47 protein-coding genes, 1 other RNA gene and 1 pseudogene (1 of these 49 only partly in view) are annotated in these 55,523 nt (G+C 42.0%); 23 read left to right on the plus strand and 26 right to left on the minus strand.

Annotated elements, in window-relative coordinates; translation table 11 throughout:
• The 7 genes from V7K56_RS08755 to V7K56_RS08785 all read right to left on the minus strand — a co-directional run.
• Positions 1–63, minus strand: partial view of a hypothetical protein gene (locus V7K56_RS08755; RefSeq protein WP_334909543.1) — the start only. It extends 189 nt beyond the left edge of the window; only the first 63 of its 252 coding nucleotides appear in the window; its start codon is at positions 61–63; its stop codon lies beyond the left edge, outside the window.
• 468 nt (positions 64–531) lie between these two features.
• Positions 532–1,614 carry a cyclic nucleotide-binding domain-containing protein gene (locus tag V7K56_RS08760; protein ID WP_334909545.1) on the minus strand — a complete coding sequence of 361 codons (1,083 nt, stop codon included), beginning with the start codon at positions 1,612–1,614 and terminating at the stop codon, positions 532–534.
• 38 nt (positions 1,615–1,652) lie between these two features.
• Positions 1,653–2,855, minus strand: a complete 1,203-nt coding sequence (locus V7K56_RS08765; RefSeq protein WP_442939959.1) for a DUF7005 family protein — start codon at positions 2,853–2,855, stop codon at positions 1,653–1,655.
• Positions 2,852–3,664: a MinD/ParA family ATP-binding protein gene (locus V7K56_RS08770; protein ID WP_334909547.1), complete on the minus strand. Its 813-nt coding sequence runs from the start codon at positions 3,662–3,664 to the stop codon at positions 2,852–2,854. The genes V7K56_RS08765 and V7K56_RS08770 overlap by 4 nt, the downstream gene beginning before the upstream one ends.
• Positions 3,665–3,866: 202 nt before the next feature.
• Positions 3,867–5,570 carry a Nif11-like leader peptide family RiPP precursor gene (locus V7K56_RS08775; protein WP_334909549.1) on the minus strand — a complete coding sequence of 568 codons (1,704 nt, stop codon included), beginning with the start codon at positions 5,568–5,570 and terminating at the stop codon, positions 3,867–3,869.
• A 30-nt stretch (positions 5,571–5,600) separates the two neighbouring features.
• Complete coding sequence (locus V7K56_RS08780; RefSeq protein ID WP_334909551.1) at positions 5,601–5,813, minus strand: hypothetical protein; 213 nt, start codon at positions 5,811–5,813, stop codon at positions 5,601–5,603.
• Positions 5,810–5,962 (minus strand): Nif11-like leader peptide family natural product precursor, encoded by a 153-nt coding sequence (locus V7K56_RS08785; RefSeq protein WP_334909553.1) that lies wholly within the window; start codon positions 5,960–5,962, stop codon positions 5,810–5,812. The genes V7K56_RS08780 and V7K56_RS08785 overlap by 4 nt, the downstream gene beginning before the upstream one ends.
• A 405-nt stretch (positions 5,963–6,367) precedes the next feature.
• On the opposite strand from V7K56_RS08785, the gene V7K56_RS08790 reads away from it, so the two are divergent.
• Complete coding sequence (locus tag V7K56_RS08790) at positions 6,368–9,091, plus strand: CHAT domain-containing protein (protein WP_334909555.1); 2,724 nt, start codon at positions 6,368–6,370, stop codon at positions 9,089–9,091.
• A gap of 264 nt (positions 9,092–9,355) precedes the next feature.
• On the opposite strand, the gene V7K56_RS08795 is transcribed toward V7K56_RS08790, so the two are convergent.
• The 6 genes from V7K56_RS08795 to V7K56_RS08820 form a co-directional block, all read right to left on the minus strand.
• On the minus strand, positions 9,356–10,729 hold the full coding sequence (locus V7K56_RS08795) for a filamentous hemagglutinin N-terminal domain-containing protein (protein WP_334909557.1): 1,374 nt from the start codon (positions 10,727–10,729) through the stop codon (positions 9,356–9,358).
• A 68-nt stretch (positions 10,730–10,797) separates the two neighbouring features.
• A complete protein-coding gene (locus V7K56_RS08800) occupies positions 10,798–10,965 on the minus strand; it encodes a hypothetical protein (RefSeq protein ID WP_334909559.1) in 168 nt (55 codons plus the stop codon).
• A 47-nt stretch (positions 10,966–11,012) separates the two neighbouring features.
• Entirely contained in the window at positions 11,013–11,891 is an 879-nt protein-coding gene (locus tag V7K56_RS08805) for a DUF928 domain-containing protein (RefSeq protein ID WP_334909561.1), read from the minus strand.
• Between the two features lie 44 nt (positions 11,892–11,935).
• Positions 11,936–14,245, minus strand: a complete 2,310-nt coding sequence (locus tag V7K56_RS08810) for a CHASE2 domain-containing protein (RefSeq protein ID WP_334909562.1) — start codon at positions 14,243–14,245, stop codon at positions 11,936–11,938.
• A gap of 63 nt (positions 14,246–14,308) precedes the next feature.
• Positions 14,309–15,262 carry a DUF1822 family protein gene (locus tag V7K56_RS08815; protein WP_334909564.1) on the minus strand — a complete coding sequence of 318 codons (954 nt, stop codon included), beginning with the start codon at positions 15,260–15,262 and terminating at the stop codon, positions 14,309–14,311.
• An 18-nt stretch (positions 15,263–15,280) separates the two neighbouring features.
• On the minus strand, positions 15,281–15,931 hold the full coding sequence (locus V7K56_RS08820; protein WP_334909566.1) for a sigma-70 family RNA polymerase sigma factor: 651 nt from the start codon (positions 15,929–15,931) through the stop codon (positions 15,281–15,283).
• A gap of 654 nt (positions 15,932–16,585) precedes the next feature.
• Between V7K56_RS08820 and V7K56_RS08825 the strand changes: the two genes are divergently transcribed.
• The 6 genes and pseudogenes from V7K56_RS08825 to V7K56_RS08850 all read left to right on the plus strand — a co-directional run bounded on the left by V7K56_RS08825 (position 16,586) and on the right by V7K56_RS08850 (position 23,482).
• Positions 16,586–17,866 (plus strand): sensor histidine kinase, encoded by a 1,281-nt coding sequence (locus V7K56_RS08825; RefSeq protein WP_334909568.1) that lies wholly within the window; start codon positions 16,586–16,588, stop codon positions 17,864–17,866.
• A gap of 181 nt (positions 17,867–18,047) precedes the next feature.
• Positions 18,048–18,863 carry a response regulator transcription factor gene (locus V7K56_RS08830; protein WP_334909570.1) on the plus strand — a complete coding sequence of 272 codons (816 nt, stop codon included), beginning with the start codon at positions 18,048–18,050 and terminating at the stop codon, positions 18,861–18,863.
• A gap of 327 nt (positions 18,864–19,190) precedes the next feature.
• Positions 19,191–19,595: pseudogene (locus V7K56_RS08835) on the plus strand (hypothetical protein); the annotation flags it as partial.
• Positions 19,596–19,668: 73 nt separating this feature from the next.
• A complete protein-coding gene (gene purD / locus V7K56_RS08840; protein ID WP_334909572.1) occupies positions 19,669–20,946 on the plus strand; it encodes a phosphoribosylamine--glycine ligase in 1,278 nt (425 codons plus the stop codon).
• A 174-nt stretch (positions 20,947–21,120) separates the two neighbouring features.
• Positions 21,121–23,067, plus strand: a complete 1,947-nt coding sequence (nblS, locus tag V7K56_RS08845; RefSeq protein WP_334909574.1) for a two-component system sensor histidine kinase NblS — start codon at positions 21,121–21,123, stop codon at positions 23,065–23,067.
• Positions 23,068–23,221: 154 nt separating this feature from the next.
• Positions 23,222–23,482, plus strand: coding sequence for a hypothetical protein (locus V7K56_RS08850; protein ID WP_334909576.1), 261 nt, complete (start codon positions 23,222–23,224; stop codon positions 23,480–23,482).
• A gap of 307 nt (positions 23,483–23,789) precedes the next feature.
• Here V7K56_RS08850 and V7K56_RS08855 read toward each other — a convergent pair whose 3' ends face one another.
• The 5 genes from V7K56_RS08855 to V7K56_RS08875 form a co-directional block, all read right to left on the minus strand.
• On the minus strand, positions 23,790–24,158 hold the full coding sequence (locus tag V7K56_RS08855) for a zinc ribbon domain-containing protein (protein ID WP_334909578.1): 369 nt from the start codon (positions 24,156–24,158) through the stop codon (positions 23,790–23,792).
• Positions 24,159–24,349: 191 nt separating this feature from the next.
• Entirely contained in the window at positions 24,350–24,628 is a 279-nt protein-coding gene (locus tag V7K56_RS08860) for a hypothetical protein (RefSeq protein ID WP_334909580.1), read from the minus strand.
• Positions 24,629–25,407: 779 nt separating this feature from the next.
• The gene (locus V7K56_RS08865; RefSeq protein WP_334909582.1) at positions 25,408–28,827 is read right to left on the minus strand and encodes an efflux RND transporter permease subunit; all 3,420 of its coding nucleotides are present in this window, start codon (positions 28,825–28,827) and stop codon (positions 25,408–25,410) included.
• A gap of 17 nt (positions 28,828–28,844) precedes the next feature.
• Positions 28,845–30,035 (minus strand): efflux RND transporter periplasmic adaptor subunit, encoded by a 1,191-nt coding sequence (locus V7K56_RS08870; protein WP_334909584.1) that lies wholly within the window; start codon positions 30,033–30,035, stop codon positions 28,845–28,847.
• 728 nt (positions 30,036–30,763) lie between these two features.
• Entirely contained in the window at positions 30,764–30,967 is a 204-nt protein-coding gene (locus V7K56_RS08875) for a hypothetical protein (RefSeq protein WP_334909586.1), read from the minus strand.
• 244 nt (positions 30,968–31,211) lie between these two features.
• Here V7K56_RS08875 and V7K56_RS08880 point away from each other — a divergent pair, with 244 nt between their 5' ends.
• The gene (locus tag V7K56_RS08880; protein ID WP_334909588.1) at positions 31,212–32,591 is read left to right on the plus strand and encodes an AAA family ATPase; all 1,380 of its coding nucleotides are present in this window, start codon (positions 31,212–31,214) and stop codon (positions 32,589–32,591) included.
• Entirely contained in the window at positions 32,591–33,328 is a 738-nt protein-coding gene (locus tag V7K56_RS08885; protein ID WP_334909590.1) for a ParB N-terminal domain-containing protein, read from the plus strand. The genes V7K56_RS08880 and V7K56_RS08885 overlap by 1 nt, the downstream gene beginning before the upstream one ends.
• A 211-nt stretch (positions 33,329–33,539) precedes the next feature.
• Here the strand turns inward: V7K56_RS08885 and V7K56_RS08890 are convergent, their stop codons facing one another.
• Both V7K56_RS08890 and V7K56_RS08895 read right to left on the minus strand, forming a co-directional pair.
• Positions 33,540–34,487, minus strand: coding sequence for a glycosyltransferase family 2 protein (locus V7K56_RS08890; protein ID WP_334909592.1), 948 nt, complete (start codon positions 34,485–34,487; stop codon positions 33,540–33,542).
• 65 nt (positions 34,488–34,552) lie between these two features.
• Entirely contained in the window at positions 34,553–35,581 is a 1,029-nt protein-coding gene (locus V7K56_RS08895; protein ID WP_334909594.1) for an Npun_R2821/Npun_R2822 family protein, read from the minus strand.
• 545 nt (positions 35,582–36,126) lie between these two features.
• Here V7K56_RS08895 and V7K56_RS08900 point away from each other — a divergent pair.
• Positions 36,127–37,548, plus strand: a complete 1,422-nt coding sequence (locus V7K56_RS08900) for a DHA2 family efflux MFS transporter permease subunit (protein ID WP_334909596.1) — start codon at positions 36,127–36,129, stop codon at positions 37,546–37,548.
• A gap of 152 nt (positions 37,549–37,700) precedes the next feature.
• On the plus strand, positions 37,701–38,450 hold the full coding sequence (locus V7K56_RS08905) for an SDR family NAD(P)-dependent oxidoreductase (protein ID WP_334909598.1): 750 nt from the start codon (positions 37,701–37,703) through the stop codon (positions 38,448–38,450).
• A gap of 35 nt (positions 38,451–38,485) precedes the next feature.
• Here V7K56_RS08905 and V7K56_RS08910 read toward each other — a convergent pair whose 3' ends face one another.
• Together V7K56_RS08910 and V7K56_RS08915 are read right to left on the minus strand one after the other, a co-directional pair.
• Positions 38,486–39,493 (minus strand): sugar-binding transcriptional regulator, encoded by a 1,008-nt coding sequence (locus V7K56_RS08910; RefSeq protein ID WP_334909600.1) that lies wholly within the window; start codon positions 39,491–39,493, stop codon positions 38,486–38,488.
• A 94-nt stretch (positions 39,494–39,587) separates the two neighbouring features.
• Positions 39,588–40,391, minus strand: coding sequence for an SDR family NAD(P)-dependent oxidoreductase (locus tag V7K56_RS08915; protein WP_334909602.1), 804 nt, complete (start codon positions 40,389–40,391; stop codon positions 39,588–39,590).
• 148 nt (positions 40,392–40,539) lie between these two features.
• On the opposite strand from V7K56_RS08915, the gene V7K56_RS08920 reads away from it, so the two are divergent.
• From V7K56_RS08920 to xylB, 7 genes are all read left to right on the plus strand, one after another.
• Complete coding sequence (locus V7K56_RS08920; RefSeq protein WP_334909604.1) at positions 40,540–41,886, plus strand: ABC transporter substrate-binding protein; 1,347 nt, start codon at positions 40,540–40,542, stop codon at positions 41,884–41,886.
• A 97-nt stretch (positions 41,887–41,983) separates the two neighbouring features.
• Complete coding sequence (locus V7K56_RS08925) at positions 41,984–42,907, plus strand: carbohydrate ABC transporter permease (protein ID WP_334909606.1); 924 nt, start codon at positions 41,984–41,986, stop codon at positions 42,905–42,907.
• 51 nt (positions 42,908–42,958) lie between these two features.
• The gene (locus V7K56_RS08930; protein ID WP_334909608.1) at positions 42,959–43,780 is read left to right on the plus strand and encodes a carbohydrate ABC transporter permease; all 822 of its coding nucleotides are present in this window, start codon (positions 42,959–42,961) and stop codon (positions 43,778–43,780) included.
• Between the two features lie 128 nt (positions 43,781–43,908).
• Positions 43,909–45,066 (plus strand): ABC transporter ATP-binding protein, encoded by a 1,158-nt coding sequence (locus tag V7K56_RS08935; RefSeq protein ID WP_334909610.1) that lies wholly within the window; start codon positions 43,909–43,911, stop codon positions 45,064–45,066.
• Positions 45,023–46,519: a mannitol dehydrogenase family protein gene (locus V7K56_RS08940; protein ID WP_334909612.1), complete on the plus strand. Its 1,497-nt coding sequence runs from the start codon at positions 45,023–45,025 to the stop codon at positions 46,517–46,519. Before V7K56_RS08935 ends, V7K56_RS08940 begins: the two co-directional genes overlap by 44 nt.
• A 47-nt stretch (positions 46,520–46,566) precedes the next feature.
• The gene (locus V7K56_RS37020) at positions 46,567–46,935 is read left to right on the plus strand and encodes an SDR family NAD(P)-dependent oxidoreductase (protein ID WP_442939963.1); all 369 of its coding nucleotides are present in this window, start codon (positions 46,567–46,569) and stop codon (positions 46,933–46,935) included.
• Positions 46,936–46,946: 11 nt separating this feature from the next.
• Positions 46,947–48,434: a xylulokinase gene (xylB, locus tag V7K56_RS08950; protein WP_334909614.1), complete on the plus strand. Its 1,488-nt coding sequence runs from the start codon at positions 46,947–46,949 to the stop codon at positions 48,432–48,434.
• Positions 48,435–48,618: 184 nt separating this feature from the next.
• On the opposite strand, the gene V7K56_RS08955 is transcribed toward xylB, so the two are convergent.
• From V7K56_RS08955 to V7K56_RS08965, 3 genes are all read right to left on the minus strand, one after another.
• Positions 48,619–49,008 carry a DUF120 domain-containing protein gene (locus V7K56_RS08955; RefSeq protein WP_334909616.1) on the minus strand — a complete coding sequence of 130 codons (390 nt, stop codon included), beginning with the start codon at positions 49,006–49,008 and terminating at the stop codon, positions 48,619–48,621.
• A 215-nt stretch (positions 49,009–49,223) separates the two neighbouring features.
• Positions 49,224–49,832 (minus strand): TetR/AcrR family transcriptional regulator, encoded by a 609-nt coding sequence (locus V7K56_RS08960; protein WP_334909618.1) that lies wholly within the window; start codon positions 49,830–49,832, stop codon positions 49,224–49,226.
• A 113-nt stretch (positions 49,833–49,945) separates the two neighbouring features.
• On the minus strand, positions 49,946–50,449 hold the full coding sequence (locus V7K56_RS08965) for a GNAT family N-acetyltransferase (RefSeq protein WP_334909620.1): 504 nt from the start codon (positions 50,447–50,449) through the stop codon (positions 49,946–49,948).
• Positions 50,450–50,845: 396 nt separating this feature from the next.
• Between V7K56_RS08965 and V7K56_RS08970 the strand changes: the two genes are divergently transcribed.
• Positions 50,846–51,331: a beta-lactamase hydrolase domain-containing protein gene (locus V7K56_RS08970; RefSeq protein WP_334909622.1), complete on the plus strand. Its 486-nt coding sequence runs from the start codon at positions 50,846–50,848 to the stop codon at positions 51,329–51,331.
• A gap of 119 nt (positions 51,332–51,450) precedes the next feature.
• Positions 51,451–51,594, plus strand: coding sequence for a hypothetical protein (locus V7K56_RS08975; protein ID WP_334909624.1), 144 nt, complete (start codon positions 51,451–51,453; stop codon positions 51,592–51,594).
• Between the two features lie 229 nt (positions 51,595–51,823).
• Here the strand turns inward: V7K56_RS08975 and V7K56_RS08980 are convergent, their stop codons facing one another.
• On the minus strand, positions 51,824–52,147 hold the full coding sequence (locus V7K56_RS08980) for a hypothetical protein (RefSeq protein WP_334909626.1): 324 nt from the start codon (positions 52,145–52,147) through the stop codon (positions 51,824–51,826).
• 804 nt (positions 52,148–52,951) lie between these two features.
• On the opposite strand from V7K56_RS08980, the gene V7K56_RS08985 reads away from it, so the two are divergent.
• The 3 genes from V7K56_RS08985 to ssrS all read left to right on the plus strand — a co-directional run bounded on the left by V7K56_RS08985 (position 52,952) and on the right by ssrS (position 54,799).
• Positions 52,952–53,404, plus strand: coding sequence for a pentapeptide repeat-containing protein (locus V7K56_RS08985; protein WP_442939964.1), 453 nt, complete (start codon positions 52,952–52,954; stop codon positions 53,402–53,404).
• Positions 53,401–54,555, plus strand: a complete 1,155-nt coding sequence (locus V7K56_RS08990; RefSeq protein WP_334909628.1) for a 5-(carboxyamino)imidazole ribonucleotide synthase — start codon at positions 53,401–53,403, stop codon at positions 54,553–54,555. The genes V7K56_RS08985 and V7K56_RS08990 overlap by 4 nt, the downstream gene beginning before the upstream one ends.
• A gap of 60 nt (positions 54,556–54,615) precedes the next feature.
• A non-coding RNA gene (gene ssrS, locus V7K56_RS08995) (6S RNA) lies at positions 54,616–54,799 on the plus strand.
• Positions 54,800–55,523: the final 724 nt, after the last annotated feature.

Here is a 55,523-nt window from a genome sequence, read left to right on the forward strand (position 1 = left end):
AGTATTTAGCTCATCTGAAGCTTGCTGTTCGGCTGGTGAGTTCTTTTCTTCCATGTTTTCCATTTTTACTTTTCCTTGTATTCAACAAAGTACAGGTCTAATGAATTTTTTAGAATATTTATTTTCTATTTTTCATTAATTCCTGAACTATTTATAAAGTTTAAAATAGCAAAACTTACAAAATCAATCTATTTTTTTTTGATATCACTAACAATTTTTTAGATATAAATTTTCTGTGCCAAATTCTAATTAATTTAAACGCAAACGTACGCGAAGGTTAGCGTAAAGGTACGCAGAGATTTCCTAATATATAATTCGCTGTGTTTCAAAATAATTAGCGCATCTTCATAGAGAATTAGTATTACCTTTAAAACTCTTAAGGATTATAGCTTGCTTACACAATGCATAATTTTTAGAAAAAACTAACGATTTTTTACTAAATAATATCGATAGCTCTGATTGCAGTCTTTGCAAATATAAAAATAGATGTTAAGTAAAAACCTAACACCTTAAACTCTATTGCCAATAAAATTAAATTTCTCTCAAACGACTCAACATCCAATCAAATCTTGTTCCAGCCAGTGCCATATTATCTAAAATATTAGAATCCAGTTCATCCTCATATTCAACATTTTCATCGAGTGGCTGACCTTTGCTATAAACGCGTCTGCCATAACCAAGCCGACTGAACATTTCCTGTAGGCGATTAGCAAGCAGGGTAGCAATCAGCCGATAAAATCGAGACGCAAAACCTATATCCTGCTGTAGTTTTGCTGCTAATTGTTGTCGAGGAATTGACAACACAAGTGAGTCTTTAGTAGTTTTGACAGTTGCAAAAGGCAAACGGGTATCAATGAAAGCTGTTTCTCCCAAAATTTCACCTTTTGATAATCTCGCTATTTCTCTGCTTCTGGTTTCTTCACCCTCTAAAGCTGCAAAAGCACGAGTTAAGGGATTGCGTTCATCCTCATAAACAGAAACTGTCATTGTTCCATCTAGGAGAATATACAGCGCATCCACAGGCCCTCCTTCACGGATGAGTACTGTGTTAGGGGCAATTTTTTGGCTAATACCTGTAGCCATCAGCCAATCGATGTCACTATCATGCAATTGTTCTAAAACAAACAGCATATCTCTGAGCGTATTGCTCTTAACAAGTTTGCTATGGCCAAGTTGAGAGATTCTATTTGCAAGTAGAATAGCGATCGCTCGATAAAAACGGCAAGCAAAACCAACATCCTGCTGCAATTTTGCCCTCAATTGCTGTTGAGAAATAGATATTACCACCGACTTTTGGGCAGCTTCAACAGTAGTGACAGCTGGGCGAACATTAAGAAATGGGATTTCTCCTACTATCTCACCGCTTGATAACCTACCAATCTCTCGTCCTAATGTTTCGCTATCCTCCATAGCTGCAAAAGCTTGATCTAGAGGATTGTTTGTAGCTTGTGACACAGAGACTGTGAATGTTCCATCTAGTATGATGTGTAGGGTATCAAGGGCTTTTCCTTGCTGCACGAGGATAGTGCCAGCAGGTATCTCCTTTTGACGACCCGTAGCAATCATCCAGCTGATGTCACTATTACTCAATTCTTTAAGTAGAACTTCTGTCATAAGATTAGGGACTGGGGATTAGGGATTGGGGTTGGGGACTAGGGATTGGAAATTAATAATAATTCCCCTTGTCCCCTTGTCCCCCAGTCCCGTAATTGGTCTAGAATTTTTTGGATATACGAGTGCGCCTCAGAGTCAGCCAATTCCTCTAATGTCAAATAAGTCAAAGCGATTAACATAATCGGTTGACTATTAAGAGTTCTTAACTTGCCTCCATATTGAGTGTCAAAGCGCTCCAAATTCTCAGCAGCAGACTTCACCAATGCTTGCAGAATCTTAAATGCGTCATCTGAAAGCGGGGGTTTACCCCGGTAATTTTGCAACCTACCTCCCTCTCGGTAATCTGGAAACGACTCTAGCCCCAGAAAACGCAAAAACCAATCAGCTCGATAGTTTCCTACAGCCGCCACAATACCTATGTAGTCGGCAATCAGTTCGTCGAGCAGATTGTTTCGCATAGAGCCAAATAAGCGCTGTGTGAAGTAGTGGGTACATTCATGTTCCAGTCGAATAGTTATCGACAAACGCCGCCATTCTACTTCCGAAAGTCCGATGTCGCTGGCTGAAACATTACTATAGAAACCGTCACTCAAAATAATCAATCGGTCTTGATAAAGCTGCTTTTGCGGAATTAGCCGTTGAAATTCCTCTAACCAACTACTTTGGGAGCAGTTGTCAAAATTTTTAGCTGACCATTGTTGACGATACTGGCGAATTCGATCCCAGTTGTTGAAACCAGTAATCATGCAGGCTCCCATAGAAGCAGGGACAGACTTGGGTTCATTCCGCATTGTTAGCGCCTGTACCAGAGAAACAAAGTCCTCTCGATTCTTGGTAAGCAAAACCGGGATGACTCCAGCCAAGCTTTGATGTAGCATCAACTGAAGTTGTTCAGGCTGCTGCAAAATTAGACCAGTCGCCTCGACCATACCATCCACTGTCACACCCTTACGAGTAGCAGAGCGGTATGCCTCTGTTTGGTTGATGCCTTCGAGTATAGGAAATTGTAATTGTACCAGCCTGCTTGATAAAGCTTCAAAGACTCCTACCTCTTTAGCAATAGCGGCGTATTCTTCCCAAACGGCTACATGAGGTTCAGGTGCAAGCGGAAACTTGATAGGAAGCTTTAAAAAGCTGTGATCAAAGATATTTTGATTGTGGGTAAGCAATTCCTCTGTCTGTTGGGCAGTAGCACCATAGGAAGCAAGTACACTAGCACGAAGTTGCAGTTGATTAATCAAGAATGAGCGCCTCCGATCAAAACCTCTTTTAGCTCTACTTCATCGACAATCTGCCAAGCAATTTCTTGCACCGTCTGACTAAACGGATGCTCAGAGTAACGTAGGCAGAATAGACCGCTACTGGCTAGCTGAATTATCTCTTCAGAAAGAGGCACAATGCCTGCTACTGGAGTGTTGTAAATTGTCTCCATTTGTTCTCGTAAAGTGTTGAAATCCAAAGCAGGTAGCACCTTATTAACTACCAGCAGCATTTTGGAAACCTTTAATTTTTTCGCCACCTCCACTGTTACCGCAGTCCCTTGGAAGTCTTGGTGGTCTGGACGCAGGATAACGACTAAGATATCAGAAATAGCGATCGCTAGTAAGGTTTCTTCATTCAGACCAGGGTGAGTATCAATCAACAAATAATCCAGGTTAAGGTAGCGGATTAGATCCTCAAAGCCGTCGTTGAGTTTGCCTACATCATAACCCTCGCGCAAGATTCGGGAAATTTCGCCTGCCTTAATACTCGAAGGAATCAGGTAAAGGTTGCCATTTGCCACAGCTGTCTCACCTTCGGTATTTAAAGTGTTACTGACATCGTAGGCAGCATCTTTAATCGCACAGCGCCCCCACAAGTAGTCATTGAGGGAGTGGTTCATTTTTTCTTCGTCTAGACCGAAGATAATATGAATCCCTGGTGATTGAATGTCGGTGTCAATAATACCTACACGTTTTCCTTGACACGCAATAGTAGCGGCTAAGTTAGCAGTTAAATTTGATTTGCCAGTACCACCACGAAACGAGTGAATAGATACAATTTTGGACATAATGTCATACCCCTAGATATGTAAGAACTTTCATATATAAAACTTATAAGCTGTTCCACATAAAAATTGCACATTGACGCGATTGGACTGTCAACAGTCAACAACTATGACAAGTAGTTATGCAATTTAGACACGCATTAACTATTTAATTACGTGATAAAACTCCGTACAACCCAAAAAGCCTTCTATTGCCTTTGTTCAATCAGCTACTTCTTATAGTTCGACCTTTAAAATTTTGTGCTTTTTGATGTAACTGCTGGAAGTAGTCTATCTCTGTTTCATCATTCTTAATTGTTCGCCCCTTGATTTTTTGCGCTTTTTGTTGCAATTGCTGGAAATAATCTGTCTGTGTGATATCAGCTACCTGACGTACTTTTTTCGCTTGGTCAATTTCAATGTTCAATTCTAGTACTTGCTGTTTGAGTTTCTGCTCTCGCGCCTTCACCTCTTGTGCCATTTGTAGGAAAACGCGCACCAATTGACCGATGTCGTCATTGGTGTAAGATGCCTTAATTAACCGATGCTCGTCAAAATCATCCTGCTCTACTAGTGCTTGGGCTGCTTTTGTAAGGGCACGAATCGGTTTAGCAATACTCCGCGCTAGGAGTAGGGCAATGATTGCCGCGATCGCTCCTACTGCTAGTAAGCTGCGGCTGTTCTGCCAAATGAGTGCATTTAAGGGAGCATCAAACTGTGCGTGGGCTTTGTTGACGCCTAACACCCAAGGTTGCTCTTGTAAGGGTGCAAAGCCAATCATTTGGCGCGTCTGCTCAACTGGGGAATAATAGCTTGTGTGACTCGTCTGTTTAGCTCCTACGATCGCTGCTGCTAATTCTGGAACGTCCAAGCTTTTGATCTGATTGACACCATAGATCCTGTCGGTTTCACCCTGCTGGCGTTTCTCAGGTGGCAAGCTAGCTAAACTATGATAAAGCAGCGATTTATCAGGATGGCTAATAATCACACCATGCTCGTCAATCAAAAAGGCATAACTTTGAGAGCCAGCCTGTAATGCATTTACGATCGTCCAGATGTCCTCTCCCTTGATTTTTAAAACCGCCACACCCACAATCTTGCCGCCCTCAGAGCGCACAGGGTTGGAGAAGTAGATGCCTGGTCGTCCACTGGTTGTACCGATTACAATGCTAGAGACATAAGGATGTCCCTGAATGCTAATGCGGAAGTATTCACCCAAAGCGTAGTTTTGACTAATGAATGTAGAATCGGTAGCGGCGAGGCAACGCCCCTTTGTATCCATGACGTAGGCAACATCATAGTCGGGGTTGGAACGAAAGACGTTATCTAAGGTTCGTTGCATCGAGGTGCGGAAGGCTGTTTGCTTGTGAATGGTGTTAGCAGCTAGAAAACCCACTACATCCTTATCAGTACTGATTTGGACGGCAACACGCTGGATGTCAATAATTAGCTGGTCGAGACGACTAGCATTACTGGTAGCTAAGAGTTCCAGTTTGCGGTATTCGCTGTCCTCTGCACTCTTGAGGCTTTCTTGGAGGTTGTGATAGGTAGTGAAGCTCACTGGTATGAGCGCAACACTAAGTAGTGCTACCGTGATTTTCGTTCTGATAGACCAGCCAGATGGATCGAATAACTTATGTAAGTGCTTACCAAAGCCGATTTGCTTTAAAGACCATACTCTGTTGGTTGGCTGGTAGGGAATAGTACTTACTCCTCCAGCGATCGCATCTAGCTCTGCATCACTGATACTATCATCTGACTTTGAGATTTGAGCTAAAGTAGCTGACCATTCTTTTTGCGTAAAACTGTAGCCAGCAGTTAGTACGATTTCTAAGCGTTGTTCATCGCTGACAGCGTTTTGGAGTTGCTTTTGGAAGACTTTATCCGTGGCTATCCGCTCGTAAAAGGCTCGTGCGCTTTCTACAGACATACATTTTAAGAGGCTATTAAATGAGTTGCCTCAATCCCAGAGAATAGCAGTAATCTCTGCCATATCTAGGGACTGCTTCGCCTTAACAAAAACTTTTAAAAAGGCTCGCCGATTTTGCCAACCATAACGCGGTAGGATAGGAGACCGAACATCCAAAATGCTGTTCAAAGACTCTAAATTTTCGGTTCCTTTGTTAGCAAGCAATTCTTTCTCGGAAGCAGGGGAACTACTTGTTTGGCTCATATTACACCTCTGGCTAGAGCGCAAGTAGATTTAGGTTTATCCTGCCAGCTATCTGACCACAGGATGCGATCGCTAGTGAAATGAAGTGTCTGTAACGCCTCATTTGTGGTTACTTTATCGTAAAATGCTTTTGCGTTGTCAACAGACATATTTTGCTCCTTATGTATGTGAGATAATTTAGTAACTGCGTTTGTAGGTTGCCTATGGAAATTAGCTAAAATAACGCGATCGCATCACTAGTATTGCAAGGCAAAATTCGCGCATCCAAACAGGTATACAGCGAAGCATTTTATTGATTTGGAATAAGTAGTTTATTGACGCCGTCTTGTACTAGGAGTAGGATTTACAGCGTTTTTCAGGTAAATGAGGTACACGAATAGGGGCGCTGTTACGTTCGCCCTTACAATTACTTAGCTTAGGGAATATAATTTACGCTGACAATGCACAATTTTTCAGTCAGACTAACCAATTTTTCGCTTCTGTAAAATACGTCATGGAGTGCGATTGCCTAAGAATTATGTATGAGATGCATAAGTTATTTTCTGCTAACGCTTTTGACTGCGTTTCTATGCATAGCCTTATCCCCTGTTTTGGCCAAACCTGCTATTGTCTACTTTGCTACGCAAAATTTGATCGAGCAAGGGAAGTGGGAAAAACAAGGAAATCAGAAAAACAGAGAATTGGTGAATGCTAAATCCCCTATTCCCTACTTTTTAGGACGCCAGTTGTCTCAAACTCCTTTATCCTCGCGTGGCGTTAGCTCTCCTACTTCTTACTCCCTATTTCCCCTTAAAAGCCAAGCATCCCAGACGAGAAGCTTAGTGGAACAGGGAAAAATATTATACGATACCGGGCAGTTTACTGAAGCGGTCAAAGTTTTACAACAGGCTGCTACTGTGTTTAGAGCCTCTAAGGATGAATTAAGGGAAGCGATGACACTGAGTAATCTTTCCCTAGCCGATCAGCAACTAGGCTTGTGGGTCGAAGCCGAGGAAGCGATCGCCCAAAGTTTAAAATTATTACAGTCAGAGGAAAATACAGGTACTTCCAGCCAGCGTTTGCAAATTATCGCACAAGCGCTAGATGTGCAAGGGCAGTTACAACTGTCACAAGGACATGCACAAACAGCTTTAACTACCTGGCAAAAAGCCGCTAATATTTATCAGCAACTAGGCGACAGGGTTACATTAACTCGTAACCGAATTAACTCTGCACAAGCTTTGCAAGCTTTAGGGCTTTACCTTCAAGCTAATAAGACTTTAAACGAGGTACAGCAAACCCTTACAAGCCTTCCAGACTCACTTCTGGTAGCTACAGGGTTGCGTAGTCTTGGCAACGTCCGCCGAGTAGTCGGTGATTTAAACGTATCACGGTTGGTGTTGGGGAAAAGTTTAGCAGTGGCAAAGCGAGTGCAATCTCCAAAAGCGATCGCTGAGGCTCAACTCAGTTTAGGCAACACAGCCCGCGCCCAGCAAGACACTGAAGCGGCTTTACAATATTACCAACAGGCTGCTACTGTATCTGTTTCCCCGATCACACGCATTCAAGCACACCTAAACTTACTTAGTCTACTTTTGGAGAAAAAGGAAAACAAAAATGTATTAGCCTTGTCGTCCCAAATTCAATCAGAAATTAGCAACTTACCACCCAGCCGAACCTCAGTATATATTCGGATTAAATTTGCCAAAAGTCTCACACAATTAAAAGAAAAAACTAGTATAGATTCCCCCTCTTGGTTGAACATTGCCCAGCAATTATCCACCGCTATCGAGCAGGCACAAAGCTTACAAGACCAGCGAGCAGAATCTTATGCTCAAGGTAGTCTTGGCGAGTTGTATGAAAAAACTGAGCAGTTCTCTGACGCTCAAAACCTCACCGAGAAAGCTTTATTCATCGCCCAAAGTATTAATGCCTCGGACATTGCTTATCAGTGGCAATGGCAACTAGGACGCATACTCAAAAAAAAGGGAAATATTCAAGGCGCGATCGCATCTTATAATGTTGCCTATAATACCCTTCAGTCCCTGCGTGGCGATTTAGTAGCTTTCAATCCAGACGTTCAGTTTTCCTTTCGGGAAAATGTTGAACCAGTGTATCGAGAGTTAGTAAAATTGCTGTTGCGTTCACCACAGGGAGGTATCAATCAAGACAACCTAAAACAAGCTCGTAATGTAATTGAATCTCTGCAATTAGTAGAACTGGACAACTTCTTTCGGTCAGCCTGTTTAAATCCTACACAGGAACTCGATCCAGTGGTTGACAAAAAAGACCAACAAGCAGCAGTTATTTATCCGATTATTTTACCAGACCGCCTAGATGTTATCCTCAAGTTGCCTAATCAAGACTTGCGGCACTACAAGACTGTAATAGCTCAAGATGATGTGGAAAACATAATAGAGGAACTGAGGAAAAACTTACTAGATGTCAGCGGGACTTATCAAGTTCAGCAGCAGTCGCAACAGATATATGACTGGTTAATTCGACCTGCACAAACAGAGTTAGCCAAAAGTGGAATCAAAACCTTAGTGTTTGTTCTAGATGGAGATTTGCGGAATATCCCGATGGCGGTTCTCTATGACAAACAGCAGGAGAAATATCTAGTAGAAAAATATGCGATCGCCTTAACTCCTGGTTTGCAACTGTTCGATCCCAAACCATTACAAAAGTTACGGTTAAACGCTTTAATTGCTGGAGTTAGCGAAAAACGCCCAGTCGAAGGTAGAGAATTTCCCGCACTGGAAAATGTACCACGAGAATTAAAAGAAATTCAGTCTGAGATATCCAAGAGTAAAGAACTGTTAAATCAAAAGTTTACTGAACTGAACTTGCAAAAGCAATTGCAAACAAATTCCTTCACTGTGGTTCACCTAGCAACTCACAGTGAATTTAGTTCCGATCCAGAAAAAACTTTTATTCTCACTTGGGATCGACTAGTTAAAGTCAAAGAATTTGATAATTTACTGCGAGTTAATGACAAAAATAGGTCTAGCAGCATAGAATTACTCGTACTTAGTGCCTGTAAAACTGCTGAAGGAGACAAACGAGCAGCTTTAGGACTGGCTGGGATAGCCGTGCGGGCAGGAGCGCGCAGTACACTAGCAACATTGTGGTCAGTGGAAGATAGCTCTACCATCGATGTGATGAGTGAGTTCTATCGACAGTTAAAGGCAGGAGTGAATAAAGCCGAAGCCCTCCAACGCGCCCAACTAGCAGTTTTTGCTAAAGACAACAATCCATATTTGTGGGCTCCCTATATTTTAGTAGGGAATTGGCTCTAACAGTTATCAGTTATCAAAATAGTAGGGTGTGTTGTCGCCAAGCGCCGCACCATCGAGCAATGTTCGGTGTGTTAGTACTTTAGTCCATAACGCACCCTTATCTTATACCAATTTACAATGACGCTCCTTCGTCGCTAACGCTACGCTAACGCAATTCGCAATGACGCTCGCGGACTCGCTAACGCTGCGCTAACGCAATTAAAAAATTTAGATGCAGCAAAGCTTTCAGGATTTACATCTGTAGCCTTTTTAAATGTGTCTTAATTACGAATTAATACGACAATTAGTTGCTTTGTGCCAAGAACTATGAGGCGTAATTGTGAGAGCATAAGCTGTGAGTACAACCTCTCCTTTGGCATTTCTCACCCAGCCTTGCGCTTCCACAATCGGCGCTGGCGTCGGGCTAGTTGCCTGAGTTGTAACATTTGTACTACTAGTAGGTTTTTCATTTGCTGGATTGAGAGTTACCCAATCTACTTGAACTGCATCACTGTTTAGGGGTTCATTACTTCTGGGGTTGGGTGGTAAGCCGCCGCGTCCAGTAATGGTAAAACTGCTTTGATTTTCTGCTGTACGCGCTTGACAGACTTGGGATACTTTAGTGTCAACTGGTACTGCTGGTGAGTTGATTAACGAGCCCTTAGGCACATTGATTGTAATATTGCCACCGTTTCCACTAGCCCCTTGAGTACCTGCTGAGGTAGAAATCTCACTGTTGTCGCGCAGTAGCAATTCTTGTAGGTTCAGCGTAATATTGCCACCATCAACCGTAATCCTTGAATCATCAGTGAGTTTAGCGCGCCTGCCTTGTACCTGGATACCACCACTGCCTTCACCACTAGCAGTTACTGTAGCTGCTTTGGTAAGAGATACATCTGCTCGCGCTACATTATCAGGAAAACTTAAACGAAAATTATTGTTATCAGTGTTCAACCCTACCGTTCCTGTTCCTGCCAATCCTCCTAATTCGACTCGACCACTTGTAGCTTGTAGTTCCCCTCCTTGCAAATTCACATCGCCGCCTAGTAGCAGTAAACTCCGACTATTAGGAACCGATAAATTTGCGTCATTGACTTGAATCGACTTAATAGGCTCTGCAATTTGATTGAATATAAATGCAGAAGGATTCACCTTCAGCAAGGGGTTAAGCGGGTTGACGGGTGAAGTCATAGAAAACTCTCCACCTTCTGGAAATCGGATCGCACTGGCTGTTGTTCCAATAAATGAACCGCCAATATTTAATTTGGCATTTTCCCCGAATATGATGCCACTGGGACTGATTAAAAACAAGTTTGCATTACCTTGGGCGCGAATCCATCCTTGAATAACTGATGGATTTCCCCCTGTAACTCGTGAAAAAATATTGACTATGTTTGGGTTATTGATAAAATTAGCACTTCCTCTATCAGGAACATCAAAACGATTGAAACTGTGGAATAAGTTTCTCTCACCAACCTCTGTGCCACCTCTAATTTCATAGGTTGTGTCGTCAATTGGCTTGACTTGAGTTCCCAAAGAGGGATCGGCAATGACTTGAGCAAAGGTGCGACCCCCTTCTTTTTGGAGCAACCCACTTAGAATCAGCAAGCTCGATAGCCCTAACTGGCAACTCTGAGTCAGCCAGTTTTTTAACACCACAAAATTTACCTCTTTGACCAAGAAAGTTCTCCTTGATTACTCTTGAAACTTGGTGATTTATGATACTTTTAGTCCAAGTCGCTTATAACTTCATTAGGATTAAGACCACTAGGTAGTTGGGCTAACTGTCGCTCTCCATAATACAGAGCGCCATTGCTTGGGTCATAGCTGAAATATTCCTCGGGTGGTTGAAGGATTGTGTTCCCAAAAGCTAGTAAATCAGTTGTGTACACCAATCCCCCACTTTGAGCAGCAGCAACTCGGTTGCCTATGTTCCCAAAAGCTATTTTTTCAAGTTATAACGCCCAACAATTGGTGCAGAAGCAAATTCTTTCAAGCCCACAGATATTAATAAATTAGTCCAATTATCACCAAGTACCCGCGAGGCTGAATTAGTGCGGCGCATATCAGCTAAATTAGTTATCGCATCCTGCCAAATATGATTGACAGCATAAGCAGTATATGCTCGTGGTTTTGCCGTCTTTAACTGACTTTCAAGCTTGCTCGTTAGCGGCACTCGTTGCACCCACGCTTTAACATAATAATACTCAGATGTGGTTTGAGTATCGCCACAAAAAACTTTGAAGTACCATTGATACTTGTTGTCTGTCTTTAAAGCATATTGCTGGCTTGACGGCAGGCTAATGCCGATAACACCAGACCTTTCAGGCAGCGTTAAAGGTGTCCTGTAAATATCTTTGCCCTTTTCATCTTGAAAGACAAACTCTCCAGAGCGTACATTCCTGGGTAACTCTGGTAGATAAACCCAAAAGGTGGGATACTCAGAAACTGTAAATGTCAAAAAAGATTTTGATACATTAGCTGAAATTTCTTCACCAGGAACTAAGGCAGTAATAGGCGATTTCATTAGGTCTGAACAGCCATTACGCCTTGCTCCTCCTTGACGGCGACCTATAGGCGCGCCATTACGGGGAAATTTTAATTGGGTAAGGCGGTTTTGCGTGTTGGGTACAAGTTTCTTGGCTGGTTGAGTAACTTGGGTTTGTGCTTGTAAGGGGTAACTCGTAATATTCACCAATATCAAAGAGATAAGACAAATTTGTAATAGCGCTGTCTTCGCTAAAGCGCTTACTATAAATCCACTCATTTTTGCTTTATAGATTGGTTGAATCTGGTTTTGAGATAGTTTATTACTAGTCATAATTCAGTGTCATAATATCTATTGCTATTTGTGAATTAGGAATGCTAAAAAACCAAATTTTTTCTTCGCAACGTCCATGTAACAGCTGTAGCTGTTAATACTAATATCAATGCAGGCGGAACAAGTGGTATCCACCCTGCTTGTGTAAAAATGCCAAAGCAAATCCCAAATAGTGTCAATAGCGCTATTACGATTGCTAGTCCAAGATACAGCGGCTTTGAGCAACGCCACGCTACAATTCCTCCCACTAATGACCATCCCCAGATCCAAAGTGCTTCAACCCATTCACTCCACCACCACAACAAAGGTCTAGCATCCAAAACACTACTGAGGATTTGGCTGACCATGTGTGCCTGTACAAACAGTCCTTGTATTTTGTTTTCTTTAGTGGGGGTTTTCCAATAATCAGCTTTAGAACTGGGAGCAGTAACACCAATAAGGACAATACGATTCTTTAATGACTCGACTAACTCAGGGTTGATTTGGTCATTCAAGATATCTTTAAGAGATACAGTCTCGGCAATTTTTTCTCCACGACGTAGAGAACGATAATTGAGTAATATTTGATAACCCGACGCATCAACTCTTTGATAGCCGCTAGAGTGTTCTTTTAACGACTTAAACACAACTTTGCCAATCTGCAAGTCTCCCTCGGTCGTGATGTCTGCATTGATATTTTGAGAAAGTAAATAATGACGTGCAAGCTGAAGACTAAAAGCATCTTCTGCAACACACGGTGATTTGAGAGGAGGAGTTAGATACAACAATTGACGGCGAGGAATTTCATCGTCATCTATCACAAAATCACTAAAACTCTGACGTTCTTTTGGGACTTCATTAGGGGAGTGAATACCATCAGGTTCGCCATCCAAATCAGCAGAAACTTTGCAGACTGTAAAAATGCGGTTATCCTGTTGTAGGCGAGTAACTAAATCTCGATAATCTGGCTCTATAGGGAAATCTCGATAAATATCTATACCGATAGTTTTTGGTTGATACTGATCTAATTTTTGCAATAATTGAGCAAGTGCCTGATCAGAAAGTGACCCTCTCCCTTTCATCTGCTTCTGGTTCTGATAATAAATATCAGCCTCTCCAATACTAACTATTAATAGGCGTGGATCTGACCTTTCCGTAGGCGATCGCATTTGCATAAAATGGTCGTAAGCTTGCAATTCACTTTGTTGCAACATCCCTAAATGACGCACTCCCATTACCAATACTGTGAGCAGTACACTTATCACTAACACAGTCAAAAAAATACGTTTCAACTCAATCTTTGCAGAGTATAACTGTTTCCAAGTCGGTGGTAAAACTCCAGGGTTCTGGAAAATTACTGGCAACCAAGTAGCATTAGGAAATTTATTTTCCAAGCCTTGCAGTTTTTCTCTTGCTTCCCGCAATGCCAGATAAAAAGTTTTACCACTCGAAAAAGCTACCAGAAAATGCTTTAAAAATTCCTGTGCCACCTCATCTGGGACTGGTTCTCGCATAACAACCATTTGCGGAATATGTAAACAAGCTAGTTGCCATGCCAATCCTAAACCATCACAGGAGTTAAAAATTGCCAGTTGCAAACCTTGGGCGATCGCACTTTTTAGACCATTATTTAATTCGTCAATTGTTAAGCTCTCGCTTTTATTGATAGAAATGCGACCAGTATTATTAGAAGTTTCACTGTGTCCCGCAAAAAATAGAATATCCCATTGCTGCCACAAGTAATTATTTAGCTCGTTGCGTTGTGGCTCTACTAGAAAAACTGTTTCAGCATTTGGTAAATTTTCTAACAACTGGCGGTCTAGTTGAATATTAATGCCAGCACTATTTCCTAAAATCGCTAAAATTCTGACCTTGGGTTTACGCGGTGGCGTTGGCGGTGTTTCTGATCCTATCGCAGCCAGGGCAAATTCTGCTTGTGAGTATCTATTAAAAAAATCCCATAAATGCCAAGGCAGTCTTTGTAATTGGCTATTGTCTGTGCGAATTAATACCCGAATTATTTCATCTCGGTTTAACTCTTCGCGTAATGTATTATTAATGTGGCGAAATTCTGGAGAGTTAAGCCATGTTTGCAGGCGATCGCTTAATATCTGAGCAGACTGGCTACATTTTTCAATTTGACTCTTGATAGAACCATCATAAATAATTTCTTGAGGTTTGATGCGGCTAGATATCTCTAAACTACGATATTTATCCTGCCATTGATTTAAGTAAGCAGCCAAGTCGGGAGATGCAGGTAAATTGCCAAAAACTTCTATTTTTGGGCGAGCATTTTCTGCTCCAATTTCCAGTGTCACCCGGCACCCCTGTTCTGACAAATTACCATCCAGTTTCAGAACTACTAACTTTGCCATATACCCATTTGAAATTAAGGATTTGGAGAATCAAATTTACACTACCAACTTGTGTACTGACCTTCAAACTGTAAAAATTTCTCTAAAGTTAACATCACCTAAAACAACTTTAATGCTAAAATGTTCCCCAACTTCGCTACTAAAGTTTAATTGAATACTCTTGGTGTTTCTGGCAGTAGCTTGCATCACAGCTGTACTTAAATCATCTAACACCATTACTTCAAGTTCTTCTGGCAAATACTTTTGACCAACTGGACACACTTTTACACAGATATTTATTTCTTGTTCAGAAACAGGTGTCAGTCCAACTACTAAAGCGATTGGTTTAGTTTGTGATTGTTGTCCTAAATTCAGTAGTGTACCTTTTTGCACACTAATAGTTGAATTGTCTGAATTTTGAGTTAAAGTTTGTTCAGTAGCTCTAAATCTAAAAGCTAACTCGGATGATTGCGGACTCAAAAGCGACTCAACCGTTTGCCAATCCTCGTTAACAACATTCATTAACCACTTGCTCAAGTGAATTGGTTGTTTAACTTTTTCAGGTGTTTCGCTTAGTTGTAAAATTAATTCTTCGAGCGATCGCAACTCGTTTACAGCTACAGAACTATATTCGTTCACACTTTTCACAAATCCTAACAGAGTTGCTTCTCGCAAGCGTTCGTCAAGTTGTACAGCTACATAGCCTATTCTGTCTGAGCAAACTTCTGGCGGAATATGTATCACTTTTTCGTTTGGCAACACTGGCATACACTCTACTTTTCCTTGACCAATGACTTGTAAATCAGCGATATCCATTACCGTCTGCATTACCGGATTCCAACTTAAACTTGCTAACCAATTCGTTTCAATTCCCATGCAACGCAGGTAAAATTTTACCGCAGCCACTGCCAAAGTATTGAGATAAACCTGTTTGGCTTTTACCGGATTACTATGCTTAGCACGAAACTCTTCTGCTAGTGCATGATCTGACAAGCTTATCGGTACGGTAAAAGTTAAAGATTCTGAAAGGTTACTCATTATTTATTAATCTCTTGCTTAATTGACATTGCTGACACAGTATTCTTTTAACTTTGAAGAAAACTTCTTTATACAGCGGTAATAAAAGCTGCTGACTGTAGGAATTTTCATTTCAAATTCTGCGGAAATCTCTTTCCATGATTTTCCCAACATACGTTGCATTACTAATGCTTGAAAGTTGACTTGAGGACATTTTTCTATATGTTCATTTTTGAATATGTCTTCTGGATCTGATTCTATACATTCTTTAAGAATATCTGTGAGATTTTTTGACTGTTGAGGTGAAGCAATCAGATTATCCAGGTCAGTAACTGTTATTCTTATTAGACCTTGTTGAATCTGGATTTTCCTAACAGCATCTTTAAAAAATCGCCGTTCTAAAAGCATATTCATCCATGCCATGACGCTACCACGTTCTAGATCATATTTGTCAATTTTTTCACAAATATAAAGTAAAAGTTCCTGGCGTGCTTCATCATAAATATTTTCATAGACAGCTGTTGTAAATTTACTTTTTTGTGGATGGCAAAGCCTACCGGAGCGCATAATACCATTAACTAGCTTTGTTAAAGCCAGCTGTCGTCCAGGCGATCGCGCTGGGTGTTGTTGAGCAGAAATAGCCAGTTGTAATAAATGCGAATCTAGTTCATCTTGTTCAGGATGATGCATCTGAGACTCCAAAAGCGAAAATGAATCTCTATTTTGTCTCGCTGTTCAGCACAAAATTTTATGCCAAATAATTGTTTTTGTTACTAATCTTTACAGTTAGAGGTTGAGAGAACAGAGGAAGCGCTTTACAAGGAATAACAAGTAACAAACCGACTTTTACGTAAAAGGGATTGGAGACTGGGGATTAGAGATTGGGGATTGGGTTATCAAACGAAAAATTATGGAATTCTGCTTTAAACCCAAACATATTTTGGAATATTTTCCCAGTCCCCAGTCCCGGAGCGGGGTTCCTGCCGCCACTAATCTTCGATATAGTGGGGGACTCCGACGCTCGAAGACTCGCTACCGCTTCGCTAACGCCGCAACCAGTTAAACATATAAATAAACTTTTGTAACAAAAATTGCGGCTTTGCATAAAAAAAGTTGCAGTAGCAAGAGAAACAAGTAGAAATTACATCAATATTACATGGGTTGTGAGTATGAATTCGGCAGAACAAAGTGTAACTTAGAGGATTTAATGCTCTCATAAGTTTGCACTTAGAAGCGATCGCTAGTTTGATTCGGCAAAAGTCGCGTGAAACTAGACGTAATAAGCACAGTAGTGATGAGGAGTAATTTTTAAAAGCTCGTTCAGTAATTGCAGTGATTTGAACTATGGTTTTTGGCAACAACATTTTAGAACAACGCAACTATCAAATCAGACTGCTGCTAGAAGAAAAGTTACAGCATAACAAGTCCGTAATGAATTGTATGGCAGATGCAATTTTCTGGGTAAAGCCAGATGCGCAGTTTGTCTACGCCAATGATGCAGCTTGCAGTTTGGTTAAATATTCTCGTCAAGAATTACTGTCTATGACCATGCACGACATCAAACCAGACTTTTCTTTAGAAGTCTGGTCAAAGCATTGGAGAAGTATTAAACAGCAAGGCTATCTATACTTTGAATCTCTATATCAAACTCAGGAAGGAGAAAAGCTTTTAGTAGAAATCACTATTACCTATTTAGAATACAACTCTCAAGAGTATGGTTGTATCTTGATCCGCCATATCAGTCAACGCCAACAGGCGTCTATCGTTTTACAAAAGGTTAATCAAGTACTAGAGTGCAAAGTGCAACAGCTTCTAGCTGAATTAAAGGACGTTAATCAGCAATTATGCCGTGAGAAAGTTTTGCGCCAGCAGGTAGAGACGGCTTTAGAACAAGAAAAACTCTTTACTGAACATAGAGCGCACTTTTTCTCTATGGTCTCTCATGAACTCCGTACTCCCCTAAACATCATCTCACTCTCCACTAGTTTACTGAAACGTCATCTTCACCGATGGACTGAAGAGAAAAAATTACAGTATTTACAGCGCCTGCAAACAGCAGTCGAACAAGTCAGCCAATTGATGGATGAAATTTTCATCAATGGTAAAGCAGAAGTAGGAAAACTAAAGTTTGAACCAAAACCACTTAACCCAATTCAATTCTGTCGTGACATATTGACACAAATGAATTTGCACGAAAGCAACGCCACTTACTCTAACTTTGGGAAAGTTGACAATGCAGTTGCTTTGCAGCACACAGTCACCTTAATCAACCAAGACGATTCTATAGTTTGCTTAGATAAAAAATTGCTAGAACCTATTCTCAAGAATTTGCTCTCGAATGCGGTCAAGTATTCACCGAGTGGTGGCACGATTGATTTAGTAGTTTCTAGGCAGGATGGAAAAGTAATTTTCCAGATAAAGGATCGGGGAATTGGCATTTCTATAGCAGATCGACAAAGACTGTTTAAGCCATTTCATCGGGGTGCAAATGTCGTAGAGATCCCAGGTAATGGATTGGGGTTAGCACTTGTCAAAAAGCTTGTAGACCTGCATGGCGGTCAAATCAACGTTATCAGCGATGTTGGCGTGGGTACTACGTTTACAGTTGCGTTACCGCTATCATAACAATCTCTGCAATAGCACAGCCACAAAGACGATAAAAATTCATGGAGCGGTTTTCATTCGGATGAACCATCATCACTTGTAAGGGTGTAAGGTTTTGCGCTTCTACAATGTGGTTTACCCAACTATAGATCGCTGCAATTCATCATTCACCTGACAAATAACTAAATATCAAAGGGAAACCATGAAAAAGATTTTAGTAATTGAAGATGAGGCAGAAAGCCGAGATATCTTTCTAGACAGTTTAGAGGCAGAAGGGTTTGCAGTGATCGCAGCCGAAAACGGTCTTGTCGGCATTCAGCAAGCACAACAACACTTGCCTGATTTGGTGCTTTGTGACATTCTAATGCCAGAACTCGATGGTTACAGTGTCCTCACCACATTGCGGCAAAACACTTTAACAGCAACAATTCCCTTCATTTTTCTCAGTGCTAAAACTACTAAAACTGAGATTCGTCTAGGGATGAATTTGGGAGCAGACGATTATCTTACCAAGCCCTCGACAGTAGAGGAATTATTGGAAGCGATCGCTACTCGATTAGAAAAACAAGCAACCGTAAGGAATTGGTACACTGCTCAATCTCAGAGCGTGGAAACATCAAATATCACTGATACCGGAAAAACACTAGCTTTGCATTTTATCTTTCCGGACTGTCCCCAGTTGAGTAAAGTCTTCACTTTTATTGAAGCCAATTATTATCAATCTATTGGGTTAGATGAGGTAGCCCAAGCTGTTGGTTACTCTCCGGCTTATTTAACTAGTCAGGTAAAACGCTTAACAGGACAAACAGTAAACCGCTGGATTGTTGCTCGTCGCATGGCAGAGGTATGCTATTTGCTTCGAGAAACTGACCAGCCAGTGAATCAGATTGCAGAGGCGGTCGGCTATCAGACAGAGGGTCATTTCTTTCGTCAGTTTCGCCAATATCACGGAATTACTCCCCAAGCTTGGAGAGCCTCGCAATGTAGCAATTTGTACACAAACTTGCTAAATGCATGAAAAGCTAATTTGGTCGGGTTAGGGACTACCAGAAAATGAATCAATTCAAAATTCAAAATGACGCTCGCGGACTCGCTAACGCTGCGCTAACAAAATTCAAAATTAAATACAGCCACCCACAAGGGTTGGGGTTTCTACCTACCGAGTGAGACAAGGATTTTTTCGCCCACGAGGGGCGAGGTTTTAAACCTGACTTTTTTCATCAAATATACAATTAATAGTAATGATAATCATTATTAGAAAGGAGAACTGCCGTCGGCAGCCTCTCCTTCCCCCTTTTTGTAGTAAATTCGATGATGGTTCAATTTTGGGTGGAAAGAAATGTCTATAGAATTAACGTATTCATTGAAAAAGTTGTTGAATGAAACAGCACAGCAATTAAAAGGAGCAGCTAAACGTAAATTCATCGCACAAACAGTTGTGGCATTAGGACAAGGAGGACAGTCTCTAGCGGAGCGAGAGTTAAGATGGAATTGCGTAACTATTGGTAAAGGAATTAAAGAATTAAATAGTGGTATTACTTGTGTGGATAATTACCAAGGTAGAGGAAGAAGAAAAGCAGAGTCACATCTACCAAATCTTTTAGAAGATATCAAAAAACTAGTCGATTCTCAAAGTCAAATAGACCCAAGTTTTAAAAGTCAAAGACTCTACACTCGCCTTTCTGCTGCTGAAGTGAGACATCAATTAATTGAAAAATTTGATTATAGTGATGAAGAATTACTCTGTGAGAATTGATGAAAAAATTGATCTGTGAGAGTCGAATCAGGTATTCTCATTTTGCAAGAGACGCACGAGGAAATTAGTGAAAGTTTTAGTTGTCGGTAATGGAGGGCGCGAACACGCTCTAGCATGGAAACTATTGCAATCTAAGCAAATTGAGCAAGTTATTTGTGTACCTGGGAATGGGGGCACGGCAAGTATGGAACGTTGCCAAAACTTGCCCTTAGCAGTAGATGATTTTGAGGAAATGAGCCGATATGCTCTAGAACATGGCATAACTCTGGTAATAGTTGGGCCAGAAGTTCCCCTATCTAAGGGAATCACAGATTACCTCCAAAACAAAGGATTGATGGTATTTGGCCCAGTCAGAGCCGGAGCGCAAATTGAGGCGAGTAAAGCTTGGGCAAAAGCCTTGATGCAAGAAGCAGGGATTCCAACGGCATGTGCTGCGGTATTTACGGAGGCTACGGCAGCAAAATCTTACGTCAAATCTCAGGAAGCGCCAATTGTTGTTAAAGCTGATGGCTTGGCGGCTGGTAAGGGTGTAACAGTAGCTGAAACAGTTGCACAAGCAGAAAGTGCTATTGATGCAATTTTTCAAGGACAATTTGGCAGTGCTGGTAAATTTGTCGTCATTGAAGAATGTTTGATTGGGCAAGAGGTGTCAGTTTTAGCATTGACCGATGGGTTAACAATTAGACCCTTGTTGCCAGCTCAAGACCATAAGCGGATTGGTGACGGCGATACAGGGGAAAATACTGGCGGCATGGGAGCATACAGCCCAGCACCCATCGCTACAACAGAGTTGATGGCACGCATTCAAACAGAAGTATTAGAAAAAGCGATCGCCACCTTAAGGGCTAAAGGCATTGATTACCGAGGCGTGCTGTATGCTGGGTTAATGATTGCACCCGATGGCGACTTGAAGGTTTTGGAATTTAACTGTCGCTTTGGCGATCCCGAAACCCAGGTGATTTTGCCACTTTTAGAAACACCCCTAGAAGAGTTGATTTTAGCCTGTGTACAGCAGCGATTAAGTGAATTGCCACCCATTGCTTGGAAAGAGGGAGCATCTGCCACTGTCGTTGCCGCTTCCGGTGGTTATCCAGGAGAATATCAGAAGGGTCAGGTAATTACTGGCATTGAAGAGGCAGAGGCAACAGGAGCAACTGTATTTCATGCAGGTACAAAGTTGAACCAGCAACAAGAAATAGTCACAGATGGGGGTCGAGTATTAAATGTGACGGGAATCGGAGAAAATTTTGAGCAAGCGATCGCTCAAGCCTACGCTAGTATCAAACATATTCAGTTTCAGGGGATGTATTACCGGAGAGATATTGGGCATAGAGTTAGAAGTTAGGAGTTAGGAGTTTGTAATTTGAAGTTATTCCCCATGCCCAATGCCCAATGCCCAATGCCCCATTCCCAATGCCCAATGCCTTATTCCCCCTTCCCCTAACATATTTGTCAAATTAACTGTTAATTTTTTAGTTGTTGGGCTTTATAACAAAGACTACTAACAACTTTATTTAAGATGCTAACTCTGTTCAAAACAATTCGAGATGCGATCGCTAGTTGGTGGTCGGAGTTCACCCTCCAGACCAAACTGCTGGCTGTAGCCACAATGGTAGTTTCGTTGGTGATGAGTGGTTTGACCTTCTGGGCTGTGAATACAATTCAGCAGGATGCGCGGATGAATGACACCCGCTTTGGTCGTGACTTAGGGCTGCTGCTTGCTGCCAACGTTGCCCCCTTAGTCGCGGACAATAATCTTACAGAAGTTGCTCAATTTTCCCAACGCTTTTATAGCAGCACCTCTAGCGTGCGTTATATGCTTTATGCCGATGAAAACGGGGAAATCTTTTTTGGCATTCCTTTTTGGGAAGCTGAGGTAGAAAACTCCCTTACCATTAAACGGCGGATACAACTGCCAGAAGATTACCCTGGTGATGGGGAAAAGCCGATGGTGCGGCAACACACGACCCCAGATGGGATAGTTACCGATGTATTTATTCCCCTGATTGTCAATAAAAAATACTTAGGTGTATTAGCGATCGGGATCAATCCCAATCAAACCGCTGTTATCTCTACCAATTTTACCCGCGATGTCACCATTGCCGTTTTTATCACAATTTGGGTAATGGTGATTTTGGCAGGAGTGATTAACGCCTTGACCATCACCAAGCCAATTAAAGAACTACTGGTGGGGGTAAAGCAAATTGCTACCGGGAATTTTAAGCAGCGGATTAATTTACCTTTAGGTGGCGAACTAGGGGAATTAATTTTCAGCTTTAATGAGATGGCAGAGCGATTAGAGCGCTATGAAGAACAGAACATTGAAGAACTGACCGCAGAAAAAGCCAAACTAGAAACTTTAGTTTCCACGATCGCAGATGGTGCGGTGTTGATTGACAACAACATGCAAGTGATTTTAGTCAACCCCACAGCAGAGCGAATTTTTGGCTGGGAAGCCGCTAATGTAGTAGGTTGCAATGTCTTACATCACTTGCCAGGATCAGTACAAATCGAAATCACCCGTCCCTTGTATGAAATGGCAGCAGGCGAATGCGAAAGCGCCGAATTCCGAATTTTTATTAAACAACCCACTCCACGGACGATCCGCATTCTCTTGACTACAGTACTCAATCTGCAAAGGGAAAGCATCAAAGGTATTGCGATTACTATTCAAGATATAACCCGTGAAGTCGAACTAAACGAGGCAAAAAGTCAATTTATCAGCAACGTTTCTCACGAACTGCGAACGCCTCTATTTAACATTAAAACTTATATTGAAACCCTGCACGACTACGGCGAAGACTTAGCCTTACAAGAACGGCAAGAGTTTCTGCAAACAGTCAACCATGAAACCGATCGCCTAACCCGCCTAGTTAACGATGTTTTGGATTTGTCAAAACTCGAATCTGGTCGCAACTACAGCTTTGATGGCGTAGATTTAGCCCAAGCGATCGAGCAAACCCTGCGTACTTACCAACTCAATGCAAAAGATAAAGGTGTTGAACTTGTTCAAGAAGTTGCTCTTAATTTGCCGCTGGTATTAGGTAATTACGATCTGTTAGTACAAGTGTTTGGCAACCTGATTGGTAATGCCCTTAAATTCACCAAAGCCGGTGGTAAAGTAGCAATCCGCGCCTACCAACTAGATTTCAAACCCAATCACGCCGAATCTGCTCCAGTGCGGATTGAAATTTCCGATACTGGAATTGGCATCGCCACAGAAGATCAACACTCAATTTTTGAACGCTTCTTTCGCGTAGAAAACCGAGTTCACACCCTAGAAGGTACGGGTTTAGGTTTATCGATTGTCAGAAATATTCTCGACAGACATCGTAGTAAAGTCTATCTAGTGAGTGAAGTCGGTATTGGCACTACTTTTTGGTTCGACTTAGCCACCTTTGAAGAAAAAGCGCCAACGATACAAGTTGAATCTATTGCAGAGGCATCCAAAATCATCACAGCTTAAAGACAATGGACTGGATATGTCTGCTTGTGATGCTTTTTTTAATAAAGTTACGATAAAAAGTATAATAATTGTCACAAGATAGAGGAATTATGTGATAAAAAACTGTTAAAGGTAATATAGGCGAATCAGACCTTTTCTAAAAAAGTGACTTTGTGTGACTAAAATGACCCTATCTTATAAATTGAGAAATTTCTGGGGTTTGTTGTGGAGTAAAAATAAGGTATCTGCAACTCAACAAAGGTTGCAGAACAGTACCATAAGCTCAAGAGAGGTTGATGATATTGAGGGTACTGTTCAACTTAAAAATGGTCAGGCAGTTCAAGTAAAGTTAGACGACTTGAAACAGTTTATAGAGGACAACCGCAGCCAAATAGCACTCCAGAATATTCCTAATATGGGAAAGCGGAGAAGTTAATTCTTTAATATAACTTGTAAGTTACTTACACCTTACTTGCAAGCTAAAGTTAATTCTTCAGCAGAATATCCTTACTTTAATTTCTGGAATTATTTCTATATACGGAACTTTGTTTTTTGCAGAATAGACCCTTCTATGTCTAGGCAAGGTCTGTTCTAATATCTCAAAATAACATGGACGAATCCAAAATAGATCCCCAAAGATCGTCAAAATTTCCAAAAAAGCAAGATTAAGTTTTATTTATTGCCGCACAATTTTTTTACTGATGACTAATCGCCCGTTATCTGGGCGACTATTTTAAACTCATTTAAGTTACTAGACTGAAGAACAAACAGACCAATAATAAGCCCAAAAGCAACAATAAAGCCTGATTGCGTTTTACCCAACTTTTCACAGTTACTGCAAAACTGTTAGTGTAACGCTGCTGTTCCAACTCTAACTTTGTCTCTTCAATATTTTGGTAAAGAGTACAGTCTTTAGCGTAGGGACGCTGAGGAAAATTGCAAGTATCATCAGCATGATAGGTGCAGGTGTCGCACAGATACCCATCCCCAGTGGCGCGGTGCAATGGAATACCGGGATGACCGTGAGCTTTAAGTGTAGTCCGGCAATAGGGACAACTAATAGCTTGATTATCAATTAGTTGATGGCAACGGGGACAAGATACAGTAGCCAAAACCTTTAGCGTAAATAGGTAAACACTATGATTCTAGCCATTCTTGAATTTTACTAGCAATAGAGGCAAAAATTGTTATAAGGGAGAAATTATTAGATGCATTTGCTCTGTACGATCGCTTTGATTTGTTAAACGTCAATTAAGCAAGCTGACTACTAAACTAGCTGTTAGTCCTTGTCAAAAAACTGTGATCATAAATTTCTTTTATCTGTAGTTGAGTGAATAGCTTTGTTGAAATCTCGCAGTAAGTCTTCTTCCGCATCCCGCTCTTGCTTGAGTTCTCGAATCATTTCTTGACTAGAACCAATCAGCAAGCCAGCAACTGCACCGACGATCGCGTATTTTTGCTCCAAATTTTTATACATTTGACTAGTATAAGGGCAAGGAAGTAAACTAGCAGTAATAAAACCAATTCCTGCACCCACACATGCTGTCACCAAGCCAGAGAAAGCGATTAATTTAGCGTTCATTTGCTTCACTCCAATGCTTATAAATTTGCTAAATAATCAGAAGATACTCTACATTGTCTCAGCGGTTCCCAAAGTTGTAACTTAATCTTTATCTCTTGTAATAGAAAGTAGAGTTGGGCAGGGGATGAGGGAGCAGGGGAGCAGAGAGGCAAAGGATAAGTTGTAGTCAGTCTTTCTTCTGTGATCTTGTGCTTATACCATTTCTTTATGAGGCTGCGCCAAATTTTCTTTCTTCCTTTGTGTCCTTTGCGGTTCGTTCCTTATATAATTTGGCGCATCATTATACAGAATTGGTATTAGGGAACTCCAAATAAAAAAATACTCAACTACTTTTTGTGGGGTGGACGTCTCGCCATTGGTGTCAAGTTAAGGCATCAGCCCAAATGTCAAAGGTATGTTCATCGAATTCAAGGTGTCATTTGTTGAATTCGGGCGGCCGTTTATTGAATTCGGGCGGCCGTTTATTGAATTCGGGCAGCCGTTTATTGAATTCGGGGTGTCGTTTATTGAATTCGGGCGGCCGTTTATTAATTCGGGGTGTCGTTTATTATTTTTGTTCAATTTTAATTTGAGTCGGATAAAACTTAAACACAAAAAGACTTTTCACCCAGTCCCCAGTCCCCAGCTATACTAGTTGATCCCAGTGATTTCATTTTAACTTGACACTAATAGCGTTTCGCCCGTAACCAAGGACAGACAAGATGTCCACCCCACAAGTAGTAGTAATTTATTTGTTGGAAGTCCCTTAATCCTCAACTCCCTATTCACTATTTCCTTTTTCAATCACTCGAATCATTAGGTTTGTTCTCATCAGTATTTCGCTTGATAATCACAGATGAATGTTGATGAGCGTTCGTGGTTGGCGTTTCCGTCCCTTGCGCGTCTTTGATAGGAGAAGGAGAAGACGTTGCCGTTGGCGTTCGCGTTCGCGAAGCGTCTCCGTCAGGAGAAGCGTCTCCGTCAGGAGAAGCCTCTCGAAGAGAAGCGTCTCCGTCAGGAGAAACTTCTTGAACAGAAGGCATCGCTTTTGATTGTCCATCCTCTTTTCCATCTGGAGATGGTGGTTGGGAGCGATTAGTAGGTTTATGTTTCAAGAAGCGATCTTCTAAAGTCTTAATGATTACATACAGCACTGGAACAAAGAGCAAACTTAAAATCGTTGCTACAAGTAACCCGCCAAACAAAGCCGTTCCCAACGACCAGCGCGAGGCAGAACCTGCTCCGGTGGCGATTACCAGAGGGAAAAATCCCAGCAATGCCGCACTCGAAGTCATGACAATTGGTCGAAACCGTTCTTCAGCTGCGGTTAAGGCTGCCTGTGGAATTGCCATGCCCCCTTCATAAGCTTGGTTAGCAAACTCGACGATCAAAATGGCATTTTTTGAGGCGAGTCCGATCAGCATTACCAACGCCACGTTCGCGTAGACATCGTTTACCAAACCGCGCAACGCCAGCGCACTCAACGCACCTAACAACGCTAATGGTACGGTCAACAAAATAATCGTGGGATCGATATAACTTTCATACTGAGCGGCAAGTGTGAGAAACACCATAATGATTCCGAAGCCAAAAATTAGAATGCCCAAGTTACCTGCACTTAATTCTTCGCGGGCAGTTCCGATCCAGTCACTGCCAACCCCCGGTGTTGCTATTTGGCTCACCGTTTGCTGCATTGCTTGGATTGCTTGTCCACTGCTGTAACCCGATGCTTCTCTGCCTTGGAGATCGATGGCGCGGTAGCCATTGTAGTGATTAATTACAGATGGCCCTGTAATTGGCGTGAGTGTTGCAACCTCGCTCAATCGCACCATTTGGTTATTTGCCGATCGCACATAAAGCTGACGAATATCATCGGGCGATCGGCGATAGTTGCCGTCTGCTTGAACATAAACGCGATAGCTCTGCTGTCCAAGGATAAAATCGTTGACATACTGCGAACCAATGGCGGTTCCAAGTGTGGTGACAGCATCCTGAAAATTGACGTTGAGTGCTTCGAGGCGATCGCGATCAAAGTCGATTTGAAACTGTGGAGTATTGGCGGTGAACTGCGTAAACACAGCGCCTTTGAGGGCTGGTTGTTGATTCGCTTGCGCTATAATCGCTTGGGCATTGGCGAAAAAATCATCAATTGTCAGTCGCCCGTTGGTGCGGTCTTCAAGCTGCAACTCAAATCCACCCAACGTACTAAAGCCTTGAATTGGTGGGGGACTAACTGCGGTGATTACGGCTTCGGGAATCCCTTGAAATCCGCCGTTAATTCGGGTCAAAATTGCAGAGGCACTTTGATCGGATTTGGTGCGATCTTCCCACGGCTTGAGTTGAGCAAAGAACACGCCGCGATTTGACCCACTGCCTGCAAACCCAAATCCTGAAGTCACAAAAATATTACTAAATTCTGATTCTTTTTGGAGAATTTGTTCAACTTTTTCAAGTACTCGATCGGTATAGCCGAGAGCAACTCCATCCGGGGCTTGAATAATGCCTAACAAAATGCCCTGATCTTCACTGGGAACAAATCCGGTCGGAACATGGGTGAACATAAAATAAGTCGCAGCTAAACCGACCACAAACAATCCAATCACAACGTAACGAACGCGAATCAGAAAATTGACGATCGCGAGATATCGTTGAATGATCCATGCCAAAATTTGATTAAACTTGTTAAAAAACCAGCCAAGCGCGCCGCGTTTGGGTCGTGGCGGACGCAGCAAAATCGCAGACATACTGGGACTGAATGAAAGCGCATTAAACGCTGAAATCGCGATCGAAAAGGCAATTACTAAGGCGAACTGCTGATACATTCTCCCAGTCGAACCCGGAAAAAACGCTACTGGAATAAACACCGCCATCAACACCAGCGACGTTGCCAGCACTGCTCCAGTAAGTTCGTCCATTGCCTCGATTGAGGCTTGAAACGGTCGCACTCCCTGTTCAATCTTGCGGGCGACTGCCTCGACGACGATAATTGCATCATCTACGACTAATCCTGTCGCCAAAATTAAACCAAATAAGGTCAAATTGTTTAACGAGAATCGAAACGCGTAAGCAAATGCTAATGCGCCAATCAGCGAAACCGGAATCGCAATAATCGGAATAATTGTGGCTCGCCAGTCTTGGAGAAACAGAAAAATCACGAGTACGACCAGGGCGATCGCTTCCACAAGCGTTTTCACCACTTCTTCGAGTGATGCTTGTACAAACCCAACGGTATCGTAAACAATCTTGGCTTGTAATCCAGGCGGAAACTCTTTTATCAAGTCATTCATTTGCGCTTCAACGTTTTTCGCCACATCCAGCGCATTACTACCTGGTAACTGATAAATTGCGATGCCGATCGACGGCTTGCCATTATTTCTCGCATTACTAGCGTAAGTCTCCGAGCCGAGTTCGGCATGACCGACATCTTTGAGTTTAATTAAGTTGCCATCACTGCCAGCTTTAATGACGAGGTTCTCAAATCCTGATGCATCTTTGAATTGACCATTGACTCGCAGCGGAATTTCATAACTTTGACCTGGAGGCACAGGCTGTTGACCCAACGTTCCGGCTCCGGCGAGAATGTTTTGCGATCGCAGTGCTGTTGCCACATCTGTCACGGTTAATTGCCGACTTGCCAGTGCATTTGGATCGAGCCACAAGCGCATCGCATACTCTTTTTCACCAAAAATTGTGATATCCCCAACTCCCGGTGTTCTCAGCAGCTGATCCCGCAAATTGAGGTCAATATAGTTACTAATAAACAGCGCGTCATACTCATTATTTTGGGGATAAAGCGCGTACACTAATAAAATGCTGGTTGAAGACGTTTGCGCTGTCACACCGAATTGTTGCACGGTCGTTGGCAAGCGAGGTGTCGCACGGGCAATGCGATTCTGCACGTTCACTTGGTCAATATTTTTATCCGTCTGTGACCCGAAATACACTGAAATTTGGCTACTACCTACGGAACTGTTCGAGGTCATGTACTGCATTCCCTCAACACCGTTAATCTGTCGCTCCAAGGTAGTTGTCACCGCAGTTTCTACGGTTTCCACATCCGCCCCAGTGTAGGTGGCTGAGACTTGAACGCGAATCGGTGCAATATCTGGCAAGTAATTGAGTGGCAGTAGCGGAATACACACTCCCCCCAAAATCAGAATTACCAAGGTACAAACGGTAGCTAATACCGGACGTTTGATGAAGGTGTTAGCGATCGACATTATCAGATGTCCTGGATTTAGGATTGCGGTTGAATTGGTGCGCCTTCTCTAAGTTTGAGAATGCCAGCAGTCACGATCGTTTCGCCAGATTTAAGTCCTGAGAGGACTTGATAGTTTGTGCCTTGAATGTCACCAAGGCGCACTAAACGCTGATGCACAACTTGCTGCTGTTTGCCGTTTACGGTTTTGTTTTCGGTGACATACACAAAATTTTGTCCGGCATTGCGATAAATTGCGGCGGTGGGAATTAAGATACCTGGTTGTTGATTCCAAATCACCCGAGCTTTAACGTATTGCCCATCGCGCAATCGCCCTTGTGAATTCCGAAAGCGTGCCTTGCTCAAAATTGACTGCTGATCGGAACTGACTGAGGGAGAAATGAAGTTGACCGCGCCTGTGCCAATCAGTCGCTGCGTAGTAGGATCGAGCAATTGAACGGGTAATCCGGTTCGCAGTTGATTCAATCGATTTGAGGGTACAGAAAGATTAAGATCCAGCGAATCGTTTTGCGTCAGCGTGGTAATGGTTTGTCCAGTGTTGACATAATCTCCCACTTTCACTGGAAAATAACCGACTACGCCAGTAATCGGTGCTACCACTCGTTTGAAATTAAGGTTGACTTGTGAGGCAGCCGTGCTGGCTCGGGCTTGGCGTACATTTGCCTGTGCTTGCCGAATGGCTGCACCTGATGCAGCAACTTGTTTATTTGCGGCTTGCAAGTCTGCGATCGCCGCTTGTAAATTATTTCTGGCAATGTCTAACTCTTGTTTGGCTATGGCTCCTTCGTTGACTAACTGTTGGTTACGATTGAATTGTGTCCGTTGCAGCTGAACATTGGCGGCTGCTTTAGTTCGCTGGGCTTCGGCTTGTTGAAGTTGTGCTTGAGCCGTCAATAAAGCTGCTTGCGCTGAACTAGCCGCAGCGATGGAACTGGCGACATTAGCCTGAGTCTGATCTAAACTCAAGGATGCGATCTGTGTACCTTGCTGCACTTGCTGACCACTCGACACCAGAATCGATTCGATTCGTCCCTGAGTTTGGGGCTGTAGCGTGACTTTTTGCAGCGCTTCCAACGAGCCGACAAACACAGAACTTTCTTGGATTGTGCCTGCGTCAATTTTCTGAAGTTTCACCGGCAATGGTGGCGGGCCTTGAGCATTCGCTGCCGGATCGTTTTTTTGACAACCACTCGTCAATGCTGTGAGCATTAGTACGATAACTAATACTGGATTTGTGAGTAAACAGTTTAGGTATTTAAGTAGACGATCGCCTTTTAGCATGAAACAAAATGTTAATTAGCTAAATGTATGTGCTGCATAATTTTTTCTTCTCAAACCAAGGGATTAAGAAAGCCTACGAACTCTAACTTTGCCGCCGGAAATTTTTTCTATGTCTAATTATTTTGTTTATGATTAGATTCATCTTTCATCTGAAGCGCGGTTTTACCTCAAATTAACTCATCTTTAAAAAATCTCTGGCTTAATACATTGCACTCAACTCTATACGCTGTGGATCGTTTAGGTCGGCTGACTATCTGTTGGTTTTCCTTGGTTTTGAGTCTGAGGCATTGAAAATTCCTCCTTTGGTATTATTTTATTATTATCAGTACACCTAATTTGGATTTAGATTCCGACTGCTAAAAGAGAGAATTTAAAAACTGTTCTGCGCTGCGAAAGCGTTGATTGCTCATTGAAATATGAGCCTGTGGATGGATTCCATTTTGTGACAAAAACTGATGTTAGTTGCAACATTTAAGCAAACTCCGGCATCACAACCTTGGTTTACTAGATTACTGCGATCGCTCCTGACAGCAACACACCTCATATTCGCTCCTTTATGCTAAGAGTGTTTCAGCAGTCAGATAAGTACGGTTAAGCACTTAGTTAAATTACTTGTTTCAATCCAATACCATCTGTCTGTAGAATGAAGCATATCATCAAGAGTGCAACATATTCTCTAATGTAGTAAAAATGGCGCTTTCAAACCCAGCATACAGACTCACGCGATCGCACTCCCAAGATGCAATCAGTATCTTCTGTTCCTTATCGCAGCAGCAAACCCAAATGGCTAATAAAGAGCTATAAACGCTCAAAAAACTAGCTTTTGACCAATCTGAGCGCAGTTCAGAACAGGCGTTCACACCACTAAACTCCAAAGCTAGCTTACCCAAGAAAACCTAAGCCAACTATTATATGTAGCCTGTTAATTTTAAATATGGTTAGCTTTCAAAATTGGTTACTTTATCAGCAGAAGTACTAATTTTATGATAATTTTTTATATTTTATAAGTGATTTATATCACTCAATATAATTAAGGCTATGGCATAATCGAGCAAATATCAGGTTTTGTCCCAAGTCCAATAATTATTTAGAGGTAAAAAAATATTGCCTTTTAATCCTGAGCTGTGCCGTAACGAAAGCGAAGTTGAAAGCAAACTTATAGTGCAATATTTGCTACCGCAGCTAGGTTATACTCCTGACACCTGGCATCAAGAAGTTGCCGTTGGTAGCATCCGCTTAGATTTCTTAGCATTTGCCGCACAAGTGATTCCCTTTGTTTTAGATGCCAACTCACCGCTGAGTGTCGTTATGGAGGCCAAGCATCCCAAACAAAACTTAAATAATCATGTCCTCCGACTCAGGCATTATTTAACTAGCTTGAATGTTAGGTATGGATTGTTGACTAATAGCAAAGAGATTAGAATTTATCAAAAATTGCAATATGATATTCAACTAGTATTTCAATGTTCTGGAAAGGAAGTTGAGATAAAGTTAGATAAAATTAAAAGTTTAATTGGTAGAGAGAGTCTGAAAGAAGAACAGCTAGTAGATAAGCCAGAAGTCCAAATAACTGAAAATAATTTAATTTTTGAAATAAAAAGGCAACATTTAATGAAAACGATTGCAATCTACCACAACAAAGGCGGCGTTGGTAAGACTACTGTTGCAGTCAATCTTGCAGCAGCATTACGTAAAAAAGGTAAAAATGTACTTTTAGTTGATATAGATTCCCAGGCAAATACTACTTTTGCTACAGGATTAATCAAATTTCAATTTGAAGAAGATGATAATTTAAGAGAGTTAAATGTATACCATTTATTAGAATCAGGAGATTTTAATTTTATTCCAGAAGTAGTGCGTACATCTGATTTTTTCAACAATCCAGAAATTGATGTTATTCCTTCACATATTACATTAATTGAATATCAGGATAAACTGAATAAAATATTAGCTAGTAGGAGCAGGCTAGTAACAAAACTAAAAAGGGTAGAAAATAACTATGATATTGTAATTATTGATACTCCTCCTTCTAGAGATTTGTATGCTGAAGTTGCACTGATTGCTAGTGATTATTTGATAATCCCATCCGATTTGAAACCATTTGCTAACCAAGGTTTACCAACGGTCAAAAATTTTCTTAATCAAATTAATGAATCTAGGGAAATGATGGGTAAACCGCCTATTAATATAATGGGTGTTCTTGCTTCTAAAATCTCAACAAATGCTAAATTTTTACAATACAATTTTCCAAAACAGAGAGAAGTAATTTCAGAGCGCTATCAACTGCCACTTATGGAAACTGTAATTTATGATAGAACAGCGTTATCAGAATGTATGAATCAGACTATTCCAGTTGGAGATTTAGAATATCCTGACCCTAAATCTATTATTAAATTTGCTGAATTTAAAACTTCTGCTCAAGTTTCTGCTGAAGAATTTCATGTATTAGCAGATGAAGTTATCAAAAAAATGGGGGTTTATTAATGATTAATTTTTCTTTAGTAGATGTCAAAAGTATTGCTTCTAATGAACCTCGTTCAAATTTTGCAGAAGCTGATTTAGAAAATCTTGCAGATATAATTATAGAAACTGGAGGAATTGTCAGACCATTAGTTGTGAAAGTGACAGGAGTAGAGAGCTATACGGTAATTGATGGACATTTTGAATATTATGCTGCTGTTAGGGCAAGAGAAAAAAATCCTCGACAAGGTGAAATGGTTAATGCTTTTGTCATTGCTCCAAAATTAGAGGATTTAGTAATAAAGCAAGTTACATCTCTCAAAGGAATTGATTCTTCTGGTAAAATAACACCACCACAGCCTGATACAATAAAATTAGAACCACGTCTAGCAAATTTAGAATTACGTCTTGAGAAGCAACTTAATGAGTTTAAGTCAGAATTTTTACAAGAAAGACAGAGAATAGATAGTCAGTTCAAGCAACTTGAAAACCTGATTCCCCAAAAGAGCGAACAGAGTAATCCACTTAGTTTATTGAATACTTTAGATAAAGACGAGTTATCTATAAAGTTGCAACGCTCTAGGATTCCTGGTGCAGAAAAACTTGCAAAGGGCATATTTGATGCTCGACGTAAGAAACCGAAGCAAAAGTTTGAAGATTACCGCGATGTAATAAAATCTGTTAAAAGCTTGGGTGATAGAACAATAAAGTTGGGCGATAAAACAATTTTGACTATTATTGATGAGTGGTCAAGAAGTTAGCAGTTATTTAAATAAGTTATTCGCGGTGTAAAAACTTGCATAGCTCTTCTCTACGTCTTTGTGTGAGCCATGAGCCACCAAGATAATTGTAGGTTGGGTTGAAAGAAGTGAAACCCAACAATTAACGCTCAATGTTGGGTTTCATTGCTCAACTTAACATACATAGCTTTTCTAGATTACGTGAAAAGTAAGTTGCACAATATGTCAATTTCTAACCCTGCATCTGTCGGAGTGCATTAAACACCTTACCTCGCCACCCAACTGGTAACAACGATAAACCTAAACCAGTCCAAGCTTTAGGAATCGAAAAAGACTGTCCCGCTAAAACTAGCTCTCTACCTTTTTGCGTTTCACCCTTTTCAATTAAACGCAAACCTAATAACAATTGCGTTTCAGTTAAACGATTTTTCCTAATTGTCTCTAATTTTTCAGACTCAAACTTATAACTTTCTAAATACTGGATTTTATCAAATAAATAAGGAATGGCCCGATTGATACCTTGCTGCTCTGCATGAGAGCGATATTCCATCAATAATTCTGGTAAGTAATAGCCCTTTTTTCCAGCCAAAGCTAGACGCACAAATAAATCATTATCCTCACAATTTTGCAGATTTGGCTGCATATATCCTAATTCTTGCAAGGTTTTACGGCGAAATAATGTCGCCCCAACTTGAAAGCTTTGCTGAATAAATACAACTTCCAACAAATTATTTACAACACCTACTGGTAAATTCTTCCTACCCCAACGCTGAGAATTTTCTTGAGTTTTTGCCTCATCCCGGACATTGTTAATATCAATTATCCAATGGTCTGTACCAACAAAATCAATGCTAGAGTCTTCAGCAAGAATAGCTGCTGTACTTGCGAGAAAATCGGGTGTTAGCCGATCGTCATCATCAAATTTAATAAAATATTCACCACTGGCAGCATCAAACCCAGAGCGCATATTATTACTTTTACCAATATTTTGCTGATGACGGATATATTTAATCCGGTTGTCTGTATACTGTGACATCAACTCAGGCGTACCATCACTAGAACCATCATCACAAATAATTAGCTCAAAGTCTTGCTCAGACTGATTGAGTACACTGTCAATTGCGAAAGGTAGTAAATTAACTCGATTAAAAGTGGGAATGGAAACACTAACTTTAGGCATTTTTGGAATATGAGAGTGAACATTGCTCACAAACTAAACGCATAATGAGCAAGGCGGGGTAAAAGCTAAGTGTAGGAGATAGTTTGATTAATTTTATTCCAAAGTTTTTTGATAAATCGATTGCTTCTAGCCGCTATTGTGGGTGGCTTTAATTGCTTCGGTTTTTGCTCTGGTTGCTTCAGAAAGCGATAGTGTAAAAATTCATTTCTGTAACGGATATCAACATCTTCACCTTTACACAAGCGGGCAAATCCAATAGCAGAATAGCCCATATAGTGAAGGCGATGAATTGGTTTTAATCCTTGTTCGTTGTAAAGAACATTATCAATGTTCACAAATGGATTTGCATTAGCACAGTTACCAGTTCTATCTTCACCATTGGGACTGAGTGTAAAGTTAAATAGTGGTCGAGCAATTCTGAAAGTCATGTAACTAAATAAATCTGCGTCACACCACCAAGCGATTTCGTTAATCCATTCGACTTCTTTATCTTCTATCAATCGCTTTTTGAGTGTTTTTAATTCTTCAATGTCTAAAATACCCTTTTTTGAAGCAAAAAAACTAGAACAGTGTATTTCTCGTCTGATTTCAGATTCAGGCAAAGACATTTTTTGTTCTAACTTCGGCAAGTCGAAAGCTGCAATTGAAGTTTGTTTTGTGTGTTCCCAGTCATCAAATACAAAGTCGTATTGGTCTAGTTTTTCTAAAACCTTGTCTAGTTTATTCATTGCCAAACTATCAGCATCATAAAATATAAATTTTTCAAACTCACCATCAAAAGCACACATTTTTCTGATTAAATTATTTTTTTTGTTCCATTCGATAGAATTTTTATTTTTTCGGCTATTTCTGGGATAAGCGTTCCAAACTTGAATGGCAAAATCCTCCCATTTTTTGATCGAGCTTTTATCGTCAAACAGGGTAACATTAGGTCGAGAACCTATCTCCTGTTTAACTCGTTTTAAGCGGTCATCATAGGGAATAATACAAATCGGAATATCTGGACTAACATTCACCTCAATACTATTTAGCAAAGCTACTAGTTGGTCAAATACCACATCGTTCGCAAGTGTGTAAATCCCAAAATTATCCATTGTAATAAATTATTTTGCTCTTTGATTTACTGAGTAAAGCCAATTCTCTGTGAAGCTGCACATCATTTCCACCTCTTTCAACCTTCCCGAACTGGCAAAAGTGCCGCAGGTGGTGGGGTTATTTCTACACATCTTTATACAGAATTGGTCTAACGCGAATAATACGATCGCTATTTTTTGACCGATTATTCTCAAATAATAATATACACATTTTCAACTTTATGCTGAAAATATTGAGATAAAGCAGCTTTTTGAGTCATTACTTGTACAAAAAGGTACTTATTTGCAGATAAGAGTACTTAAGTACTTTACCAAATGTATGACAAGTAAAAAAGCCAATCTTGCCGATTGAAAAGTAGATACCTGAATAAACCTGAATTTTTCATTCATCTAGAGAATTTTTGCTTGACCAAGCGTTTGCTGCGATCGCACTCAACAAAATCTCCAATTTAGTTTCCTGAACTTGGTAGCGAGGATAGCACCCTACAATGAATATACGTATGCAAACTATTCACAACCGTAAAGTTAAAGGCGGAGGCTAAACATTGGCACAATTCCAAGCAGAACCTCTGGCTTTATCAGGCTCTAAAAAAAATTGGGTCTTACTCGGTGTTGGACTTGGGGTGTTCATGTCTACCCTGGATGTAGGCATCATTAATGTTGCTTTGCCCACATTGGTGCAAGCCTTTAACACCAGTTTTCCTACCACCCAATGGGCTGTATTGAGTTACCAGTTGGTCAGTTCCGGTTTAGTGTTGGGAGCAACTCGCTTGGGGGATATGTGGGGCAAGAAGTCCTTATACCAGGGGGGACTTGTTCTATTCACTTTCAGTTCGCTGTTGTGTGGTTTTGCATCTAGTATTGAGTGGTTAATCGCCTTTCGGGCACTTCAAGGACTAGGTGCTGTGTTTATTTCTGGGCTTAGTTTAGCAATTATCACAGAAGTTTTTCCCTCTTTTGAACGAGGTCGGGCTGTTGGCATCATCGGTAGTGTAGTGTCACTAGGAATTGCTTTTGGCCCTTCTGCTGGCGGATTGCTTTTAAGCTGGTCAGGCTGGCATAGTATATTCTTCATCAATGTACCCTTGGGGATTATCGCTAGTTTCTTAATAGCTCGCGTGGTGCCACCTTCTGCAAGCATTCAGGGCAAACAGAAATTTGACTTTTTGGGAGCCATATTGGCTTTATTGACTCTGGGTAGTTTTGGTTTAGGTATGACGCTAGGGCAAAGTCAGGGCTTTAGCAGTACTAATGCATTAGTATTATTAGCGATCGCCACCGTGAGTTTCACGACTTTTTTGGTAGTTGAAGCAATTCTAAAGCAGCCATTACTAGAGCTAAAGCTGTTTCGCAATCTTCAGTTGAGTATGGGTTTGCTAAGTGGCTGGTTAGCATTCATTGTTATTGGCGGTTCGCTACTGATCGTCCCTTTCTTTCTAGAGAGCGTCAAGCATTATCCGACAGCAAAAGTAGGGCTATTACTAGCCGTATCGCCTGTACTGAGTGGGTTAATTGCTCCATTAGCTGGAATACTTTCAGACCGCTTTGGCGCTCGACTAATCAGTTCAATTGGGCTGGGGTTGATGATTGGCGGCTGTCTGGGGATTAGCACCTTTGATGCTCAAATTACTGAGCTAGGCTATGTATCGCGCTATTTTATTTACGGCATTGGTCTAGGTTTATTTCAATCGCCCAACAACAGCACTGTTATGGGATCGGTACCGAGGGAGCGGCTAGGGATTGCTTCTGGGCTGTTGTCTTTGTCACGTACCTTAGGGAACACCGTAGGAGTTTCTCTAATTGGAGCAGTATTTGGAGCCTTAATCGCTAGTATGTCTGCGGGTGCAGATGTCTCTATTGCCCCTCCTGATGCGATCGTTGCCGGGTTTCAAGGAACTTTTCGCTTTGCAGCTCTAATACTGTGTGGGGCAGCAGTTGCATCTGTTTTGAGGATCGGTAAGAGGTGAGGGGCAGGGGAGACAAGGAGGACAAGGGGGATAAGGGGACTAAGGGGAATTATTGAACAAATTTCTCTCTTGTCTTCCCCCTCTTTTTTGTCTACCTTGTCTGTTCTCCATGCCCTGTTTGGCTAATTATCAATTATTAAGGAGTTAAATAAATGACAGGTAAATTAGAAGGAAAAGTAGCAATTATCACTGGTGCATCAGCCGGAATTGGAGAAGCAACTGCGATCGCTTTGGCAGCAGAAAAAGCAACAGTAGTACTTGCTGCTAGGCGTGGCGATCGCATTCAGGCATTAGCAGAACGCATTGAAGCTAGTGGTGGCAAGGCATTGCCTATTGTCACTGATGTAACTGATGAAACTCAGGTAAATAACTTGGTGGCAAAGGTCAATGCAGAATTGGGAAGAGTCGATATCCTTGTGAATAATGCCGGGATTGCCTTATTAGGAACTATTGAAGCTGGAAATAGCTCAGACTGGCGGCGATCGTTTGACCTCAACGTATTGGGACTTTTATATGCTACTCATGCTGTTTTACCTCTGTTGAAAGCGCAAAAATCGGGGCATATAGTCAATATCTCCTCAGTGGCAGGCCGGACAGCGCGGGCGGGCATCGGTGTTTACAATGCTACCAAATGGGGTGTTAATGCCCTCTCGGAAGCACTGCGCCAAGAAGTCCATAAAGACAACATCCGCGTCACAATAATCGAACCTGGTTTGGTGGATACGGAAATTGATAACCAAATTACCGATCCCGTTGCCAAACAACGGATTCAAGAACGACGCAATTCAATTCAACCTCTGCAAAGCGAAGATATTGCAGCTGCGATCGTTTACGCCCTTACGCAACCACCGCGTGTTAATGTCAACGAAATCCTCATCCGACCAACAGGACAAGAACAATAAAATAATGTGTAACTCAACACTTAGCATAAATTATCTCACTTAGTACTTACTTTCATCTGAGAAAGAATCGCTTGGGCGGCAGCTTCGTCGGTAATTAATCCTGTAATTAACTTGCCATGCAGAGCAGCCAAAATCGCCTCTGCTTTTCTCACACCGCCTGCCACACCAATAATCAGTCGATGAGCCGGTTGTTCAAGAGCGACACTGGCAACCCGACTGTTTGTCCCCTGTTGTAGTAATACTCCATGATCGCTGTAAGCCCAACCTGCAATTTCTCCTACTGCACCCAGTTCAATCAATTCAGCTACCTCATCGTCATTGATGAAGCCATCTTGATGTAACGGAGCATTCCAGGCAATGTGACTAATTCCGACAAAGGTTGCTTTGGCTTGCTCTGCAAGAGTTTTGACGGCGATAAACGATCGCTGAGTCTGCAATAGTTCTCGTTCTTCAATGCTAGTGGCAACAACCGGAGTCGGCACTGGGTAAGCTTGGGAACCGACGCGATCGGATAAATGTATAACTACTTCGTGACGACCTGCACGCCCAGAGTGGGACATATTGCCAATAATTGACACAATCTTATGCTGGGGTTGGTTCATTGAGGGGATCTGCTCTACCATTGTTCGCAATGTGCGACCTGATGACAACGCTAGTATGTTTGGAGTTTTAGCCATCAGATAAGCCTCTAGGTGAGTGGCAGCACATACTCCAATTCCATATAATGTATCGCCAGTACCTGCGTCAGTTGGTACTACTTCACAAAGTGACAGAGCAAAGCGATCGCGTAACGACTCAGCCAGAGCAATGCATTCACTCAGGGGATGATCGAGTCGAAATTTAATCAATTTTTCACTGACTGCCAGTGCCACTAAGCGTTGTGCAGCTTGCCGGGACACATTGAGCTTGGCAGCAATTTCTTCTTGTGTATTGCCGGCGATGTAATAGAGCCAAGCAGCATGAGCAGCCAGGTCTAATTTGCGAGACCGAAAGGGCAAGCCAGCTTTGCTGGCATCGCACCGATCCAAAAAAGGTTGTCCCATATACTACCTGCAAAAACTATGTACCTACCAAAGGAATGATTTATTTTACATATCTGCCTAAATATAGAATTTTTGCTCAATTATCTTTAAATTTCTATAACCCTCCAGTGACTTCCAAGTTAAACCCAGTAATATAGCTTGCCTCTTCGCTCATCAGAAATGCTACCCCATTCGCCACCTCTTCTAGGCTTCCCAAACGGCGCATCGCTACTGAATCGATCATCTGTTGCTCAACCACCTTGGGATCGGCATCAAAGTATTGTGACCCCACTGCTGCTTGCAATTGTGTTTGCCGCGTCCACATAAAACCAGGGCCGATCAACGCCGGGGAGAGGGCATTTACCCGAATGCCATAGGGAGCCAAGTCTTTTGCTGCTGTCTGAGTAATACCAATCACCGCAAACTTAGAAGCGGCATAAGCCAACATATTTGGCGGCCCAACCACCCCTGCATAACTCGCCATGTTGACAATCGCGCCTCCACCTGCATCGCGTAATTGTTGTGCAGCCGCCTTGAGAATGTGGAAAACGCCGACAACGTTAATGTCGATCACCTTTTGAAAGTCGTCTTCAGGATATTCGTCAGTCTTGGCAAACAATCCTTGATAACCCGCATTATTAAATACATAGTCGATCCGCCCAAACTGCTTGACAACGCCACTAAAAGCTTTGACAACATCATCACTAGCTGTAACATCACAGCGAAACGTGCCAACTGGAACGTCGTAACCTTTTAGTTCCCCAGCCACATCTGCCATTTTCGGTTCATTCAAATCTAGCAGAGCTATTCCTGCACCATTCGCAGCAAAACGGTGTGCAGTTGCCTTGCCAATATCTCCCGCACCACCCGTAATTAGGATCGTCTTACCTGCAAACTGATAAGTTGCTTTTGCCGTCATAGATTCAACCTCTTATTGAAGAATTGTTGCAAATGACCGTGATGGAAATCAGATTGGTATGATTTCTATTATTGAGCTTTTGCCCAAAATTAGAGCATAAAATCAAAAATTTATTTTGTTCAGTTTTTTACTTTAAAGGAGTTATGCAATGCGTATTCGCCGCTTCGCTAAAGTGCTAGCTGCATTTCTGGCTGGAGTGATGCTGGCGCAATTAATATATGCTTGCTCACCGCGCTCCCAAGCCCCCCAGAAAACTAGACTAACGATCGCCACAGTTAATAATGGCGACATGGTGGTGATGCAAGGGCTTTCTCATAAATTTGAGTCAGCTAATCCTGATATTCAACTCCAGTGGGTTGTGCTGGAAGAAAATGTGTTACGCCAACGCACAACTACAGATGTTGCAAGCAAAGGTGGGCAGTTTGATGTCATGACTATTGGTTCCTATGAAACACCAATCTGGGCTAGAAGGGATTGGTTGAAGCCTTTAGATTTAGGTGCAAACTATGACGTAAACGATCTACTCAAACCCATACGAGAAGGGCTTTCCAATAACGGCAAACTCTATGCCGTGCCATTTTATGGGGAAAGTTCCATGCTGTACTACCGAAAAGATTTGTTTGAAAAAGCCGGGATTACGGTGACTCAACAGCCAACTTATCCCCAAATGAGAGAATGGGCAAGCAAAATCCACGACCCAGCGCATGGGGTTTATGGTGTTTGCCTGCGCGGGAAACCAGGTTGGGGTGAAAACATGGCATTTGTTTCCACATTGGTTAATACCTATGGTGGACGGTGGTTTGATATGAAATGGCAACCAACGATTAATACTCCAGCTTGGAAAGAGGCGATCGCCTTTTATGTTGATTTGCTCAACAAATATGGGCCCCCAGGAGCTAGTTCCAATGGATTTAATGAAAATCTAGCATTATTCTCCACAGGTAAATGCGGGATGTGGGTAGATGCAACCGTTGCTGCGGGGCTGTTATCCAATCCGAAAGAATCTCAAGTTTATGACAAAGTTGGCTTTGCTCGTGCGCCAATTGAAAAATACCCCAACGGCTCAAATTGGCTTTGGGCTTGGGCATTAGCAGTTCCAAAAACATCCAAATCGCCAGAAGCCGCGCAAAAGTTTGTTGCTTGGGCAACCTCTAAAGAATACATCCAACTAGTTGCAAAAGAAAATGGCTGGGTTGCTGTGCCACCAGGGACTCGGACTTCCACATATCAGAATCCCAACTATCGAAAAGCTGCACCCTTTGCTGAAATCGTACTAGCAGCGATCCAATCTGCTGATGCTACCCGTCCATCTGCACAACCAACTCCTTATAAGGGAGTTCAATATGTTGATATTCCAGAATTTCAGGCGATCGGTACTTCAGTCGGGCAAACCTTGGCAGCAGCACTGACGAATCGGACATCGGTAGACCAAGCGTTGCAGCGATCGCAGAAATTCACCGAACGCTTTATGAAACACACAGGTTATATCGAGTAATTCTCGGCCGTTCCACATCTAACTTGCATACAGTCAGCAGCGAGGATATCTATTAATTCTGCGTTTTTTATTTTGAATTTTGAATTTTGAATTGCTTATGTCTTCTTCATTAGCGGTAAAACCTCAACACAAAACGCCACCACCCGCAAGACAACGGACTGCGCGGCAAGTGTCAACCTTACCTCTGGTTGCACCTTCGGTTGTTGTCCTGCTGCTGTGGATGATTGTGCCTCTGGTGATGACTGTATGGTTTTCCTTTCAGCGGTATAATCTACTGAATCCAAATGCACGCAAATTCATTGGGATTGAAAATTTCACTTTCATTCTCAGTGACTCAGCTTTATGGACATCAATCGCCATCACAATAGTTTTAGTTGTTTCTGTTTTAGCAATCACAATTGGTCTGGGCACACTCTTAGCAGTACTATTTGACCAAGATTTTTATGGTCGTGGAGTAGCGCGGGTCCTGGCAATCTCACCATTTTTTGTTATGCCCACAGTTAGCGCCCTAATCTGGAAAAATATGCTAATGCATCCAGTGAATGGGCTGTTTGCTCAAATTACTAAAGGTTTAGGTTTGGGGGCGATTGATTGGTTTGCCAGCGTTCCCTTACTTGCAATTATTATTATTGTTTCCTGGGAATGGCTGCCCTTTGCTTTACTAATTTTGTTGACTGCAATTCAGTCGCTTGATCGCGATCAGTTAGAAGCAGCGCGGATGGATGGTGCAAATGCGATCGCTCTATTTCGTTTCGTTATGCTGCCCCATTTGAGCCGCGCCATTTCTGTGGTTGCGATGATTGAGACAATTTTCTTTTTGACCATCTTTGCGGAAATATTTGTCACCACAGGCGGCGGGCCGGGACTTGCAACCACTAATCTTGCCTATTACATCTTCTTAAAAGCCTTGCTGGAATTCGATGTCGGCGGTGCTTCAGCTGGTGGATTAATTGCCGTCATTCTTGCCAACATCGTGGCAATCTTTTTGATGCGGAGTGTTGCTCGTAATTTGGATACCTAATGCCAAGTTTCTGAAGCTAACTTTTCTAATTACAAATTACAAATTAGCTTTATGGCACGTAAAAATTCTCAGATTTGGCTATGGACATTGCTCGGCTGGCTTGCCGCTTGCATCTTGTTTTTCCCGATTTTCTGGATGTTTCTCACCAGTTTCAAAACTGAAGTAGCAGCAGTTTCAACTCCCCCGCAGTTGTTTTTCCGTCCGACATTCGAGAACTATATTGCTATCCAAGACCGGGCAAATTATTTCAATTATGCGTTTAACAGCGTGGCGATTTCCCTGGGATCGACTATAGTCGCGTTACTCCTTGGCGTACCCGCCGCCTACGCAATGGCGTTCTTTCCAACCAAACGCACCAAGGGCACTTTACTCTGGATGCTGTCCACTAAAATGCTGCCACCCGTTGGCGTGCTAGTTCCTATTTACATTTTGTGTCGCAACGCTGGATTACTGGATACTCACATCGGTTTGATTATCATTTATACTCTGATTAATTTGCCAATCGTCGTCTGGATGATTTACAGCTTCTTCAAAGAAGTTCCGAAAGAAATTCTCGAAGCCGATCGCATGGATGGAGCAACCACACAGCAAGAACTCATTTATGTATTGCTACCATTGGCACTGCCCGGAATTGCATCCACTGCATTACTCTCAATTATTTTGTCATGGAACGAAGCATTTTGGAGCTTGAACTTGACAACCGCAGATGCCGCGCCCCTTACAGCCTTTATTGCTTCATTTTCTAGTCCTCAAGGATTATTCTGGGCAAAACTTTCGGCAGCATCAACACTGGCGATCGCACCCATCCTCATCTTTGGTTGGCTAAGTCAACGGCAATTAGTCCGGGGTCTGACTTTTGGTGCCGTGAAATAACTGAACGCAGAAAGTACACACTTTTATTCTTCTCTGTGCTTCGCGCCAGTTGCTTCAAGTCGGGGAACCCGCCCAACGCACTGGCTTCTCTGCGTCTGTGCGTGATCAAAAACTTAGGAAACATTTATATGTCAACAGTAGCTTTAAGAAATATCCATAAAACATACGCTGACACAGAGATCATCAAAGGCATTGATCTTGACGTGGGCGATCGCGAATTTGTCGTTTTCGTCGGCCCCTCTGGCTGTGGAAAATCAACCTTACTCCGCATGATTGCTGGACTAGAAGAAATTTCCTCTGGCGATTTACTCATTGATGGACAAAAAGTCAATGATGTGCCACCCGATAAACGCGGTTTAGCAATGGTCTTCCAAACTTATGCCTTATATCCTCACATGACAGTGGCGGAAAATATGGCCTTTAGCCTCCGACTTGCGGGTATGCCCAAAGCCCAGCGGTATGAAAGGGCGCGGGAAGTCGCTCGTATCTTGCAATTAGAGCCGCTTTTAAACCGTAAGCCCAAAGAACTATCAGGAGGACAACGCCAACGGGTAGCGATTGGTCGTGCTTTGGTGCGTAATCCCAAAGTATTTTTATTTGATGAGCCACTATCTAACCTGGATGCTGCTTTGCGGGTACAGATGCGAATTGAGCTTGCCAGTTTACATGACAGTTTACAAGCTACGATGATTTATGTTACCCACGATCAAGTTGAGGCAATGACCCTTGCCGACAAAATTGTGGTGTTGCAGGGAGGCATTATTGAACAAATGGGTTCTCCCCTGGAATTATACCACTATCCCCGCAATCTATTCGTCGCCGGATTTATTGGTTCACCGAAAATGAACTTTATCTCAGTCACGGTGTCAGCCGTCAATGACTCTGGTGCAACGGTCAGACTTCCTGGTGACGCAACCTTAATGATTCCGGTGAAGCCCAAAACTTTGTCAGTTGGGGATAAAGCAACATTAGGGATTCGTCCCGAACATCTACGGCTTGATCGCAATAACCCAAGCATGAATGGTGAAGTAGTAGTTGTAGAACGATTAGGTGGAGAAACCTATCTCTATATCAAGATTGCGGGTGGCGAAACCATAGTTGTACAAACAGACGGAGATAATCCGGCTAAAATGCATGATTACGTTCCGATTTCCATTAACGGTGAGCTTTGCCATTTGTTCGATGGCGACGGTGAAGCCATTCCCAAAGTTCATCGTCACCACTTAACCCAGAATGAATCCCATGAACAGCAATATCAGCACAGGATCAGCAATCAAGCTGAATGAAACATCTCTGTCTCATTTAGGCAATAACGTTCGCGTACCCAAATATGATCGCCATCAAATCACTAATGGTATCGTCCATATCGGTGTAGGTGGGTTCCATCGCGCACATCAGGCTTTATATCTCGATAATTACTTTCATCAGCATTCCGGTAGTGATTGGGGAATCTGCGGGGTGGGGCTACTGGAATATGACAAACGAATGCGGGATGCACTGAGTTCACAAGATTGTTTGTATACCTTAGTGGAAAGGTCGCTAGAAGGCGATCACGCTCGTGTGATTGGAGCAATTACAAAATATTTGTTTGCCCCAGATAACTGCCAAGCAGTAATTGACACCTTAGCAGACCCCAAATGCCGCATCGTCACCCTCACCATTACTGAAGGCGGCTACTACTATATTGAAGGTAGCGGTGAATTTGATGCCAATCACCAAACAATTCAGTACGATTTGCAACATCCCGATGAGCCAATTGGAGTATATGGCTTTTTGACAGCAGCCCTTGATCGCCGCCGTCAACAGGGACTAGCACCGTTTACCGTATTGTCCTGTGACAATCTGCAAGGTAACGGTAACATTGCCAGAAAAATGTTGACCGCATTTGCCGAAATGCAAAATCCAGAATTGGGAAGTTGGGTAGCCGAACAAGTAGCCTTTCCTAACTGCATGGTTGATCGCATTACTCCCGCTACCACTCCAGCAGATATCAAAATGGTAGCGGAACAGTTTAATATTGATGATGCTTTTCCAGTTGTTGCCGAACCGTTTCTTCAGTGGGTAGTCGAAGACAATTTCTGTGCGGGTAGACCTGATTGGGAATCTGTTGGCGTGCAGATGACTAATGATGTTCATCCCTATGAAATGATGAAAATCCGGCTCTTGAACGCTAGTCATTTGTTGATTGGTTATCTTGGCACTTTAGTAGGCTACACCTACGTTCATGAGGTAATGGCAGATCCATTGATCCGACAAGCCGTCGATAATTTAATGGCAGAAGTTACGCCCACACTCCAACCTGTACCGGGGATTGATTTGGACGATTACAAAAAAACCTTAATTGAACGCTTTGCTAATCCTAAAATTCGCGACCAACTGCCGCGTCTTTGCCTCAATAGCTCCGCCAAAATGCCAAAATTTGTTTTAGGCTCAGTCCGTGACGCACTACGCAAAAATGTGGCGATTGATTACATGAGCTTAACCGTTGCTGCTTGGTTCCGTTACCTGAATGGACTTGATGACTTAGGTAACGCCATTCCCATTGATGACCCAATAGCAGGTACTTTAACTCAACTAGCTCATTCTAGTGGTTCCGATGCCAAACCATTGCTCGACCTGACTGAGATTTTTGGCGATTTATCGCAATCGCCTTTTGCCGATGCAGTTACGAACCATTTACGTAAATTGTATGAGTTTGGAGCTAAAGAAACATTAACCCGATTTTTAGAGAAAGCTTAACTAGATGAAAGCTGCAAATTTCCAAGGCGGAAGTTTTATTTTCCGCCTTGGACTTACGGACAAAAGCACAAATTTATGAAGAGGATGTCTCTGTCCTCTCACAGGTATCGAACCATCAGAAAGCTACTGAAAGAAAGTGCAGTCAGTGGTGCTCGGTTGAAGCTGATAGTGATGGGCTACAGTTACTAGAGAGTGAGTTCAATCATCAAGTATCAGAAAATTATCAGGAGGAAATGATAGCAGGCAAATTAGATGCAAAGGTGGCAATTGTTACAGGTGCATCTTCGGGAATTGGGGCGGCGACAACGATCGCTCTTGCAGAAGAAGGCGCACAGGTGGCGATCGCTTATGCCGTTACCCAACCGCCTCACGTCAACGTAAATGAAATTTTGATCCGACCAACGCAGCAGGAATAGGAGGGACAAAATTGACCGATATCGTAGTTGGTTTAGACTTGGGTACAGGAGGAGTACGGGCGATCGCAGTTGACCTGCTAGGGCAAATTATTGCTCAAGCAACCAGAAGCTATCCTCTGTTAACTCCACAACCTGGTTGGACAGAACAGAACTCATCGGATTGGGTGGAAGCAAGTTTAAATGCTCTGTTCGATGTTACTCAACAGCTAAACGGATACCGAGCGATTGCCCTCGGTTTATCTGGACAAATGCATGGCATGGTTTCTCTCGACGCCCAAGGCAAAGCGATTAGACCGGCAATTTTGTGGAATGACCAGCGCACAGGTAAAGCTGTTGTAGAGATTGAAGCCACTATTCCCCGTCAGGAGTTAATCCAGCGCACTGGAAATCCGGCAATTACAGGCTTTCAACTGCCGAAGCTTCTATGGTTGCGGACTGAAGAACCACAAGCATACACTCGGTTGTGGCAGATTCTTTTACCAAAAGATTATCTGGGATATGTGCTAACTGGCGAAATATTTACAGAACCATCTGATGCCTCTGGTGTCGGCTGTCTGAACTTAGCGAATCGGCAATGGGATAGAGATATTCTCCATGCTCTTGATATCAATCCAGCGTTGTTCCCCCCAGTCATTGAATCTACCGCGATCGCTGGACGGCTAAAATCTGAAATAGCCGCCCGTGTGGGATTACCTGTGGGATTACCTGTGGTTGCAGGCGGAGGTGATAATGCCGCAGCAGCCATCGGTTTGGGCATTTCATCAAGTAACCTCAACCGGGGTAGTTTGAGTATCGGCACATCAGGAGTTATCTTTGCACCGTGCCGCAGCTACGCCCGTCGTAGACATCGCCCAATTCCCGATCCCGAAGGTCGAGTGCATTTGTTCTGTCATGTGGATGGTGGCTATCACCTGCTGGGAGTAACGCTGGCGGCTGGTGGTTCTCTGCGTTGGTATCGAGATACATTTGCCCCGCATATATCCTACACCGATTTGATGGATATGGCAGAGCGATCGCAGCCTGGTGCGCGTGGTATTCTATTTCTACCCCACCTTGCAGGAGAACGTAGTCCCCACCTCGATCCAGATACTCGTGGTGCTTTCGTGAATTTGTCATTAACTCATACACCAGCAGATATAACTCGTGCTGTGTTGGAGGGGGTTGCATTTAGCTTGCGGTCAGCATTGGAGGTAATTAGTGCGATCGCTCCCATCGATCAACTTTTAGCAACGGGTGGAGGCGCACGTTCTCACATCTGGTTACAAATTTTGGCAGATATTTTGCAAACAAAACTCATTGCCCCCAAAGCCGAGGAAGGAGCCGCTTACGGAGCAGCTATTTTGGCAATGGTGGGGATTGGTGTTTACCCCAATTTAGAAACCGCACTCCAGATTTTACCGCAGGATAGTAATGTAGTACAGCCGCAGGCAAATCCTTTATATGAAGCAGGGTTTAACCGCTACAAGCTACTTTACAATACTTTGAAAGCTGTTCGTTAAGAATTTAGTTAAGTAGGTGAGCATAAATATTTGTCGTTGGGATAAGGCAGGAGGCGGTAGGTAGCGGCTAATAAGTTATTGGCTTCGGGCTAATTCCAGCAAACCTGCACCTTTTGATAACCGCTCTTGCTCTCAACCACTCGCGTAATAGATTAACGCTTCATCTGCAAGCAGATTGTTTAATTCAGAGAAATCTGACATTGTGAATCTCAACTTCAATCAAATCATTATCTTGAAGGTTATATAGCTCCCGAAGTTTCACATCGCAAGCTATCTCAATAATTGTTTTTGGATGATCTCCACTCTCAGTATTGTTTTTGTCTGTTCTTAAGATGAAAGCATCTCTGCCAAATATCTGGCAGGGAATAATGCTAACAGAAACAGTCCCCCCATATTCTTCTTTTTCTAAACGCATGACATTTTTTGGGAGATGGTAAGGTCGCTCTAACTGAATATTTAAAGTTCCAGGAAAGAATTTCATTCCCGTTTTTCTCAAGTAATATTCCTGGAGTTTCTCAATCCAGTAAGAAAAGTTTCCTAAACCACTGACGACCTTACCTTTCAAAATTTTCATATATCTTTATTTTGGGAAATAGGCTGGTATTTATATAAATTGAACATAAATTTTATGCAGTAGCGATCGCCAAAGCTATTCAAGAGGGAATAGCTATACTAGGAGTCCCGCAGAAATAACTTACCTTTTTAGCCTTAATAGATTATCAACTCCGAATCACAAATGTTGCCATAAATTATCTAATTTGGCTTATAGCTTATAGTTGCATTGACAACTTAGAGAGGAATGGCACTGATACCGCGCACAAAAATATCTACACAGGTTTCGATATAGTCCTCACAGCTATAGCTACCTTGATTGAATTTTGCACTGCGGCATAGCATTCCAGCCAAAAGCATTCCTGTAAACATATCAACAGCCGGAACTGGATCGAGGTCTGCCCTAACAGTGCCTAGTTTCTGACTCGATTGCAGGTAAGCTACCAGTTTTTGTGCTAAGGGCTTGGCAGCTTCTTGAATCACTTGTTTCGCTGCCTCTGGATGACGTTTGGCTTCTCCAATGAAAGTACGAATTAAGTCTTCCTGTGTCTCTAGCATAGTATTGTAGAGATGGGCATATTGTTTTAAATCAATTTTTAGATCCTGTGTCCACGCTTCGGGGTGTGCAAGGGCTTCTGTCTGGAGTGCCAAGGCATTTTTCATGACTGCTCCCAGAAGTTGTTCTTTGCTAGCAAAGTGGCGAAATAAAGTCACCTCATTCACACCAGCAACACGAGCTATTTCACGGGTAGTTGCTCCTTGAACACCTAAACTAGCAAATACCTGCAAGGCGGCTTCTATCAAACGTGTACGAGTGAGAGTTGATGAGCGGATGGTTTTATGCATTTATGCTAGCAAGGTATTTCCTTTCATCATAGATTATGTAGAAAAAGTGGTCGTAATTTGGGAAAATAATATTGATCCCAGTATATTTAAAGTTATTAAAAATATTTATCTTATCAAATTGATTTTGGTGCGATAGCTAATGTTTTACTCATTTTAGTAACTGGAACAACTATCCCACTTCTTAAATAATGAGGTGCTTTTTGGATGGCAGTAAATCCCAGTCGTAAATAAAACCCTTCAGCATAAAGGCTAGCAGTTGTAATTACCTTATCTATACCTTGCTCAGTTGCTTCGTCACAAAAATGTTGAACTAAAGCACGGCCAATTCCTTTACCTTGATATTTAGGATGGACATACAGCCCGATGAGTTCATCAACAATGAAACTAGCAAAACCGGCAACAACATCTCCCTTGATCGCAACCCAGAAAGATTCCGCTTTCATACTCTTCAAGATATTTGAACCATCAGGTTTGTCGCGGTAATTGCGCCAAGCAAAAAGTTCTTTTTGGGTGTAGAAAGTTGCAGGTAAAGCTTTGATAGCAGCAATATGAATTGCACTCAGCACCCACGCATCTGTTTCTTGGGCAGGTCGAAGAGATATTTCCTTAGCGCTCATAGTTCAGTGCTGGCGTTCAGATTATAACAATACTATTCCAATGGATAGAGAAGGAGCTTGTTTTATAAAAGTCATTATTGATACCCTTGTTCGCAAAAATTCCGATCAATTGCTCCTGCAACTTGCCCAATAGTATAACTTTTAAATATAATCTACATTAATTTTATCAACAAAACGTATAAAAAACTCTAATTAACACTAATTCTATCGACAAACCGTATATTATGGATAAAGCAAAAAAATAATCAATTTCAAAAGACAAATTTTGAAGTAATCAAGCAATATCTTGTGATATTTGGCTTATTTTGCGGTGTTTATTTTGAATATCTTCTCAAAGCTTGCTCTATTAAAGTATTTGACAAGCTAGAAGACATTAGAAAATCAAAAGGAGTAAATGTGATCAACGCCATACAAATTAACGAAAACTTGACAACAACAGGACAAGTCATACCGAAACAGCTTGAGCAAGCTATTCAAGAAGGTTTTAAGTCCGTTCTCAATTTGCGATCGCCTGATGAACTAGGATTTTCCAAAGATGAGCAAAAAGTAGCGGAAGCATTGGGGCTGTGTTATCAAAATGTTCCACTCAAGGTGGATCTCAAAAATTTGAATGAAGAGGTTATTACTAAAATCCTTACGACACTCGAACAAATCCCGAAACCAGCGGTTGTACATTGTGCCGCCGGGATGCGATCAACTGGAATTGCGCTGTTGAGTATCGCTATCCAGGAAGGATTAACACCAGAGGAAACCTTAGCAAAAGCAAGAAATCTCGGCTTTGGATTCTTTGAACACGTTAGTGTTAGTCCCCGATTGAAGCAATTATTTGTAGACTACGTTAACAAACACGCAAAAATAGCTATACCTGCTAGCTGTTCTTAAATGTTAGTGATTTCTAATTGTTATGTCTTAATAGACTAGTACCACAAGGCGGAAGTCAAAAGTATAATGGAATGGGCTTTTTAGGGATTTTAAATGGTTGCTCGTCTTGCAAAGTTCTGATGCCTGCGGCGGGCTGCACCAACGGCGGTAACCGCCGCTCAACGCCAGGAAAGCCCAAGTCGAGAAACCCTTCCTGTGCGACTCGCTCGACTTTGCGCTATTTACGCCGTGGCGTACTAGAAGGCTGCTATACAAATCATTAAAGAACAATTCAAAAGTGAAGTCTGAGACGCTTTGCCTTTGTTTAGAATCAAGACGTTCTCTACGTTCGCGCAGCGCGTAGCTTGTTTCTTTGCAGGGGTAGCGAGTCGCACAGAATTCAATTGGAGAATTTTGGCTCCTGACTCCTAAATTCTTTTTTGTTAAATTAAAAACTGCTCTTGCTGAAAGCAGACAAAAGCAGTTTTTAATAGCAAAGCCCAAAATAATAATTTAGGCATCTTCAAGTTCAAATTGAGCCACTGTAACAGCATTAAAAGCGAAAGCTAAAACTAATGGCATCGGCGACTGTAACCAAAAGGTAAAAAGAACAGCTAGGATTGTGCCAATTACTGCCGACAGCGACCACAATCGTTCTTCCAAAGTTAGTCCTTTTTCAGCTTTAATCAATCTGAGAACATGAACTGGAATTGGCTCTGGCATTACCCCACCCGGAGGGAAAGCCCAGAAGTTGTTACGTCGCTCAACAAATAAATCTGTCCAGCCATTTTCTTGGCACCATGCCTCAATCCATTGAAGAGAGTAATGATTCATCATCGGGTTTCGGAGTTTGGTTTGTGGAAGTTGTGTACTTGGTGAATGTAAACTCTGGGAGATTCCTGAAGAACTAACTAATCGCTATAAAATTAACGCTAATTATCGAACTTTTAAGCTTTGTTAAGCAATTGAAACGCAATTAATTACGTTCAAACCTTGCTTTCATTAATTAAAAGACTAACAGTTGATTGGGGCTGTTGAATTCAAAAGACAACAAACTTTACTTGCAAAAAGTAAAGTCAAGAATTGTAAATAACTCCGTGAGTATTACTGCTCAGAAAAACTTTTTATATCTTAAAAATTTAAATCCAGAAATGAAGAATTGTAAATAAGTCAAGAAGCATAAGCCATAGTAAACATTACTTGATTCAGCTAAATTATTCCTTTAGAGTTAGAAATTTCAAGTTTTATCTTCATTAAGAACGATAGATTATGCTCCCCGTCTCTATTTTGCTAAAGCTTGCTTGATGTAAGAAATAATTTATACTCAGTCATTGCGTATCGCTATTTAGTAATTATTGTTCTGATATCTACTCTAATTTTAGTGCGATCGCAGATTGCCACTCTCTACCCCAAGTAGCAAGGATAATTTTGCTAAAGTAAGAAGTTTATGCTCTTTTTGCGTTACAAAATATTAAGCAACGGAAATATAAGTTCTCCAAGTCCAATAGCAAGGCTGCGAGTCTCTATTAGTACGATCCAGTCTTGCTAATATTCAAGTACGGTAATTAAATGCAGCAATTATACACTAAATTGGCTCTCAATATATTTTGGCGGCAGGGGTTGGCGTTCCTTCTCGGAATTATGATCTGGTGTCTGGCCGATCCAGCAGTGGCAGTAGACTGGACTCATCCACTGTCATTTAGCAATGCAGAGTTATCAAGACGTGATTTTTCTGGACAGAGTTTGCAAGCTGCGGAGTTTTCTAACGCCAATATGGAATTGGCTAACTTTACAAACGCTGACTTACGGGGAGCAGTCATGAGCGCTTCGGTGATGACAAAAGCAAATCTCCACGGAGCGGATTTAACGAATGCAATGGTCGATCAGGTAAACTTGACTAAGGCAGATTTGAGCGATGTAGTTTTCAAAGAAGCTCTTTTGCTCCGTGCCATATTTGATGATGTAAATATAGACGGTGCAGATTTTACAGATGCAATTTTGGATAGAGCGCAAATCAAAGAACTGTGCACCAAAGCCAGTGGTGTGAATTCCAAAACAGGCGTGCAAACTCGTGATTCTCTAGGATGTCAATGAAGCGTGTTGGTGTAATTGGTGGCGGACAACTTGCCTGGATGATGGCGGATGCAGCACAGAAGCTAGAAGTAGAATTAGTAGTACAAACTCCTAGTGAACACGACCCGGCCGTGTCAATCGCCAAAGAAACTGTTTTCGCACCAGTTGATGATGCAAGTGCTACGGAAATATTAGCTCAAAAATGCGATGTCATTACCTTTGAAAACGAATTTGTTAACCTGAATGCTTTATCTGGTTTAGCACAGCAAGGCGTTTGTTTCCGTCCCAGATTAGAGGCATTAGCTCCTCTTTTAGATAAATATCATCAGCGTTGCTATTTACGCGACTTAGGATTACCAGTTCCTCAATTTTTTGCCCTTGACGAAGTAGAAAATCTCAAATCAAAAATAGAATATCTAGGTTTTCCAGTAGTCCTCAAATCCCGCCGTCATGGTTATGACGGTCAAGGTACTTTCATAATTCACGATTTTGCTACTTTAAAACAAAAGCTAAATCATGAAAGCACAACAAAGACTTTAAATCAATCACTATTCTTGTTAGAAGAATTTGTCCCATTTGAAAGAGAACTAGCAATAATTGTAGCTCGTTCTGTGGAGGGAGAAATTGCCACTTATCCAGTGGTAGAAACCCAACAAGAAGAACAAGTGTGTCGGCGGGTGATTGCGCCAGCCGAGACTACGCCTAATCAAATAGAAGAAATCCAAGCGATCGCACATACTCTATTAAATAGCCTAGAAGTAGTGGGAATTTTGGGAATTGAGCTATTTCTCAGGACTGATGGCAAAGTGCTGGTAAATGAAATTGCACCACGTACACACAATTCTGGGCATTTTTCTCTTGACGCTTGTGAAAGTTCTCAGTTTGAGCAGCATCTTCGAGCCGTTTGTGGTTTACCTTTGGGAAATCCGGCTTTGCAGTGCGCCAGCGCCGTAATGGTGAACCTACTGGGGTATGAAAATTCTCACAGTGACTACCAAAGCCAGCGTCAACAAATAGCAGAAATTCCCCAGGCGCAGGTTCACTGGTATGGAAAGACAGAATCACGTCCGGGACGAAAGTTAGGACATGTCACCGTTTTGCTGGACAATCAAAATCGAAAGATGGCGATCGCGATCGCCCAGACCATAGAATCTATCTGGTATCCCAGGTAAATAGATCGGAAAGTTTCGATATTAAACACACAACATCTTTTGAAAAGCTATAATGAGTGAGTTGCACTACGACGTTGGTGACTGCCATCAAGTTTTTTGATCTATGCCTTTAATGACAAGGGAGTCAACTGTTCTCGTGGCAGTAGACCGGGCATGTACCCGGAAACTTTAAACGAGGAATTTAGGTTCCCACCTGGATAAACCCAGGTCATAAACTTAGGTAAAACGGCGTCGCGGTGAACTTAAAATTATTAGCTCCCAAAGTTCAGTTAAAACTTGGGAGCTTTAATTATTTCAATCAGAAAAACTTATATTACTGCAATAAATGCCACTGGAATTGGGAGAAAATACGATTTTTTAGTAAGCCCTCCAAGCTTTCTAGATTGGTTGAGCCAATTTGTAAGCTCTTGGCTTGCGTTTTTAGCGGTCTCAAGTACACTACTTACTACTTTCTACAGAGGTTGAACTTGCTTTGAGAGCATTTTCTTCCAATAAGGAAATCAAATGGTAGACTTCTTTAGCTGATGCGCCTTGAAGATTAATAGGTTGGGACAAGTTGCTAGTGAAAGCGTAAAACGTTAAGTAAGAATCAGTGCTGGCTGAGGGATGATTTTCTATTTCACGAAGCGGATGAGTGGCAAATAAGAGATACTGAGCATCTAGTAGATCGGGAAATTCTTTATGAAACTGACCTGCTTGGATTATGCTGAAGTCTGCTTTAGGTTGTCGAGCTAGAAAACATGCAAGGCTGCCAATCGGATCGGTGCTCTTAAGTGGACGATGTTTGATAACTCCATCTTCTCGATCATCTGGATACCAAGGATACAGACCTGCGAGTAAGATATTTTCTTTTTCCCTACCAAATACTTTAAACGGGACTTAAACAAAAATTAAGCCCAAATGTAGCCCAAACTGGCTTTATAGGCTGCAAACAGGTCACGATTTAGGGTCAACCAATCGAAAAATCG

Source organism: Nostoc sp. (assembly GCF_036917535.1).
Lineage (GTDB): Bacteria > Cyanobacteriota > Cyanobacteriia > Cyanobacteriales > Nostocaceae > Nostoc.

What these genes read in the sequence shown, in the direction of transcription:
- V7K56_RS08815 (WP_334909564.1), bottom strand. Translation starts at nt 15,262, where the DNA reads ATGAGTAACCTTTCAGAATCTTTAACTTTTACCGTACCGATAAGCTTG.
- V7K56_RS08890 (WP_334909592.1), bottom strand. Translation starts at nt 34,487, where the DNA reads ATGCCTAAAGTTAGTGTTTCCATTCCCACTTTTAATCGAGTTAATTTA.
- V7K56_RS08940 (WP_334909612.1), top strand. Translation starts at nt 45,023, where the DNA reads ATGAACAGCAATATCAGCACAGGATCAGCAATCAAGCTGAATGAAACA.
- V7K56_RS08780 (WP_334909551.1), bottom strand. Translation starts at nt 5,813, where the DNA reads ATGAGCCAAACAAGTAGTTCCCCTGCTTCCGAGAAAGAATTGCTTGCT.
- V7K56_RS08770 (WP_334909547.1), bottom strand. Translation starts at nt 3,664, where the DNA reads ATGTCCAAAATTGTATCTATTCACTCGTTTCGTGGTGGTACTGGCAAA.
- V7K56_RS08870 (WP_334909584.1), bottom strand. Translation starts at nt 30,035, where the DNA reads ATGCTCACAGCATTGACGAGTGGTTGTCAAAAAAACGATCCGGCAGCG.
- V7K56_RS08775 (WP_334909549.1), bottom strand. Translation starts at nt 5,570, where the DNA reads ATGTCTGTAGAAAGCGCACGAGCCTTTTACGAGCGGATAGCCACGGAT.
- V7K56_RS08805 (WP_334909561.1), bottom strand. Translation starts at nt 11,891, where the DNA reads ATGACTAGTAATAAACTATCTCAAAACCAGATTCAACCAATCTATAAA.
- V7K56_RS08930 (WP_334909608.1), top strand. Translation starts at nt 42,959, where the DNA reads ATGGCACGTAAAAATTCTCAGATTTGGCTATGGACATTGCTCGGCTGG.
- V7K56_RS08975 (WP_334909624.1), top strand. Translation starts at nt 51,451, where the DNA reads ATGCCTGCGGCGGGCTGCACCAACGGCGGTAACCGCCGCTCAACGCCA.
- nblS (WP_334909574.1), top strand. Translation starts at nt 21,121, where the DNA reads ATGCTAACTCTGTTCAAAACAATTCGAGATGCGATCGCTAGTTGGTGG.
- V7K56_RS08915 (WP_334909602.1), bottom strand. Translation starts at nt 40,391, where the DNA reads ATGACGGCAAAAGCAACTTATCAGTTTGCAGGTAAGACGATCCTAATT.
- V7K56_RS08895 (WP_334909594.1), bottom strand. Translation starts at nt 35,581, where the DNA reads ATGGATAATTTTGGGATTTACACACTTGCGAACGATGTGGTATTTGAC.
- V7K56_RS08920 (WP_334909604.1), top strand. Translation starts at nt 40,540, where the DNA reads ATGCGTATTCGCCGCTTCGCTAAAGTGCTAGCTGCATTTCTGGCTGGA.
- V7K56_RS08785 (WP_334909553.1), bottom strand. Translation starts at nt 5,962, where the DNA reads ATGTCTGTTGACAACGCAAAAGCATTTTACGATAAAGTAACCACAAAT.
- V7K56_RS08990 (WP_334909628.1), top strand. Translation starts at nt 53,401, where the DNA reads ATGAAGCGTGTTGGTGTAATTGGTGGCGGACAACTTGCCTGGATGATG.
- V7K56_RS08760 (WP_334909545.1), bottom strand. Translation starts at nt 1,614, where the DNA reads ATGACAGAAGTTCTACTTAAAGAATTGAGTAATAGTGACATCAGCTGG.
- V7K56_RS08825 (WP_334909568.1), top strand. Translation starts at nt 16,586, where the DNA reads ATGGTTTTTGGCAACAACATTTTAGAACAACGCAACTATCAAATCAGA.
- V7K56_RS08810 (WP_334909562.1), bottom strand. Translation starts at nt 14,245, where the DNA reads ATGGCAAAGTTAGTAGTTCTGAAACTGGATGGTAATTTGTCAGAACAG.
- V7K56_RS08905 (WP_334909598.1), top strand. Translation starts at nt 37,701, where the DNA reads ATGACAGGTAAATTAGAAGGAAAAGTAGCAATTATCACTGGTGCATCA.
- V7K56_RS08910 (WP_334909600.1), bottom strand. Translation starts at nt 39,493, where the DNA reads ATGGGACAACCTTTTTTGGATCGGTGCGATGCCAGCAAAGCTGGCTTG.
- V7K56_RS08925 (WP_334909606.1), top strand. Translation starts at nt 41,984, where the DNA reads ATGTCTTCTTCATTAGCGGTAAAACCTCAACACAAAACGCCACCACCC.
- V7K56_RS08965 (WP_334909620.1), bottom strand. Translation starts at nt 50,449, where the DNA reads ATGAGCGCTAAGGAAATATCTCTTCGACCTGCCCAAGAAACAGATGCG.
- V7K56_RS08985 (WP_442939964.1), top strand. Translation starts at nt 52,952, where the DNA reads ATGATCTGGTGTCTGGCCGATCCAGCAGTGGCAGTAGACTGGACTCAT.
- V7K56_RS08960 (WP_334909618.1), bottom strand. Translation starts at nt 49,832, where the DNA reads ATGCATAAAACCATCCGCTCATCAACTCTCACTCGTACACGTTTGATA.
- V7K56_RS08980 (WP_334909626.1), bottom strand. Translation starts at nt 52,147, where the DNA reads ATGATGAATCATTACTCTCTTCAATGGATTGAGGCATGGTGCCAAGAA.
- V7K56_RS08860 (WP_334909580.1), bottom strand. Translation starts at nt 24,628, where the DNA reads ATGAACGCTAAATTAATCGCTTTCTCTGGCTTGGTGACAGCATGTGTG.
- V7K56_RS08865 (WP_334909582.1), bottom strand. Translation starts at nt 28,827, where the DNA reads ATGTCGATCGCTAACACCTTCATCAAACGTCCGGTATTAGCTACCGTT.
- V7K56_RS08830 (WP_334909570.1), top strand. Translation starts at nt 18,048, where the DNA reads ATGAAAAAGATTTTAGTAATTGAAGATGAGGCAGAAAGCCGAGATATC.
- V7K56_RS08935 (WP_334909610.1), top strand. Translation starts at nt 43,909, where the DNA reads ATGTCAACAGTAGCTTTAAGAAATATCCATAAAACATACGCTGACACA.
- V7K56_RS08955 (WP_334909616.1), bottom strand. Translation starts at nt 49,008, where the DNA reads ATGAAAATTTTGAAAGGTAAGGTCGTCAGTGGTTTAGGAAACTTTTCT.
- V7K56_RS08820 (WP_334909566.1), bottom strand. Translation starts at nt 15,931, where the DNA reads ATGCATCATCCTGAACAAGATGAACTAGATTCGCATTTATTACAACTG.
- V7K56_RS08885 (WP_334909590.1), top strand. Translation starts at nt 32,591, where the DNA reads ATGATTAATTTTTCTTTAGTAGATGTCAAAAGTATTGCTTCTAATGAA.